We start from the raw sequence: 43,671 nt of genomic DNA on the forward strand, positions 1-43,671 counted from the left end.
ATAAATGATAAATGTAACAGCGACAGCTGTTTATGATTTGATGCAAGCCTATATGGCCTTGGCAGCAGGAGCAGACTATATTGCACCTTATGTCAATAGAATAGGGAACCTAGGAAATGATCCAATGGAACTGATCAATGAATTATCTAATAGAATCGTACAAGATGGTTATGATTGTAAGATATTAGCAGCAAGCTTTAAAGGGGTACAACAAGTAAGAGATGCCTTCAATTATGGAAGTCAAGCAATCACAGCGCCAGTAGAAGTCTTAAAACAAATCTTTGCGAATCCAAGTATTGAAAAAGCRGTRAATGATTTCAATARTGATTGGTATGATGTTTATGGAGAAGGTAAAGGAATTTGTGATTTATAAGAGAAAACTGTAGTTCGTGAGGACTACAGTTTTTGGACTATCTGTCTAATGAAATAACAAAAATGAGATGTTAAAATAACCCTGGAAAGGGGTTGTTAAAGTGAGTTGTCATCGTATTGGTCTAGGAATGAATTCAGTTGTTGAAAAATCAATTGAAATGTTTGAAAATGAAGAAATAAGCTTAAATGCTTGTAAGAAAATTATTGTTGCCTGTAGAAATGGTGTTTATTGGTGTGATGGGAATGAAGATGAAGCTATTGCCTGTATTATTGATTGTTATTGTGGCAATTGTTTAAGAAAGATTCATCAAGAGCATCGGATTCGTGTTGATAGAAATCGGTATGATGTTGTGACTCATTATTTATGTGAGGATTGTTATCAACATCTTGTTTATGAAGAAAGCATATTAAAAAAGCACGTATATGTTGAAAAAAAGGCATAATAAAAAAGTCAGATTTTCTGACTTTTTATTTTGAAATAATTTCCACACCATCTTCTGTAACAAGGAAAGTATGTTCCCATTGAGCAGAAAGTTTTCCATCATCTGTATAAACTGTCCAATCATCATTATAATTTAAGTGAACATGTCTTGTTCCTTGATTAAGCATTGGTTCAATTGTAAAAACCATTCCTGGAACAATCAAAACAGTATCTTCTTTTGTTTTAAAATGGAAAACATAAGGATCTTCATGCATGGTCATTCCAATACCATGACCACAGAATTCTTCAACGACGCTATAGCCATTAATATGTGCATATCTTTGAATTGCTTTACCGATATCTCCAATATGACTTTTCCATGGCTTGATAGCTTTCATCCCTTCATACATCGCTTCTTTTGTGATTTTAACAAGTTTTTTAGCTTCATCTGAAACGTTTCCCATCATGAACATACGTGAAGCATCAGCATAGTAACCATTTAATTCACTTGTAGCGTCAACGTTAATAATATCCCCATCTTTTAAAATAACATCAGAAGAAGGAATTCCATGACAAACGACATCATTAATAGATGTACAAATACTTTTAGGATAGCCTTCATAATTTAAATCAGCAGAATGTGCATTGTGTTCCTTTAAATATTCTCTTGTAAGTACATCGATATCTTCAGTCGACATACCAATTTTTATATTCTTTTCGATATGATCTAATAACCCATTATTTACAACAGCTGCTTTTTTGATTCCTTCAATTTGTTGTTGATTTTTAATCATTGATCTAGGAGGTGTCATCACTCCTCTTTTTTTGTAATAATTAATTTTTTTGTCAAATTCGCGGTGACAAACTTCATAGTCCAAGCCACTTCCGCACCAACATTTATTCATTTGTTCTACCTCTTTTCGTATCTATTTTAAACATCTCGTTTTATAATGTAAAGAAAGATGATAATATGATTTTAATGGAGATGATAAAATGGAAATTTTAGATATATGCGATGAATTAGGAAATCCAACAGGAAAGACAGTAGAAAGAGAAATCGCACATCAACAAGGTATCTTACATCGTACAGCTCATGTTTGGATCTTAAGAAAAAAAGAAAATAAAATACAAATATTATTACAAAAAAGAAGTGAACAAAAAGATTCGTTTCCTGGCTGTTATGATATTTCAAGTGCAGGACATATTCCTGCAGGGGATAACTATGGTCAATCGGCGGTAAGAGAGTTGAAAGAGGAATTAGGAATTGTTGTAAGGGAAAGTGAATTGATTGATTGTGGAAATCGTAGATTTCATTTTGAAGAAATTTTTCATGGTCGTTTATTTAAAGATAATCAAGTAAGTAAAATATTTGTTTTATGGAAAGATTTAGAAGAAAAAGATTTTGTTTTTGTTGATCATGAAGTAAGTGAAGTTAAATGGTTGGATTTTGAAAAATGTTATCAAGATGTTAAAGAAAATAAAATAAATCATTGTATTTATATTGAAGAACTAGATATAGTAAAAAAATATCTTCGTGTTCAATAATGATCCTTTTTAAGTCTATATAAATTCCTTCTAAGGCGTTTTTTGGAAAAAACATAAAGAATATAAAAATAAAAAAAGATGCGGGGGGGGGGTAAAATATGCTATAATTTATAGTGAATAAAATATGTGTAGTAAGGGTGTGTGAATATGTATTTTACGATTATGGATGATGATCGAGCGTTTGGCGAAACTTTAAAAAATAAATTAGAAAGTGAATACCATGCTGTTGTAGATGTTTATCATGGAATGATTGATCTAGATCAGATAAAACATGTACCCGATATTTTATTTTTAGATGTGATATTTGAAAATGGGACAGGTGTGGATTATGCGAAAAAGTACAAAGAAAAGTTTGATTCACAAATTGTTTTTGTTTCAAGTAAAAGTAGTTTGATTTTTAAAACCCAAGGATTAAAGGCGTTATGCTTTATTAGAAAGAGTCATCTTGATAATGACTTTAAAGTCTTTAAACAACTTTACGATGAAGAATGTAAAAATGAAATGAAATTGATTTTTGAACTGAATAAGGGAATGAATAAAAATCAAATGGCATATATAACATTAATGAGTGATGATATTATCTATGCAGAATGTTATGCTCATGAATTGATTATCCATACATATGAACATGAATATGCTGTTAAAATGACTTTGAAGAAATTTATGGAACAAGTAAAACAAGCACATTGTTTTATTCAAATACATAGAAGTTATGCAATTAATATGAAATATATTTATCGTATAGATAAAAATCATATTAATATGGTTAATGAAGAAAGTAAAAATGAATTAGAAATTGGTAGAAAATATAAAAAAGAAGTTAATGAGGCCTTTAGAAACTACTTGATGGATAAATTTTAGATATCATGAAAAATCATGATATCTTTTTTTTGACATATAATACAACGGTGATGTTATGAAAAGAATTTTTCTTATAATGATTGCTTTTGGTGTATGTTTCTTTGAGATTCCTGTAGATGCTTATGAAAAATCTTTAAAAAATGTAAAAGTGGTGATTGATGCAGGACATGGTGGTTTTGATAATGGAGCTATTGAATATGGTTATTATGAAGATAATATTAATTTAGAAATTGCTTTGAAAATGAAAGATGAATTAGAAAAAAGTGGAGCTAAAGTCTATTTAACAAGAGATGGTGATTATGATATGACGAAAAGAAATCATCATTATTCTAAACAAGATGATATGTATTTAAGAGTCAAGAAGATAGATAGCTATAAATGTGATTATTTATTAAGTATTCACCAAAATGCTTCTGGTAATAGAAGTGCATGGGGTTCACAAGTTTTTTATTATTATAGAAGCAAACAAGGAAAAGCATTAGCTTTTGATATTGATCAAAGTTTAAAACAGTTAACAAATAGCAGAAAACCAATTAGTGGATGTGGTTTTAGGGTTTTAAGAGCTACTAAGACATTAGGAGTTCTAATTGAGTGTGGTTTTTTATCAAATTATAATGAATGTGGGCAACTAAGAAGCAAAAATTATCAAAAAAAACTATGTCAAAAGGTAAAAGAAGGGCTCATTAAATATCATTTAAGAATAATGACTCAAAAAAAGAAAAAAACAGCAAAAATTTTACAATAAAAAAAGCGTTGATTTTATCAATGTATTTTTATTTTTTTAAAAAAATGTAAAAAAATACACGAAAAACTGTTGACGTATTCTTATATGCATGGTATATTATATGGGCAGTTGATTGATGGGCCTGTAGCTCAGTTGGTTAGAGCGCACCCCTGATAAGGGTGAGGTCGATGGTTCAAATCCATTCAGGCCCACCATTAATTAATTGTTTTATATAGATGTGGGCCTGTAGCTCAGTTGGTTAGAGCGCACCCCTGATAAGGGTGAGGTCGATGGTTCAAATCCATTCAGGCCCACCATTTTAACAAATGAAATGGTGGAAAAAATAAATATTAAATTGGGGCCATAGCTCAGCTGGGAGAGCACCTGCCTTGCACGCAGGGGGTCAGCGGTTCGATCCCGCTTGGCTCCACCAATAAATAAACTAACTGCTTCGGCAGTTTTTTTGTTGTAAAAAAATAAATATACTCTATAATCCAATTGAGGGGGTAAAATATGGCACAAAGTAGAGGAAAAGGAAATTATGTAATCAATACTTTTAATGGAATGGCTTATGGCTTTTTTGCAAGTTTGATTATTGGAACAATATTAAAACAATTAGGAACATTAGTTCATGTTGAACAACTTGTAGCCTGGGGGACAGTAGCAGGTTATTTAATGGGACCGGCTATTGGAATTGGTATGGGCTATGCAATTGATGCAAAAGGACTTAATTTGATTTCTGCGGTTATTGCAGGAGCAATAGGAGCTGGAACGTTTAATAATGGTGTTCAAGCGGGTAATCCAATTTCAGCTTATGTAGCAGTTTTAGCGGCTATTGAGGTAACAAGACTTATTCAAGGGAAAACACCGATTGATATTTTACTTGTTCCTTTTGTTTCTATCTGTATAGCAGGTTTGGTAACACAATTTGTAGGACCTTATCTTACACAAATGATTACTTGGATTGGAAGTGTTATTAATGATGGGGTTTCTTTACAACCTTTATTTATGTCAATTGTTGTAGGGGTGTTAATGGGAATGGCATTAACGGCACCGATTTCTTCAGCTGCTATTGGTATTATGTTAGGACTTGATGGTTTAGCGGCAGGGGCAGCACTTGCAGGGTGTTGCGCACAAATGATTGGTTTTGCGATGATGTCTATTGAAGACAATGATATTGGTGATGTTATTGCTATTGGAATTGGAACAAGTATGTTACAGTTTAAAAATATTATTAGAAGACCGGTTATTTGGTTACCTACAATTTTAACAACGATTATTACAGCACCTATTTCAACGGTCTTACTTCATATTCGTTGCAGTGCAATTGGCTCAGGAATGGGAACAGCAGGACTTGTAGGCTTATTGGATGCGATTCAAGTAATGGGAAATCAGTATTGGATACCACTTATTTTGATAGATGTGATTGCTCCAGCAATTTTAACATTTAGTTTTTACAAAGCTTTTAGAAAATTGAATTACATAAGAAAAGGAGATTTAAAGATTGAACGTCTTTGATCTCCTTTTTCTTTATTTAAATAAATCAATAATATCTGCAGTAGACATTTGGGTAATAGAACCATTATTGTTTTCGATAAACATATTCGATAAATCTTGTTTTTGTTCTTGAAGTTTTTGGATTTTTTCTTCAATTGAATTTTTCATAATCAATTTATAAACTTGAACATTATTTGTTTGTCCAATACGATAAGCTCTATCTGTTGCTTGATTTTGTGCAGACATATTCCACCATGGATCATAGTGAATAACGGTAGAAGCACTTGTTAAGTTAAGACCAGTACCACCTGCTTTTAAACTGATTAAAAAGACAGTTGTTTGATCGTTTTGGAAGGCATTAACAAGTTGATGCCTTTTGATTTTTGTTGTTGAACCAGTTAAAACATAATAAGAAATATCTTTTTTACGTAATTCAGCTTCGATTAAATCTAATGATTTAGTAAAAGAAGAGAATAGTAAGACTTTTTGATTATTTTCTTTTGCTGTTTCAATAATATCCATACAAGCTTTAAGTTTAGAACTTGGTTCAATAATATCTTTATATAAAATACGTTGATCACAACATAATTGACGAAGCCTTGTCATCATTGCAAGAATTTGGATCTTATCGATATGATTTACCTGAATAGCACTTTGTAATTCACTATTAATTGTTGATAAGTTAGCAAGATATACTTTTTCTTCCTCTGGTGTAAAAGGAATAATGACATTGTTTTCAATCTTGTCTGGTAATTCTGTTAAAACCTCTTTCTTTGTTCTCCTTAAAATAAATGGTTCAACTAATTGCTTAAGTTTTGCTTGTTTTTGTTGGTCTTCATTTTTTATGATTGGTATTTCGTAAGTTTCTTTGAAATGATGATAATTATATAAATATTGAGGCATCAAGAAATCAAAGATTGACCATAATTCTGCTAAACTATTTTCAATTGGAGTACCTGTTAAAGCAAAACGATATTTACCATTAATTAATTTAACAGTTTGAGCATTCTTTGTACTTTGATTTTTGATATATTGAGCTTCATCTAAAATAAAATAATAGAATTGATAATCTTTATATAATTCATAATCTCTACGAATATAATCATATGAAGTAATAACAACATCATATTCTGGAATGCTTTCAATTAATTTCTTTCTTTGAGCAATATTTCCAGTAATACAAACTGTTTTTAATTTCTTTGAGAATTTTTTGATTTCATCTTGCCAGTTATAAATCAAGGTTGCAGGAGCAACAACGAGACTGACATGATTTTCACCGATACCATCTTCAATCAATGTCATGACTTGTAATGTTTTACCAAGCCCCATATCATCAGCTAAGATACCACCGAAGCCATATTCTGACATTGTTTTTAACCATTTAAATCCTTGAACTTGATAGTCTCTTAAAATCTTAGAATAATTTTGTGGAACTTGAATATCTTCAGGATCTTTTTCTTCAATATGAGAAATCAAGTCTTGGAAATGTTGATCTCTGTTGAAATGTAATGATGAACTGTTCATAAAGTTTTCTAAATAAAGTGAATGATATTTATCAACTTCAACTTCACCATCTTTTAAATCGTTATATTCAATATTTAAATCATTAAATAATAAATCTAAATCTTTGATACTATCATCATCTAAATTAATAAATTCCCCATTTTTTAAACGATGATAATTCTTTTTGTGTTGAAAAGCATATAAAATATCTTTAATTTCTTCTTTATCAACGTTGATACTATTAATATCGATTTTTAATAAATCATTTTGTAAACGAACACCGATATTTAATTTCATATTTTTAGGTTTATTCATTTGTTTGATTTCTTCACTAATATAAATTTCACAATCATTATTAAGTGAAGGTAAAACACGAGTAATGAAATCATAAATATCTTCTTCATTATAAAGATAATACATTTGTGTGATTTCATCATATTCTAGGTATTTTTGTAGTGTTTGAATAACACCATCTAATTTTAATGGAAGTACTAGATCTTTAGGGTTTTCTAAGATTGTATTTCCTTGATCATCTCGATAATCTAATGTAACAGATAATTCGTTGTTGTTATTTAAATCGACATAAATTAATAAAGAAATATCCATAGGTAGATATTCATCAATATCATCTCCTGTAAATTCGACATAAGGAACAACAGAATCAATGATATATTTAGAAAAATGTGGTAATTCGTTATTTGGAATTGTAAGTGAATTGTTTTCTAAATGTGTAAGTAAAGGTCTTAGCGCATCACTACATTCTTTTGAATATCTATTAAGGGTATAGTGATCGAAATAATAGATATATTGATGACCGATGATAGTAATACCATCAGGTTCTTTGTATTTGATTGTTGTATAATCTTCATCTTTTTGGATTTCTAAAATGAAGTTTTGTAAATCGATTGTTGTAAAGTTAATGTTGATATCTAAATTATCATAATGTGTTAGAAAAAAATCATCAATATTATCTGATGTGATTCTAATACTACGATCATCATCTTTTAAATGAAAATATTCTTTAATAAAACGAATTTGTTTTAATGAAGAACTATCAAAGGCTTTAGAGTTATGATCGGTAACTAAAGCATTTCCATATTCAACAATTTCGTTTGCTTTTACATTTTGAATAAAAGTATTTAAGTTTTTAATTGTATAACTTCTATCGCTAGCAATCTTATAAGATAAACTTAATCGATTAAATGTACTTTTTACTTGTGGTATTAAATGAATGTGTTGATTAAGTTGTAATTGATGTAAACGATGTTGATTTTTATATTGTTCAATTAATGAAAAAGTTAAATTAGCTTGTTCTTTTAAATGTGCGGCTTCTTTTTTTGCTTGAAGTGCTTGTAATTGATCAGCGTAATTTCCTTTTTGATTGAAAGAATAAGGTAAATCACTTGCTTCAAGACCGTAAAATTTTAATAAAATAGCACCTATATGTCCACATGCCAGTTCATTAGGCTTACAGTGATTACAATCACAGTTAAATTCGAGGATATGTCCTCCTGTATCAACTTGAATTGTAGCGGTATCAATTTTACCATTAACATTAGTACTTCCTACGATTTGGTAAATTTGACCATCTTTAATAACAGACATGTTAGATATTGTATTATGTTGAAATAAGTTATGAGCTACTTTCCAATTGGGCTCATTAAAATACTTATTAATTTCATCATCTTTAATATACATAAGTAGTCCCTCCCATTTAGCTATTATAACATTATTTTTCTAAAATGATGAGATAGAGATATGCATTTTTTTGTTTTTTTAAAAATAGGATTGTTTCCAATCCTATTTCAAAACTGCTTTATAAACACGTAAGACATTTTTATAAAAAATCTTTTCAATTTCTTCAATAGATAATCCAGCTTCAATTAAAGCACCATATAACATTTGATAACCACTTGCATCCTTCATTTCAAGCTTGGATCCAATACCATCAAAGTCACTTCCTAAACCAATACAATCAATACCTGCAAGATTTTTGATATATAAAATATGTTGAACCATATCCTTAATATAACTTGTTTGATGAGTACCTTCGGTAGTTAAAAAATCACTACAGAAGTTGATTCCCATAACGCCTCCACGACTAGCAAGTTTTAAAATCATGTCATCTGACATATTTCTAGCGACACCACATACTTGACGAGCGTTACTATGAGAGGCAACGAAAGGTTTTGTTGTATGATGATAAACATCATAAAATCCAGCATCACTTAAATGAGAAACGTCAATAATGATTCCTAAACGTTCCATTTCTTTAATATATTGTAAACCAAAAGGTGTTAAACCATCGTGATCATTGATTTTAAACATATCTTCATAACAAGAAATATTAGAAAGGTTAGGGTGTCCAATGCCATTTACATGATTCCATGTCAAAGTAATCATTCTAACGCCTAATCTATAATAATGTTCAAGTAGTGATAAATCATTTTCTACAACAGCACCTTCTTCTAATGTTAGAAGAGAAGACATGATACCTGCTTGTTGATGGTCGATAATATCTTGATAACAAAAGACAGGTTTAATGAGTTCAGGATATTTTTCTATTTCATGATAATAATGGTTAATGAGTTGATTTGCTTTTAAAAAAGGTTGAGGATTTTCACTTAAATCGACAAACATCGCAAAGTTTTGAAGTAAATAATTTCCTTTTTGCATTTTCTTTAAATCAATATGACCGTCATTTTCTAATAAAGAACCTTCTTTACCATGATGTAAATCATCATAAAGTTTTAAAATAGTGTCACAATGCATATCAACAACTTTCATCATTAATCACTCCTTAAATTTTATATGTAGTATGAATTGCACAACAGGCAAGACCACCATGGCATGTTAAAACAGCAGGCAAATAATTGATTTCTACATCAATACCATGGAAGGTTGTTTGAAATAATAATTTTGCTTTTTTAGCAAAAATTTCATTATCAGCGTGTGAAATATAAATCTTGTGTTGTTTAGCGTTAACACCTAATTCATGGAATTTATCAACAATCGATTTTAAGATTTTTACTTCAGTTCTAGCCATTGTATATTTATCAACGGCTTTACCTTGTTCATCTAAACAAAGCAAAGCTTTGATTTTTAACATCGATGCCATTCTGGCTGCCATTGGTGATAATCTTCCACTACGTGAAAGTTGTTTAAAGTTATCTGGATAAAGGAACGAAAAAGAATGATTTGTTTTTTCTTCTAAAGCAGCAAAAATTTCATCAACAGTTTTTCCTTCATCTGCAAGTTGTTTTGCACAAATAGCCATATCCATAATAGGAGCACCTACTTGGCGACTATCATAAATATAAACATTATCTAAACCAACGGTATCTTTAGCAAGATGGAAACCGTTGTTTGTTCCTGATAAATCTGCAGAGCAAGTAATAATAATGATTGCTTCATAATCTTCTTCTTGCCATTTTTCCATTTGTTCAACAAGATAACCTGTATTTGGCTGACTTGTTGAAGGAATTTTACCATCTCTTAAATAGTCATAAAGTTGTTTGGTTGAAATATCGATTTGATCTTTATATTCATGACCATCAACGATGACACTTAATGAAATAAGTTCGATTCCGTTTTTTTGTGCAATTTCTTGATCCATTGCACTTGTTGTGTCTGTCACAATTAAATATTTTTCCATTTTTGATCTCCTTAAAATTCTAATTCTAATTCTTGATAATCTTCTGTAAGAGATTGAGTGGTTTTTAACCAAGCGTAGGCTTCCTCAAATTCTTCTTCAGTAATATCTTCTATTATTCCAAATTTAATAAGTTTACATACATCATATATACTTTGCCATAAAGCATCGAATTGATGGTCTTTTGCATCAATATCTGCTTGCTCACTTTCTTGATAAACAATAAATTCATGTGCGATTTGACTTGCTTGTTCTCTTTGTTGGTCCATAGGATCCTCCTTATATTATATGTTTATATAATTATACCATTAATCAAATATAGAATGATATATAATATTACAAGAAGAAGCAGTTTTTGACATAAAATTAAATTTTTTTAAAAAAATATAAAAAAGGGTTGATTTATTAGAAAAAGGATGCTAATATAAATGAGCACTGTTAAGTTGCTTGAATAGCTCAGTTGGTAGAGCAATCGGCTGTTAACCGATCGGTCGTAGGTTCGAGTCCTACTTCAAGCGCCATGTGGCTCGTTGGAGAAACGGTTAACTCACATGCCTTTCACGCATGCATTCACGGGTTCGAATCCCGTACGAGTCACCATTTTTGGAGGTTTAGCTCAGTTGGGAGAGCATCTGCCTTACAAGCAGAGGGTCAGCGGTTCGAGCCCGTTAACCTCCACCATTTTTTTAAATGCCGGCTTAGCTCAATTGGTAGAGCAACTGACTTGTAATCAGTAGGTTGAGGGTTCAAGTCCTTTAGCCGGCACCATATTTTGACCCGCTAGCTCAGTTGGTAGAGCATCTGACTTTTAATCAGAGGGTCAGGCGTTCGAGTCGCCTGCGGGTCACCATTTCAATGCGGGCGTGGCGGAACTGGCAGACGCACTAGACTTAGGATCTAGCGCCTTCGGCGTGCAGGTTCGATTCCTGTCGCCCGCACCAAATGTAAGAGACATCGAGAAATCGATGTTTTTTTGTTTTATATAGAACATTTATGCTATAAATAGGTATGTTAAACAATGAAATAATATGTAACATTTAAAATCAAAAAGATTTACCTTTATATCCTTTTATTTGTTTTAGTGATTACTATTTGTGGTTTTGGCTATTATAAATGGTGTGCTCGTCATCCTGAAATAGAATTACAAATTGTGGAAATTCAGTTTCAACATGAAGGAATATGTTCACTTTTAAAAGAAGCTTATCAAAGCAGTGATATTCAACTTGATTTTGCGATAAATGCTAAAATTAAATAATAATAAAAAAATAGCTTTTTGTAATAAATGACATTACAGAAAGCTATTTTAGTTTTCTAATTGGCTTGTACAGTGTGGGCAACGAGATGCTTTGATAGAGATTTCACTTTGACAATAAGGACAAATCTTCTTTGTTGGTTTTTCTTCTACTGGTTTTTCAGTTTTAGATCTTAACTTGTTCATTGCTTTAACAATCATAAAGATGACAAAAGCCATAATAATGAAGTTAAGTAAACCAGTAATAAATAAACCATAATTAACAGTAGATGCTCCTGCTGCTTGAGCAGCAGCTAATGTTTTGTATGTATTTCCATCTAAAGCAATAAATAGATTAGAAAAATCAATTTTACCTGTAACTAAACTTAAAATAGGCATAATGATGTTTTCTACAAGAGAAGTGACTAATGAATTAAAAGCACCACCGATAATAACCCCAACAGCTAAATCAATCATGTTGCCTTTTAAGGCAAATTCTTTGAATTCTTTTAACATTATATTGATCTCCTTTTTCTTTATTATAAGAAAAAGAAAAAAGACATCAAGATGCCTTTTATGTTATTCTTATTTGGGAGGATAAGAATAATATAGAAAGATAATAGAGGGAATATGAATAGTAAAATCTATTTTCTTTCTACAGATTTAATATATAAATAAAAAATAGTTAAAAAAAGTTACAAATGTAAAAAAATATGTGATTTGTTATCACAAATTTATATAAGCATAAAGATGAATTTAGTGTATAATATTGTAGAATAGGGGAGGATGACATGAAAAATTTATTTTATAGATTATTAATATATTTAGATAGCGCCAATGAAACAGATACAAATTATAACATTGCCTGGTATATGGCACATCATATTTCAGAAGTAGCTCATATGGGAATTTCTAAACTTGCGAGCGAATGTTTTGTGTCTCCAGCAACCATTTCTCGTTTTTGTAGAACACTTGGTTATGAAAATTATGCTCATTTAAAACAAGAGTGTGCGTGGTTTAGTTCAACATCAAGAAAGTTTAATAATTTAATTAATGTTCCTTTGGATATGATGAAAGATCATCCAGAAGAAAGTACAGCTTATTATAGCCAACAAATTTGTACATCTTTAAATCAACTTTCTTCTTATTTAGATTGGAATGTAATCGATGAGGTTTTAAAACTGATTCATGATAGTGATAACGTAGCTTTTTTTGGAACACAGTTTTCACATTCGGTTGCTTTACATTTTCAAACTGATTTATTGATGTTAGAGAAGTTCACAATGGCTTATATGGAACAAACAAGTCAGCTTCAATGTGCTAAGGAGTTAGATGAAAATAGTGTAGCTATTATTTTAACAGTAAGTGGTCATATTTTTAATGGGAGTCAAAAGATGATTTCATATATTAAAAAATCAAATGCGAAAGTTGTTGTGATTACCAATGATAAGAGCTTTGATTTTGGTTTTGAACCAAATTATATTATTGAAATAGGTGATTCAAAATATAAAAAAACAGGTAAACATAATTTACTTACAACAATGGAATTAATGTCACTTAGATATTATTCTATTTATTATCCTGATGTAAAAGATAATATTATTGAATAGGAGATACATATGAGAGAAATAACATGTTCAACAATTACAGATGCAATTAAAAAAATGTGTATAGAAGCAGCAACTATTTTACCTCAAGATGTTGAAAAAGCATTATCACAAAAACATGATGAAGAAGATAGTGCACTTGCCCAAAAAACATTACAAGTATTAATGGATAATGCAAAGTTGGCACAAGAAAAACAAATGCCTATTTGTCAAGATACAGGAATGGCTTTTGTTTATGTGACAATGGGACAAGAAGTACATATTACAGGTGGCAGTTTAAATGAAGCAATTCAAGAAGGAGTAAGACAAGGATATACAGAAGGGTATTTAAGAAAATCAGTTGTTAAAGATCCTTTGTTTGAACGCACTAATACAAAAGACAATACTCCAGCAATTATTTATTATGATATTGTTGAGGGGGATACTTTTCATATTACTTTAGCACCTAAAGGATTTGGTTCAGAAAATATGAGCCAAATTAAGATGTTAAAACCAAGTGATGGACTTCAAGGAATTAAGGATTTTGTGATGAAAGTGGTCAATGATGCAGGACCAAATGCCTGCCCACCAATGGTTATTGGTGTAGGTATTGGAGGTTCTTTTGATAAAGTGACAATGCTTGCTAAAAAGGCCATGATTCGTGAAATTGGAAGTCATCATTCAGATAAAAGATATGCTTCTTTAGAAGATGAATTATTACAAATGATCAATGAAACAGGAATTGGCCCTGCTGGTTATGGAGGAAAGACAACAGCTCTTTCTTTAAATATTGAAACTTTCCCTACACATATTGCAGGAATGCCAGTCGCTGTTAGTATTTGTTGTCATGTCTCACGTCATAAGGAGGTTTCGTTATGATTTATTTAGAAACACCATTAACAGTTGATAAAATTAAACAGCTAAAAGCTGGAGATGAAGTTTTTTTAAGTGGAACGATTTATACAGGAAGAGATGCTGCTCATAAAAGATTGATTCAATTATTGGATGAAGGAAAAGAACTTCCTTTCAATATCCAAGATCAAACGATTTTTTATGTTGGCCCAACACCTTCAAAACCAGGTCAAGTATTTGGCAGTGGTGGACCAACCACTTCAGGAAGAATGGATGCTTATTCACCTAGACTTATTAAACTTGGCTTACATGCGATGATTGGTAAAGGGTATCGAAGTGATGCAGTTAAAAAAGCCATTGTTGACTATCATGGCGTTTATTTTGGTGCTATTGGTGGTGCTGGAGCGATGATGTCTTCATGTATAGAAGAATGTGAAGTGATTGCTTTTGATGATTTAGGACCGGAAGCAATTCGTAAGTTAAAAGTTAAAAATATGCCATTAGTTGTAGTGATTGATCATTTAGGAAATGATTTATATGAAATTGGTAGAAAAAACTATTTAAAAAAGGATTGTAAGTAGTATCTATATTTTCTATAATAGCGATACATTAATAGAGGTGAAAAAAAGAAATGGGATTATTTAAGAAAAAAACAGATTATAGTTATTACAGTTCTTATAGTAGTTCAAGAAGACGTTTAAAAGTAGGACGTACTGTGATTGCTGTAATTGCAGCAGTGGTTGTTATTTTAGGAATTATTATTTATTTTAATTTTAATAGAATTCAATTTTTGATGAAAGGTTACTCTTGGTCAACAACTAGTGAATTAGTAAAATCATTTGATAATGATGAAGAAAAAGAATTGTTATCACATGATGAGATGAAACATATTTTAAAATGGATCGATAATTCAAATAAAGTAGCTCTTTATGATGAATATGAACAATTCTATTCTTTACATAAAGATATGAATTATGAAGATATCGTTGATGTTGTTAATTATATTTTTGAAAATCAAGCGCCTTCATTAAAATCAATGGGTTATAGTGAAAAAACAATTTGGTCAATGTTAAAAGATGGTGCTGGTAAAAGTGATCTTCAATTTTTAATAGACAATAAACTTACAAATAGTCAAACAGCTCCTTTTAGAAAAGTAAAAGGATATGATTTAAAGAAAATCAATGATTATATAGCACAATATAATACTGTTAAAGATTATAATTATGCCGTTAATATTGTTAATTATCCATTTATTGTTTCAAGTAATGGTCAAACAAAAGCTAAATATAATATTGCTAATCCAGATGATTATTTAACTCTTGTAAAAAAAGGATTCTATTTAAATGATTATGAACCAAAAGATTTAGTAGAATTAGATAGTGAATATGTAGCACCAACATGTGATCATCCACAACTTAGAAAAGTTGCAGCCGAAGCTTTAGTTAAAATGATCAAAGATGCTAAAAAAGAAGGTATGTATTTATTATTAAACAGTGGTTATCGTTCATATGAAGAACAAGAAAAAATCTATCAAGAAACTGAACAAAAATATGGTGGTGCTTATGCTGCTGAATATGTAGCTACTCCAGGAGCAAGTGAACATCAAACAGGACTTGGTATTGATATGACTTCTCAAAGTGTCGTTGATAAACAAAGACTTGTCTTTGGGGATACAACAGAATATAAATGGGTTGTTGAAAACTGTGCAAAATATGGATTTATTGTTCGTTTTACAGAAGGAACGGATGGTATTACAGGAATTTCTCATGAACCATGGCATTTACGTTATGTAGGTAAAAAAGTGGCTAAGGAAATTAAAGATCAAAACTGGACGTTAGAAGAGTATTGTTTATATAAAAACGTTATTCCAAAATTTAAGAAAGATTAAAAATCTAGAGTTTTCTCTAGATTTTTATATAGAGTAATTATGAAAACATTAATCACAACATTAAATTCAAAATTTATCCATAAATCATTAGCGTTAAGACTTCTTTATGTAGCTTGTAAAAATGATCATGATATTGATTTTAAAGAATATACCATTAAAGATGATTTAAATCATATCGTAGATGATCTTTTATCAATGGATTTAGATATTCTTTGTTTAAGTGTCTATATTTGGAATGTGGATCATATTCAAAAATTATGTCATTTATTAAAGGAAAGAAAACCAAAATTAAAGATTATTGTTGGTGGACCAGAGGTTACTTATGAAATAGATTATTTTTTAGATGAGTTTGAAATTGATTATATTATGGCTGGTGAAGGTGAAGTTGCTTTAAATCAATTATTGACAGCTTTGGAAAATAATGAAGAAGTCAAGCTTCAAGGTATTAGTACGAAAAAACATCGAGATCCACGCTTGATTCCACCAGTTGATTTAAGTTATTTAGAAACGTTAGAGTCTCCTTATTTATTAGAAAGAGACATGAAAGATATGAAAAATAGGATCTTATATTTTGAAACAAGTAGAGGATGTCCTTATCAATGTCAATATTGTTTATCTTCATTAGAAAAAGGATTAAGATTCTTTTCAATGGATTATTTAAAACAACAATTAAAAGCAATCTTAAATACAGATGTCAAAGTAATTAAGCTTTTAGATCGCTCGTTTAACGCTAAAACAGAACATGCTTTAGAAATATTAGACTTTGTTTTTAAAAACTGTCATCCAGGAGTACAATTACAATTTGAAATCAATGGAGATGTTTTAGATCAAAGAATTATTGATTTTATTAATGAAGAAGCACCTGATGGTTTACTTAGATTTGAAATCGGTATTCAATCAACTTATGAACCAACAAATAAAGTTGTTCAAAGATATCAAAACTTTGAACGTCTATGTGATGTTATTCGACAACTCCAACAAAATCATAAAATAGATTTTCATTTAGATTTAATTGCAGGATTGCCACTAGAGAACTTACAAAGATTCTCAAAATCATTTGATGATGTTTTTAGATTATATCCTAAGGAATTACAATTAGGGTTCTTAAAACTTTTAAGAGGAACAAGTTTAAGAAAAGAAGCTAATAAATATGGTTATATTTATGAAAAACATGCGCCTTATGAATTAATAGAGAGTCATGATTTATCTAAAGAAGATATTGAAAAAATACATTTAGCTGAAGATATGTTACAAAAATATTGGAATTCAGGAAGAATGCCAATAACAATGAATAAAGTCTTAAGGCAATGTAAGTCACCATTTTATTTCTTTTTAGATTTGGGTGAATTTTACCAAGCTCAACAGTTTAAATTCTTTGGTTTTCAATTAGATGAATTATTCCAATATATCAATCTTTATTTAAAAGAACAATATGAAGATGAATTAATAGAAGACTATTTAAGATTATCTAAAGTCAAACCTAAAAAATGGTGGAAGACAAGAATTGATAACGAAAAAGAAATCAAACATCGATTAATAGAAAAGCATCAATTAAATCAAGAAGATGTCTTTAGATATGGGATTGTTGAAAAATTAAAAGAAGATTATATTTTAGTAATTTATAAAAATTATCAAGTCCATGTAGAAAAATATCATATATAATGAAATTAAATAAAAATTTCATTATACTATATATAGATAGGAGACTTTGTATGATTAAAAGTATTAGAAAAAGAGATGGGCGTTTAGTTGACTTTGAAGTAGACAAGATTGCTGGAGCGCTTTATAAAGCCTTTAGTGCATGTTTTGATAAAGTAGAATTAAAGAAAGTATATGCTATTTCTCATGATGTAGAAAAAAGATTAGAAGAAAAAGAAAGTACTTTACCAACAGTAGAACTTGTTCAAGATACAGTTGAAGAAATTTTAATTGAAGAAGGCTATGTAAGAGTAGCAAAGGCTTATATTTTATATCGTGATAAAAGAAGTCGTTCTCGTGATATGAAATCGATTTTGTTAGAAAGTATTGAAAATGAATCCAGTGATGATATTAATTTGTTTGATGTTTTTGAAAACTTAATGAATGATGCAATGGATAAAACAAGAAAAGAGGATTTAAAAAAGTTTTTTAAACTTTTAAAAGAATTGAATATTGATGAAGAAATCATCTATCAAAAAGTATCAGAAACTTTTTCAATGACAGATGAAACATTAAAATCAGTTATAAAATAATAAAAGGAACGAAAAGTTCCTCTTATTATTGCCAAACTTCTTCAGCGATTTCTTTAACAAGTTTGACTTTATTCCATTGTTCTTCTTTAGTAAGTAAGTTTCCTTCTTCTGTTGAAGCAAAACCACATTGTGGAGACAGTGCTAATTGATTTAATGGAACATATTTTTCTGCTTCATGAATACGTTTAATAATTTCATCTTTGTTTTCAAGTTTAGCATCTTTAGAAGTCACAAGACCTAAGACAACTTTTTGATTTTGAATATAGCGAAGAGGTTCAAATCCACCAGCACGTTCACTATCATATTCTAAGAAGAAACCATCAACATGACAATTCCCAAATAATGTTTTAGCAACTGGTTCATATCCGCCTGAAGTAAACCATGTTGATCTAAAGTTACCTCTACAAATATGCATTGTAATAACCATATCATCAGGTTTAGCTTCTAATGCGAGATTGATCATATCAACATATTTTTTAGCAAGTTCATCTACATCAATTCCTCTTGCTTTGTAAGCTTCTCTTTTTTCTTTTGAACAAAATTCTCCCCATGAAGTATCATCTAATTGAAGATAACGGCATCCAGCATTATAAAAAGCTTTGATTGCTTTTTGATAAGCATAGGCGATATCTTTTAATAAAACATCGTTATCTTGATATCTTTCAATAGGTTGATAGTTTTCTTCTCTAATACAACAAATTAAATGAAGCATTGAAGGAGAAGGGATACATTGTTTAACTTCTGTTTCTCCAGATACTCTTTGCATGAATTTAAAATGTTTTAAAAATGGATGATCTTCGGGAAAATCGATTTTATCCACAATTTCTAAAGTTTGACTTTTTGGTTGATGTCCTTTAAAGGCAATTGAAAAATGTTCGACGGCTACTTTTTCTACGCCTTTTAAATCCCATAGAAAATCTAAATGCCAAAAGGCTCTTCTAAATTCACCATCAGTGACAGCTTTTAAACCGGCTGTTTTTTCTTCGTTTACAAGATTTTCGATAGATTTATTTTCAACTTCTTCTAATTGTTGAAGTGTTATTTTACCTAAAGCAAATTCTTCTCTTGCTTGTTTAATTTCTTTATCTCTTAAAAAACTTCCAACAATATCATATTTATAAGGTGCGTTCATTTTTACTTCCTCCTTGTTGTTACTAAAAGTATAAAAAACATAAGTGGTATTGTAAAATACATATTTTTCATTGTTTGATATAGTTTAAAACTATATCGGCTTTAAAAAATAACAAGATTTCTCTTGTTATTTAATAAATAAGTTATTTAAGTACCAATCTTTTTCTTCTTGAGTTAAGGCATCTTTAATATGATCGAAGGCATATTGTTGATATTCATTAATAGAAGCAATTTCATGATTTGATAAATAATCTAAATCTAGACCAGCAATATCAAATGGAACATAGGTGATTGGTTCAAATTTTAAGAAAGTACCATATTCATTTTCAATATGTTTTACACATAAAAGTTCATTTTCATGTCTAATACCATGACTACCTTCTACATAAACACCTGGTTCATCTGTTGTAATCATGCCTGGAACGATACATGCTTCATGACCATATAAGCTTTTTGGACGCAGTCCATTAGGTCCTTCATGAACATTTAAGAAATGACCAACACCATGCCCTGTTCCACAACGATAATCTAAATCATAATCATAGATAACACCGCGAGCTAAAATATCTAAGTTGGCGCCAGTTGTTACACCTTCAATAAAATGCGCATTTTGTAATCTAAACATGGCTTTTAAAGCAATTGTGAAATCTTTTCTTTCTTCTAGAGTCATTTCACCTAAAACGAATGTTCTAGTGATATCTGTTGTTCCTGTTAAGTATTGTCCACCACTATCAATTAATAATAGATGTGAAGCTTCTACTTTAGAGTATTGTTTTTCTGTTGGATGATAATGCATTAAAGCTGCATTTTCACGATATGCACAAATGGTTGTAAAGGAAATATCTTTGAAATTTGGTTGTTGTTTTCTAAATTCTAAAAGTTTATTAGAGATAGAAAGTTCATCCATTTCTATTTTTCCAATATTTGTTTTTAACCAATACATAAATTTAGTAACAGCAATACCATCATGTAAATGAGCATCTTTTGTCGCTTTGATTTCTGTATCGTTTTTAATTGATTTAAGTAATTGACTTGGATTTGTTTGATCGATGACATTATCTATATTAATAGAATTAACTAATGTATAGTTTACTGATTTTGTATCTAAAAGAACTTTACCATTGATATTTTTAACATCTTCATAAATATCAAAATAATCTTTAACTTTAATTTGATCTTTTAATAATTCATCAATGACTTCTTGACTTACAGCTTCTTTTCTTAAATAAAGGTATGCTTTTTCTTTTTCAATTAAAGCATACGCTAAAGCAACAGGGTTGCATAAAACATCATTACCGCGAATATTAAAGATCCAAGCAATATCATCTAAAGTTGTCACTAAATGATATTTCGCATCTTTCATTTCTTCTCTAATGATTTCTAATTTTTCTTTTCTAGAAGCACCACAATATTTTGTATCATATAAATAAACTTCTTCATGGGAAAGTTCAGGACGCTCTTGCCAAATAAGATCTACAAGATCTTCATTGGCTTGAATGGTATTTGTGAAAAGACATTGATTATAGGGCATTACGCGCCCATCAAAACCAATGGTTGCTTCTGGATATTTTTCAACATATTCTTTAATAGTAGGAACACCCGGTGTACGCATTTTCATTAATTGAATACAACTACCGGCAAGTTCTTTTTCTGCTTGAATAAAATAACGACCGTCTGTCCATAAATAAGCTTCCTCTTGTCTTACGATAAGAGTTCCAGCAGAACCGCTAAATCCAGACATATAATGACGAGCTTCAAAGTAACTTCCTACATATTCACTTTGATGAAAATCACTGGTTGGAATGATATAAAGATCGATTCCTCTTTCTTTCATAAGTTGTCTTAATTTTGTAATTCTTTGATTTATCATAATGACCTCCTAAGTTCTTTCATTTTAACATTTACATTCAAGAATGAAAAGACTTAGAGATGCATAAAAAATTAGGAAGGAATCTTGCTAAAAGTGGCATGACGCTAAGGTTTTGGCGGATTTATGCAAATGTTAAAATTTGTCTATTGACAAATATTGAAAAGTGGGAGTAGAATAACGTGCGAAATAAAGAATAAGGTATGTATTGCAAGCGCCACATCTCTAGGAAGTGACATGAACAACACAAAAATAGGGGAGGTGCTTTTATTTTTACATACATTCTTTAAAGAGGATTTTTGATAAATTCTTATAAATTCGTCATAAATTTATCATAAAGAGTGCTTTTGAAAGCTATATCTGTTGAATTTTAAAAGAATGAGAGTACAATTATCCTCGACAAGAAGAAGGGGGAAAATAAGATGGATGATATTATTCAAAAGTTAATAGAATTCGATCGCCAATGCGTAGAAAAAGTAGAACTTGCGAAAAAGAAAAAAGCGGAAGCTCAATCAAGTATGATGTCGCAAAAGTCTACAATTTATAGTGAGTATATTGATAGTCAACAAGATCAAGTTGAAAAGCATAAACAAGATCTATTGAATAAGAATAAAGAAGAAGCACAATTACAAGAAAATGAATTTCATAAATCAATGAAAAATATGGAAGATTTATTTACTCAAAATAAAGATAAATGGGTAGATGAAATCTTTACGAGATGTACTAAATAGAAGGTGTAAAGATGTCTTTATCTTCAAATGCCTTATGTGCAAAAGCTAAAGCGATGTATGGTGGGCGTTTAAATAAGAATGTTTATCTTGATTTAACAAGAAAACAAACAATTGGAGAAGTTGTTTCTTATTTAAAATCTCAAACAAGTTATGCAGATGCTTTAAAAGATATTAATATTAGACATGTTCATCGTGGTCAAATAGAAGATTGTTTAAATCAAGAATATTATCATCGTTGTGCGAAGTTGATGAAATATTCACCTAAATCTGATGAAGATTTTTATCTATTTGAAATTATTGGAGTAGAAATTAATTTAATTATGGATAAACTTGTTTCTTTACAAGCAAAGGAACAATATAGCTTTAATTTATCAATTCCTACTTATTTAGCGAAAAAGACAAGTTTTAATATTGATGGATTAGTAAACATTGAATCATTCAAAGATCTTTTACAATATCTTTCAAAAACAAGATATTATAAAGTTCTTAAAGAAATTGATTTCTCTGTCCCATTTGATGTTAAAGAAGTTCATATGTGCTTACAATCACTTTATTATGAAAACATTGTTGAAACAATTAAAAAACACTTCAAAGGAAGTGTTCAAAAAGATTTATTAAATATTCTCTATACTTCTATTGAATTAAAGAATATTTCAAAAATCTATCGTTATAAACAATATTTCCATGAATCAGAAGATTCAATCAGAAGTTCACTCTTTTTACAATATTCAAGATTGCCAAAAGATATGATGAATCGTTTAATTAGTGCAAGCGGTCCTAAAGAAGTATTATCTTTATTATCAACTTCTAAATATAACTTCTATATGGATGATAAAGAATTTGCCTATATCGAATATTATGCAGATAGTATTCAATATAATATCGCAAAAAGATACATGCGTTTTTCAAACAGTGCACCACTTGTTTATATGACTTATAGTATTTTACAAAGAATTGAAATAGATAACTTGAAGCATATTGTTGAAGGTATTCGTTATAATCAACCTGTTTCAAAAATTGAAAATACATTGATCTATGCATAGGAGGGGAAAAAATGATTAAGAATACACATTTATATAACATTGTTTTCTCTAGAGATGATTATATGGAAGTTTTGATGAAACTTGAAAATCATCAAGATTCTATTTATCCAGTTAAAGCGAAGAAAGTGATTTCTAATTTAGATCATGCAACTTCTATGGAAGATAGAAATCCATATAACGAAGTATTAGACGAACTTTATAATGTGATGGATGTCTTACATATTGAAAGGGTAGATCGACCTGTTCAAAGTGCATTTTTAAATGTTCGTGAAATTTTAGATTATATTTCAGAAATTCATCAAAAGTTAGATGATATTAATGAAATTAAAAGAGGAATTAAAAAAGATTATTATGAAAATCAAGAAGCGATTGAATTAATTTCATGTTTGCATAGAGATCGTATTTCTATTGATGATATTCATGAATTAAAATATGTTGCTTTAAGATTTGGTAAATTACCTTTATCACAAATAGAAAAGATTAAATATTTTGATAGTTATCCATTTGTTTATCAAGAATTATCACATAGTGATCAATTTGCTTGGGTTGTTTATGGTGGCGTTGAACATAGTATCGGTGAAATTGATAATATTTTCTTCTCTATGAATTTTGAAGAAGTAAAACTTCCACAATTTGCTCATGGTAAAATGGAAGAAGCTGTAGCTGAATTAAAAGCTGAAAATAAAACAATGGAAGCTTATCTTCAAGAACTTGATCAACGTATTGAAAAAGTAAAAGAAGATAATGAAGAACAACTATTAGGTGATTTTTGGAAAGCTTATCGTTTAAAAGAATTATATAAAAAAGGAAAATACGTTGTTGATTTAAAAACTAAAGCAGCAATTTATGCTTTCAGTTCATTGAGTAAAGATGAAATAGAAGGAATTGTGAATATTTCTGGACTTACAATTCATGAACTTCCTATTGATACGTATCAAGATCAAGGAGTTGAAGGTCCTGTTTATGTTGAAAACAATGCATTTTTCCAACCGTTTGAATGTTTATTTACATTTAAACCAGGAGAAAAATTTGATCCAACTATTTTAGCTGGTGTTGTGATGATGATTTCAGCATTTGTTTTACTTGGTGATTTAGGTGTTGGTATTTTATGTATCCTATTATCACTTGTTGCTAGAGGTAACATCGGTAAGTTACTACAACGTGTAGGAGTTGCTGTTACAATAGGAGGACTATTAAGTGGAACAGTCTTCTATAGTATGTCACTTTATGATTCAATCTTTGTTGTAGGTACAAATTATGCAATGAAAATTGGACTATTCTTTGCTATAAATATTGTAGTATTACTTGTTTGTAGTTTAGTAAAAAAAGTGACAAAAAGATCAATAAAGAGTAAAGGGGGACTGTCATGGCAATAGCGAAATTAAACTTGGTTAGCCTTGATTTTGATAAAGACAATTGTAATGATGTGTTACTTGAGCTTTATCAAAGAGATGATTTTCATCCCGAGCTAGCAAGCAAGTTTACGGATAGTGTTGCTGGTCTTTCAGCTTACAACAATGACAATCTTTATGAAGAATTGTTATCAAGAATTGAAGAAATGAAAACAAAATATCATTTTGAAGTTCCTGAAGTTGAAACAGATTCGCAACTTAATGTATTTAGAGCTAAAGAATTTTTAGATGATCTATTTTTAGATATTGACCGTATTGATGCTGTTAAAAAAGAATTGACAAAGATGATTGAAGAAAATGATGAAGCCATCATTACTTTGAATCATGTTGAAGGTTCTAATATTGACTTTGATCAATTATTTGGAACACAATATTTAAAAATAAGATTCGGTAAACTTCCTCTCAATAATGAAGGAAAGTTAGAGTATTATGAAACATTACCATTTGTTTATAAAGCATTTCAAAGAGATGATAAATATGTATGGTGTATGTATATGACGACACCTACAGATGCTCCTGAAGTGGATAATGTTTTTACATCACTTTATTTTGAAAAAATCCATATTCCTGAATTCGTTCATGGTTCATGTGAATTAGCTGAAAAAGAAATTCAAAATGAATCTGATTCAGCTAAACAATATAGCCAAGATTTACAAAATAGAATTGATAAAACAATTTCAGAAAATATGGAAGAATTAACACGTATTTATAGTGTTGCTAAAAAATTAAATTCAGTTTATGCAATGCAAAAATATATTGTTAAATTAGGTGATAAATTAAATGTTCATGGATTTGTCCCTAAGAATGATTTAGATAATTTCAAAAACACTTTTGAAAGTATCGATGGTGTTAAACTTGAAGTTTTACCTGCTACATCAGATGTACGTTTAGACCCACCAACAAGACTTAAAAATTCATGGTTTGCAAGACCATTTAGAATGTTCGTCGAAATGTATGGTGTACCTCGTTACAATGATGTAGATCCAACATTATTAGTTGCTATTTCATATACTTTATTATTTGGTATTATGTTTGGTGACTTAGGACAAGGTATTATTCTTTCTTTAGTAGGCCTTGTTGCTGAAAAGAAATTTAATTTAAAATTAGGTGGCGTGGGAGTTCGTTTAGGTATTTCCAGTGCAATCTTCGGTGTATTCTTTGGTTCATTCTTTGGAAATGAAGAAATCTTATCTGAATATTTCAAAGGTTTCTCATTCTTTAATGCAATGTCACCAGAAAATACAATGACATTACTAATGGCTGCCATTGGGCTTGGTATTGTCTTAATTCTTGTTTCAATGACATTCAATATTATTTTGAACTTTAAAAAGAAAAATATGGGTGAAGCGATTTTAAGTCAAAATGGTTTATGTGGTGTTACATTCTATGTAGCTGTTATTAGTGCAGCACTTGGAATGCTTACAGGACAACATTTTGTAAATATTTTCTATATTTTAATTTTAATTGTATTACCACTTATCTTAATGTTCTTAAAAGAACCATTAATTAGAAAATTAGAAGAACATGGTGAAATGTTCCCAAATGGTTTTGGAGCATTCTTTGTTGAAGGATTCTTCGAATTATTTGAAGTAGTCTTATCATTTATTACAAACACAATGTCATTCTTGCGTGTCGGGGGATTCGTTTTATCACATGCTGGTATGATGCTTGTTGTTTATACTCTTGCTGAAATGGTAGGAGGATTTGGTGAAATCATCGTCTTGATTTTAGGAAACGTTTTCGTAATGTGTCTTGAAGGATTGATCGTTGGTATTCAAGTATTACGTCTTGAATTCTATGAAATGTTTTCACGTTATTATGAAGGAAATGGAATTCCATTTAAAACTATTAAGGAAGATTAAATTCAAGGAGGAAATTTATTATGACAGTATTAGAAATTTTATTACCATTAGTTGCAGTAGTTTTATTAACATTACCATTAATTAAAGTATTTACAGGAAAAGTATCAGCTCAAAGCGCTAAAAGAAGATTAGGTGTTCATATCAGTGGTTTCGCTGGTGCAGTCGTTTTATGTTTATTAGTTGCTATGTCAAATTCAAGTGTATTTGCAGCAGGTGAAGTTGCTACAATCACTGGAACAATTGCTCAAGGTTTAGGATTCTTAGCAGCATCTTTATCAACTGGATTCTCTGCTTTAGGTGCAGGTATTGCCGTTGCAGCAGCAGCTCCAGCAGCTATCGGAGCTTTCTCTGAAAATGAAAAGAACTTTGGTAAATCATTAATCTTCGTTGCCTTAGGTGAAGGGGTTGCAATCTATGGTTTATTAATCTCTATCTTAATTATCAACAAAATCTAATTTAGAGAGTGATTTCGTATGAAATTTTATTTAATTAGTGACAATGTCGATACTGAAATGGGTTTAAGACTTGTTGGTATTGAAGGAGAAGTTGTTCATAAAAGAAGAGATTTTCTTGAAGTTTTGGAAACAAAAATGAAAGATAGATCAATAGGTGTGATTTTAATTACAACGAAATTAATTGAATTAGCTCCTGATGTTATTTCTGAAATAAAATTAAAACAACAAAAACCATTGCTTGTAGAAATTCCTGATAGACATGGAAATTCTAAAATTGGTGAAACAATTGATAGATATGTTTCAGAGGCAATTGGAGTTAAGTTATAGGAGAAAGTGCTATGCAAAAAAAAGATCAAGTCTTTCTTTATATCAAAGATGAAATTGAAAAAATTTCATCAGCTGAAGAAAAAGAAATTTTAGATGAAGCAAAAGCAATTGAACAAGAAGCTTATAACCAATTAAGAGGTGAAGCTGAAATTGATGCTAAGCATCAATTAGATAAAGAATTAGCAGAAATTTCTTCTAAAGCAAGTATTGAAGCTTCAGCTCAATTAGAAGAAAGACTAAAAAAATTAGTTGAAAAAAGAGAAGAATATGTTAATACAATTTTTACAGAAGTAAAAAATAAACTTGTTGAATTTGTAAATAGTTCTAATTATCTTGAATATCTTACAAGTCATGTAAAAGCAGTAAGTGATGAATATCAAATGACTGATTGTGTTTTATGTGTAAGAAAAGAAGATTTAAAATATGCTGATGATTTAAAGAAAGCATATGCTTTACCAATTGAAGTTGAAGAAGGTCAACAAATTCAATTAGGTGGATTCATTATTGAAAATGAAACAACAAATGTTGTCGTAGATGAATCATTAGACTCAAATTTAGAAGCTCAAAAAGATTGGTTCTATAAGACTTCTGGATTGATGATTAAATAGGGGGATTAAAGATGAGTGAAAATGTAATTTATTCTATTAATGGTCCCGTTGTTAAAGTAAAAAATGCCAAAGACTTTTCAATGTTAGAAATGGTTTATGTTGGTCATGCTAAATTAATGGGTGAAGTTATCTCAATTTCTAAAGATTTAACAACTATCCAAGTATATGAAACAACAACTGGTTTAAAACCAGGAGAACCTGTTATTTCTACAGGATCACCAATTTGTGTTACATTAGGTCCTGGTATTTTAAGAAATATCTTTGATGGGATTGAACGTCCATTAAAAGCTATCGCTGAACAATCAGGTGCTTTTATTGAAGCCGGAAGCGATGTTGATTCACTTGATGTTGAAAAATTATGGGACGTTACAATGAAAGTAAAAGTAGGAGATGTTTTAAAAGGTGGAGACATCTATGCAACATGTCCTGAAACAGATTTAATTGAACACAGATGTATGCTTTCACCACTTTTAAGTGGTAAAGTTGTTGAAGTAAAAGAAAATGGTCAATATAAAATCAATGATGTCGTAATGAAAATTGAAGATGAACATGGTCAAATTCATGAATGTACATTATGTCAAAAATGGCCAATCAAACAAGCACGTCCAACTCTAGAACGTTTACCAATTTCTATTCCTTTAGTAACAGGACAACGTGTTATCGATACATTATTCCCAATCGCTAAAGGTGGAACTGCTGCTATTCCAGGTGGATTCGGTACTGGTAAAACAATGACACAACACCAAATTGCTAAATGGTGTGATGCCGACATTATCATTTATGTTGGTTGTGGAGAACGTGGAAACGAAATGACCCAAGTTCTTGAAGAATTTAGTGAGTTAATTGACCCTAAGAGTGGTAAACCATTAACTGATAGAACTGTCTTAATTGCTAATACTTCAAACATGCCAGTTGCCGCACGTGAAGCAAGTATTTATACAGGAATTACTTTAGCTGAATATTACCGTGATATGGGATATCACTGTGCAATCATGGCCGATTCAACTTCACGTTGGGCAGAAGCGTTACGTGAAATTTCTGGTCGTCTAGAAGAAATGCCAGCTGAAGAAGGATTCCCAGCTTACTTACCATCACGTTTATCACAATTCTATGAACGTGCTGGATACATGAAAACTTTAAATGGACAAGAAGGTTCTGTTTCAATCATCGGTGCCGTATCACCACAAGGAGCAGACTTCTCAGAACCAGTTACACAAAATACAAAACGTTTCGTAAGATGTTTCTGGGCTTTAGATAAAGCCTTGGCTTATGCTCGTCATTATTTCGCAATTAACTGGACACAATCTTATAGTGATTATGTTTATGATCTTGAAAAATGGTATGACCAAAATGTTGGTTCTGATTTCGTCAGTGATCGTCAACAACTTTCATTCATTCTTGCTGAAGAATCAAGATTAAATGAAATTGTTAACTTAATGGGACCTGATGTATTACCTGAAGATCAAAAATTAGTTATGGAAATCGCAAAAGTGGTTCGTGTTGGTTACTTACAACAAAATGCCTTCCATAAGGATGATACATACGTACCACTTGCTAAACAATTAAAGATGATGGATGTTATCTTATATTTAAATAAAAAATGTCAAGAAGCTGTTGCTCAAGGTAAAGTTGTTCGAGCAATTAGTGAAACTGGTATTTTTGAACAATTAATTAAAATGAAATATGATATTCCAAATGATCATATTGAAAAATTAGATACTTATTATCAAGATATTGATAATGCATTAAAATCTGTAGCGTAGGAGGAAATAAAAATGGCACTACAATATGTAGGATTAAATGAAATCAATGGATCATTAGTCGTTTTAGATCACGTAAAAGGTGCCTCTTACGACGAAATGGTTGAAATTCAATTAAAAAATGGGACAACACGTTCTGGACGTGTTGTACAAATTGAAGGTGAAAAAATCGTTGTCCAAGTATTTGAAGGAACAAATGATTTATCACTAGAAAATACAAAGACTAAATTATTAGGTAGACCAATGGAATTACCTGTTTCTAAAGAAATTTTAGGACGTGTCTTCAATGGTGCTGGTAGACCAATTGATGGTTTAGGTGAAATTTATGCAGAAGAAATGATGGATATCAATGGTTTACCATTAAATCCAGTAAGCCGTGTTTATCCACGTAACTACATCAATACAGGTATTTCATCAATTGACTGTCTTGCTACATTAATTCGTGGACAAAAATTACCAATCTTCTCTGGTTCAGGTTTACCACATGACCGTTTAGCTGTACAAATCGTTAAACAAGCAAAAGTTGCTGATGAATCAGGAAAAGGTTTCGCCATTGTCTTTGCGGCAATGGGTGTTACAAATGACGTTGCAAACTACTTTAAACGTAGCTTTAAAGAAGCAGGAGTTATGGAAAGAGTTGTTATGTTCTTAAACTTATCAAATGATCCAATCATTGAACGTACATTAACTCCACGTTGTGCATTAACTGCTGCTGAATATTTAGCTTATAAACAAAATATGCACGTATTAGTTATCTATACAGATATTACTTCCTATTGTGAAGCGTTACGTGAATTCTCTTCAAGTAAAGGAGAAATTCCTGGACGTAAAGGTTATCCAGGTTACTTATATTCTGACTTAGCTTCTTTATATGAAAGAGCTGGTATTATTAAAGGGGCAGAAGGTTCTGTAACACAAATCCCTATTTTAACAATGCCTAACAATGATATTACTCATCCAGTTCCTGACTTAACTGGATATATCACTGAGGGACAAATTACTCTATCACCTGAATTAAATTCAGCCGGTATTTATCCACCAGTTGATGTTTTACCATCACTTTCACGTTTAATGAAAGATGGTATCGGTGAAGGATATACACGTGGCGATCACCAAGACATTGCCAACCAATTATTTGCATGTTACGCTCACGTACAAGATGTTAAATCATTAACATCAGTAATTGGTGAAGATGAATTATCTCCATTAGATAAACAATATTTATCATTTGGTAAACTATTTGAACAACATTTCTTAAATCAAGGTTTCGATGTCAATAGATCAATTGAAGAAACATTAGATTTAGGATGGGATTTAGTTTCTGTTTTACCAAGAGAAGCACTTGATCGTCTAGATAACAAATTATTAGATGAACATTATGATCATGATCGTGCTGTAAAACGTTTCCATATTAAAGAAAAATCAATCATCAAAGAATTACAAGAAGCAGGTGATTAATTATGGCTTTAAAAGTTGTTCCAACAAAAGGAAATTTAATTTCTACAAAGAAACAATTACAATTAGCTGTTCTTGGATATGATCTATTAGATAAGAAAAGAAACGTTCTTATTAAAGAAATGATGTCATTATTAGATGATGTTAAAATGGTCAGAGATGAAATTACGGAAGCTTATCAAAATGCTTACGATGCTTTACAAGAAGCAAATATTTCTTTAGGGTTGATTAGTGACTTAGTTACAGCAACACCTATTGATTATGGAATCAGTATTGCTTATCGAAGTGTTATGGGTGTAGAAATTCCTAAAATTACTTATCATAAACAACCAATGGTATGTAGTTATAACATGGATCGATCTAATTCAAAAGTAGACTATGCTTATGAATGTTTCTATCGTGTTAAAGAATTGACTGTTGTTTTAGCAGAAGTTGAAAACTCAGTCTATCGTCTAGCAAATACCATTAGAAAAACACAAAAACGTGCGAATGCCTTAAAAAATATTTCAATTCCACGTTTTGAAGAAACAATTAAATTTATTAGTGAATCTCTTGAAGAAAAAGAACGTGAAGAATTTTCAAGACAAAAAGTTATAAAAAATCAAAAGCATTAATTAATTTTAATGCTTTTTTTGCAAATTATAAAAAAATTAACACTCTGATAAAAAAATATGATATTATTATGCTGTTGAATTATTAAATAATCAAAGAAGGTGTAAATATGAGTATTGAAATTAAAGGAGTCATCATTGGAGAGGGAAAACCTAAAGTATGTGTTCCTATCGTAGAAAGCCATGATGAAGCGATTCTAAATAAATTAAAAGAATTTAATGAATTAGAAGTGGATATGATCGAATTAAGAATAGATTTTTATGAAAATATTCATCAAGAAGATGCATTAAGAAATTTATTTTTAAACATTGCTGCCTTACAAATACAAAAACCAGTTATTCTAACAATTCGTACAGCTGCAGAAGGTGGAGAAGTTGAAATTGATCCAAAAGATTATTTCAATGTTTATAAATTAGCAGTTGAAGCAAATGCATTTGATATTTACGATGTTGAATTAGCGTTAGGAACAAATATGGCAATTGAATTAAGAACACTTATTCATGATGCTGGTAAATATATGTTGATGTCAAGTCATAACTTTGATAGAACACCAGAAGTTGATTCATTGATGCAAAAATTTAGATCAATGGATTCTTTAGAAGCAGATATTATGAAGGTAGCAGTTATGCCAGAAGATTATCAAGATTTATTAAATCTACTTTTATTCACAGTTCAAGCTAAACATGAATATGCTCAAAAACCAATTGTGACAATGTCAATGTCATCTATTGGACTTACTTCACGTTTGGTAGGGGAACAATTCGGTAGTGCAATTACTTTTGCTACTGTAGGAAAAGCAAGTGCTCCAGGACAAATTGATTATCAAGAATTGAATCAAATGTTAGATATTATTCATAAAAATATTCAAGAAGCCTAAGCTTCTTGATTTTTTATACATATAATAAAGTGGTGAGATTATGAAAATTGATGTAAAAACTTTAGAAAAACTTGTTTGGATCATTTATAAACGATTCTTTATAGAAAAAGGAAAGCTAAAAGATATCCAAATAAAAATAGATCAGTATATTCAAATAAGAATGGTTTTAGTCTATAAAGGAATTGAAACTAAAATACACATAGATGCAAGACCTTATGTTAATGAAGATATTATTATTGATAGTCAAGGAAGCATACGTTATGGTTTTTTAAAGCTTAACTATGCTAAAATGTTACAAGAATGGGTTAAAGACATTCCTCAAGTATCTGTGAATAATACACAAATAAGAGTAAAAAACGAATATCTACAAGACATTCGTTTAAATAGTCAAGAAATAGAATTAGAGCTTTATTAAAGCTCTAATTCTATATGATATATTTTACCCCACATATAGATTTGATAAAAATAGGCAAGGAGTTGTGGTCCCATCATGAGTTGACCAAACCAAGGAACTTCAATGCTTTCGCTGTTTTCAATAAAGTGTTTAAGTTTTTTTATATCAAAAAGTTGATAAAGAATGTTATTTTTATCGTTAAGTGTTTCTAAGAGAAGATTTTTAATGTAAGTAAGGAAAAATGGAGAATGAGTTTTAGGGTAAGGATTTTTCTTACGATTATAGATTCCTTGAGGAAGGAAGTCTTTGAAAGCATCACGTAAAACAGCTTTTTCTTGTTGATCTTTAAACATATAGGTCCAAGGGACATTGTACATATATTCAACGATTTCTTTTGAAGCGAAGGGTACACGAAGCTCTACAGCGTTATACATAGATTGGCTATCACTCCGTGTTAAGAGTGTTTGCATAAACCATTCAATGTTTAAATAAATCATCTTTCTTTTATTGGTATCATAAAAGCTTTGATCGAGGTAGTCTATTTCATTAAGTGACTGATAATATTTACTTTGAACATATTCTTTAATGTTCAATTTTTTTATATTTTCATTAAGAAGTTCTAATCTTTGATCAACATCTCTAATCCATGGAAATGAATCTAGACTATAAAGTTCTTTTTTATAAAACCAAGGATAACCTCCAAAAATTTCATCTGCACACTCACCAGATAAAACGACTTTATGATTTCTTTTAATTTCTTTACAAAATAATAGAAAACTAGAATCAATATCAGCCATTCCTGGAGCGTCTCTAGCCATTAGACTTTGTTTTAAAAAGATAATTAAATTCTTTTGTGATAAAACGACATTATTGTGATGACTATGATAACGATTGACCATTAAATCAATATAATCACTATCTTTTGTAAGTTGATAATCATAGGGTTGAAAATATTTATCTTGGTCTAAGTAATCAATACTATAGGTTGAAATATGATTGACGTATTGACTGCTTATAGCTGTAATAATACTCGAATCTAAACCACCAGATAACATACAAGAAATAGGTACATCACTTAATAATTGTCTTTGAATACTTTTATTTACAAGGAAGCGGACATCTTGAACAGTTTCTTCATAACTTTTTAGATGTGCTTTTTTTTGTAAAGACCAATATCTTTCAATCATTAAATGCTCACCGTCAAACCATAAATAATGAGCAGGTCTTAAACTATAAATATCTTTATAAAGTGTACTTCCTGGTGATAAACTAGGACCTAAACCTAGTAATTCTTTAATTCCTGTTTTATCAACAACACATTTTCCAATGTACATTAAAATAGCTTTAATTTCACTTGAAATGACTAAATCATCATCTTTTAAATAATAAAAGAGAGGCTTTACACCTAAATGATCACGACAAGCAAAGATTTTATTTTCATAAGATATAACAAATGAAAAGATACCATCTAACATATTTAAACATTTTTCTTTATAAGCAATAAAACTGACAAGTAAAACCTCACTATCACTTTGACTATAAAAATGGAAACCTAAATCAATAAGATGTTTCTTTAATTCATTCATATTATAAATTTCACCATTAAAAATAATGCGATAAGTAATATCTTGATAAGTATATTCTAAAGGTTGCATACCTCCTTTTAAATCAATAATTGAAAGACGGCAATGACCTAATAAAACATGTTGATCAAAATAAGTTCGCATATCATCAGGACCACGATGGTCTAATAAATGGAGCATTTTATTAAATTTTCCACAATCATCTAAGACATTTCTTTGTTGATTATATAAACATAAAATTCCACACATCATTATTCACCCTATACACTATATGACATAAAAAAAAGAATATGAAAAAACAGTCCGAAGACTGTTTTTAACTATTCCTTATCTTTCTTTTCACTTACAACTTCTTTTAAAGTAGTTGCTAATCCTGCAATTCCTTGTAATTCACTTGGAATAATAATCTTAGTAGCATCACCTTTAGATAAGTTTTCTAAAGCTTTAAAACCTTGTAAAGTGACATAAGCTTGATCTGGATGTGCATCGTTGATATAAGTAATACCTTTTGCTTGTGCTTCATAAACTAAACGTAAAGCTTCAGCTTGACCTTCAGCTTTAGCGATGGCTGCTTCTTTTTCAGCTTCAGCTCTTAAGATCGTTGATTGTTTATCTCCTTCAGCATTTAAGATAGCAGCTGTTTTCTTACCTTCAGCTTGTAAAATAGCTTCACGTCTTTCACGTTCAGCACGCATTTGTTTTTCCATAGCTTCTTGAATATCACGAGGTGGAATGATATTTTTAACTTCAACACGGTGAACTTTAATTCCCCAAGGATCAGTTGCTTCATCAAGGATACTTCTCATACGTGAGTTAATAATATCACGAGATGTTAAAGTTTCATCTAATTCCAAATCCCCAATAATATTACGAAGAGTTGTTGCTGTTAAGTTTTCAATGGCATTAATAGGACGATCGACACCATATGTGAATAAACGAGGATCTGTAATTTGATAATAAACAACTGTATCAATTTGCATTGTAACATTATCTTTAGTAATAACAGGTTGAGGCGCAAAGTCTACAACTTGTTCCTTTAAAGAAACCTTATTAGCAACACGATCTAAAAATGGAACTAAAATATGAAGTCCAACACTACAAGTACGATTATAAGCACCGATTCTTTCTACAACATAAGCTTTTGATTGAGGAACAATACGAATTGCAAATGCAATAACACTGACAATAATAATTAAAACAATGATAATTAAAATTAAACCAATAATACTCATTTTCTTTCTCCTTTATTTATTAATTTTTTTAACCACAAGATGAGCACCTTCTACAGCAAGAATTTCACAATAATCTCCTTCTTCTAAAGTAGAATTATCTACACTAGAAGCGGACCATTCCATAGAAAGCACCTTAACTTCTCCTCTTGTATCAGCATCAATTCTTTTTAAAACAAGTCCATGTTGACCAATAACACGATCATAGTTTGTACTGACTGTTTGTGTTCTTAAGTATTTCTTAGCAAGAGGTCTGCTGATTCCAATACAAATAACACTTAAAATGATAAAGATAATAATTTGAATGGTTTGATTTAAACCTAAAGCATAGGCAATCAAGGCACCGATTCCACCAAGTGTAAACCAGATGCTTACTAAATCGATTGTAACTAATTCAATAATAGCAGTTACAATGATAACGCCTAGCCATATCCATAACATCATGATCTATCCCTCCCTTATAGATTAACTGTTAATATTTGGTGAACAACATCAAAATTTGCAGGATACTTTAGACCTTGTTTATCACTTAAATCTAAATGATATTCTCTAGCAAGGTTTTCAATAAAATTTTTATTAGAAACACGTCCATAACTTTTACCAATTGAAATACGATGCAATTGATCACTTGGATAAATTCCTTCATCTATTGCTGTTTTATCAACTGGCTTGATTCCTAATAAATTGTTCTCTTTATCAACTCCTAATAATACATATTGAACATTTTCAAAATGTTTACAAGCAGCTGTGTTTAAAGTGAGATTTGTACTATAAATAGTAACTGTTTTCTTTGAAATTTCATTTGTTGACCATACAAATGCCATAGCTATCATCCTTTCTACTTGTATTATATTATATATATTATTTTTATTCAATATATATTATTATTAATATTATTTATCTCTCATCACATTTCTTTTCATTGAAAAATAAATGCGGTATAATCATTGAAACAGGAGAAAAAGATGAAAAAAATATTAATTCTATTTTTACTTTTATTAGTGGTTGGGTGTCAAAGTAACACGTATGAAGATACGTATTATTTAACCTATTTTTATGTAGAAGATTGTTTGAATTGTCAATATTTTAAAAAGAATGTTCTTCCAGTTATTAAAAAAGAATTTGGTAAACATATGAAAATCAAAGCCTATAATATGGATGATGAAAAGACTTTTGATGAAATGAAAGCAAGCTATCAAGAACATATCAATCAAATCATTGATTTTAATGAGGATGATTATGGTTATGGACCAATGGTCTTTTTAGAAGGTTATCTTGCAATATTAGGGGCAGGAAACGAAGAGGATTATGTTGAACATCTTGTAAATGCTATTCAAGGAAAAGAATTGAATAAAGCATCAAAGAATGAAACATATTATTATTTAAGAAAGGGTAGGGTGAAACAATGAGAAAATTAAAAAAGATTCTATTAATTATTTTATTATTAGTACCATTAGTTGGTTGTCAAAACCAAAAAAATGAATGGAAGGAGACATATCATTTAACGTACTTTTATTTAAAAGATTGTTCCAATTGTCAACATTTTAAAAAGAATGTTCTACCAGCAATTAAAAAAGAATTTGGTAAACATATGAAAATCAAAGCCTATGATATGGATGATGAACAAACGTTTGATGAAATGAAAGAAAGTTATCAAAATCATATTGATCAAATCATTGATTTTGATGAAGATGATTACGGTTATGGACCAATGGTTTTTTTAGAAGGGTATATAGGTATTTTAGGAGCAGGTAATGCAGATGAGTATGTTGAACATTTAGTAAATGCTATTAAGGGTGAAAAGCTTAATGAAGCTGCTGAAATAGAAACTTATTATTTAAAAGATGGTAAGGTACAAAAATCTTAAAATATATTATCAATTAAAACAGAATATGTTAAACTTTAAAGAGAAAATAAAGGAGGAAGTGTTTATGTCAACACCACATAATCAAGCAAATAAAGGAGATATCGCAAAAACTGTCTTAATGCCAGGAGATCCTTTACGTGCAAAATATTTAGCAGAAACGTATTTAGAAAATGTTAAACAATTTAATGCGACAAGAAGCATGTTTGGCTATACAGGAACGTATAAAGGAAAAGAAGTTTCTATTATGGGTTCAGGTATGGGAATGCCAAGTATTGGTATTTATAGTTATGAATTATTTCATTTTTATGATGTAGAAAATATTATTCGTATTGGATCTTGTGGATCATTTAAAGAAGATGTTCGTTTAAGAGATATTATTATTGTACAAGGTGCTTGTACAGATTCAAATTATGCACATCAATATGAATTACCAGGAACATATTCAGCTATTTCGGATTATAGTTTATTAGAAAAAGCTGTAGAAAAAGCGAAAGAAAAGAATTTAAGTTATCATGTAGGAAATGTTCTATCTTCTGATTTATTCTATCATGCAGATAATAAAGCAGATAAATGGATTAAAATGGGATGTTTAGCTACTGAAATGGAATCTTATGCTTTATTCGCAAATGCAGCTTACGCTGGTAAAAAAGCATTAACTTTATTAACTGTTTCAGATTCATTAGTTTCAAATGAAGAAACAACTGCAGAAGAAAGAGAAAAAACTTTCACAGCAATGATGGAAGTTGCTTTGGAGATTGCATAGGTGTTAACTAAATTTGCATTTTTTGATTTTGATGATACTTTGATTCATGGAGATTCTGGTGGAAAACTTTTAAAGTATTATTTAAAAAAACATCCACTATCTGTTTTTAAATTATTTAAAGTGGTTTATCATTATGCTTTATATCTATTAAAGATAGAACCACTTAATAAAGCAAAATCAGCATGGTTATATCCATTAGATAAGATGTCTGATCAAGAGATTGAAAAGTTTTATCAAGAAGTATTAGAACCTTGTTATTATTTAAATGTCATTGAAGAATTAAAAAAGAAAAAGGCAGAAGGGTATACGATTTATATATGTAGTGCCTCTGTAGAAGCTTATCTTCGTTTTTGTAAGTTACCAGTAGATGAAATTTTAGGAACTAAAACAGTCATTAAAGATGGTAAATATACAAGTCAAATGATTGGAAAAAATTGTAAAAATGAAGAAAAGGTAAAAAGAATCCAAGAAGTGATAAAAAATCATAATCTAGAAATAGATTATGACTTATCTTATGCCTATTCGGATTCTTTACATGATATTCCAATGTTAAAAATGGTAAAAAATCGTATTAAAATTGATACTAAAGATGGACATATGTCCACATTTGAAATAGAGTAGCTTAGCTACTCTTTTATATTTAAGTCCGTAAAGAAAAGCATAATATTAATGAGTCCAGCTATTCCTACAACAATATAAATGAGCATTGATAAAAAACTATTTTGACCAAATAAACTATCTACCAAATTAAAATTAAATAAACCAATAAGACCCCAATTAATAGCACCGATCACAGTAAAAACAAGTGCTGTTTTTTGTAATGCATTCATTTTCTTAACCTCCTTAAATAGAGTCTATCCTATAAATTTGTATTTTATACATATAAAAATAAATAAAGAATATTTTTATAATGGAGGGATAGATTTGAAAAAATTATATATTGTCATTATAGGTTTAGTCATTTGTGCAATAGGTATTGTTGTTTTTTTTAAATTTAAAAATAATTCATTGGATGAAACGTTAAAAGAAGCTAAAAGTATGAGTTCTTATCAACTTATATGTGATATGGAAATGACACAAAATGATGAACTTAAAAGTTATGAAGTAAAAGTAGATTATTTAAAAAAAGATAAACAAAAATATTATCGAGTAGAACTTTATGATAAAAGTTTAAATCAATCACAAATTATTATAAAAAATAAAAAAGGAGTCTATGTTTTAACACCAACACTTAATCAAATGTTTAAATTTCAAAGTGATTGGCCTGAAAATAGTCCTAAACCATATATTTATCATTATTTAATCCAATTATTAGAAAATAATAAAGTTAAAAAGATTGAAAAAGGATATCAAGTAGAAGCAAAGGTGAAATATCCTAATGATACAAGAATTGTTAAACAAGAAGTTATTTTTGATAAAAAATTAAAACCATTGATTGTTTTATGTCTAGATCAAGATGAGGCAGAAATTGTTACTTGTAAAGTAAATGAATTTCATAAAAATAAAAATTTTACAGAGAAACATTTTAATCAAAATCAAGCATTGAAAGAATCAAAAAAGGATGTCAAAACATCCGCAAATAATGATGTTTTATATCCAGTTTCTCTATTAGGAGCTAAATTAGAAAGCGAAACAGTGTCTTCAATAGAAGGGGATAAAAATCATATTTTAAAATTTAGTGGTGATAAAAGCTTTACAATGGTAGAAACACAAGTAAATGCTCAACAAGTAATGCAGTTTTCTAATGATGAAGTGATCGATTTAATAGATGGGTTTGCATATTATCAACCTGGAAAATTATCGATGATGTATCATGGAATGATGTGTTCTTTATATTCACAAGATTTAACGAAAGAAGAAATGCTTTCAGTCATGACAAGTATGCAAACTTCATCGACAAAATAAAGAGATTTCAAATTGAATTATGAAATGGGTTGGATTATACTATTGTTTGGAGGTGTCTTTATGAATTTAAAACGTGACACGTATGCAATTGTAGATTTAGACCATTTAAAATATAATGTTGAATTAGCACATAGTGAATTTAAAAGACCGTTGATGGCTGTGATTAAAGCGGATGCTTATGGTCATGGGTATAAAGAAGTTGCTAGTTTTTTAAAGGATATTGATTATATTGAAATGTTTGCTGTTGCAACACTTCAAGAAGCAATTGAGTTAAGAGAATTAGGAATTAATAAAGGAATATTGATTTTAGGAGCTATTCCAACAAGTAAAGAAGATATTGATTTAGCTATTAAATATGATATTTCTTTAACAATGGTTTCAGTTGCTTATTTAAAATTATTGGATCATTTAATTGATAAAGGGCAAACATTAAAAGTGCATATTAAGTTAGATACAGGAATGCATCGTATTGGTTTAATGTCTAAAGAAGAATTATCAACTTTATTAAAACTAGTTGATCCTGATAAATTTAATGTAGAAGGAATCTTTACACACTTTGCGACAGCTGATGGAGATGATGAAGCCTACGAAAAACAAAGAAGTTTATTTTATGAAATGATAGGTAATTGTAAATTCAAATATATCCATTGTTGTAATTCAGCAGCGATGACTTATCATCATGATGAAAAATCAAATATGGGAAGATTAGGAATTACCATGTATGGATGTTCACCAAATGGTGAAGAAGAAACAAAATTCAAACAAGTAATGTCGCTTTATACAAAAGTAGCAATGATCAAAAAAATACCAGCAGGAGATCAAGTGGGATATGGTTTAACATATACGGCTAAAGAAGATGAATATATTGCAACATTACCAATTGGTTATGCAGATGGTTTTATTAGAAAAAATCAGGGGCGTAAAGTATATATCAATGGTAAGTATTATGAAATTGTAGGACGTGTATGTATGGATCAAATGATGGTTAGAGTAGATGAAAATGTAAAAATAGGAGATCAAGTGGAAATTTTTGGTGAACATATTTCTCTTGAAAGTATGGCGAAAGATCTAGATACGATTTCTTATGAAGTTTTATGTTTGATTTCTAAACGTGTACCAAGGGTCTATGTTCAAGATGGACAAGTAAAAGAATTGTTATAAAAAACGAACTCAAATATGAGTTCGCTTTTTATTTAAATAATTCAGCAATTCTATAATATGATAAAGAACCAGATTTTTGAACTTTTACTTTTCCGTTTTTCATAACGAATGTTGAAGGAATTGTTCCGTCATCTGTTTTAAAAGTTTTTTGAATGTATGTTGTTGCATTATTTTCTTTAGCTAAATTTACATAATAAATTTTATCACTATGATTTTTTTCTAAATATTTTAAGCAAACATTTTTGTAGTTTAATGTCGTATTATCCTTATCACTACCTACAACGACTACAAAACTATCTTTATCTTTGATTTTTTCTTCTAATTTATCTTGGGAAATTGTTGAAAGTTCAACATGTGTAACTTGTCGATAAGCAAATAATGCAATAAAAACTACAAATACAAGCCCAAAGACGCTCACTTCTTTCCCGATTTTTTTAAAAAAATCCATAGAAGTTCCTCCTTTTATACTTTTCTATAATACCAAATTTCACCTGTATAAACAATAAAAAAAATAGCCAGAGGCTATTTCATTCTTGTTTTAGCAAAGTTCCATGTATCTCTACACATTTCATCAATGCCTCTAGTAGCAACCCAACCAAGTTCTTCTTTAGCTCTTGTAGGATCTGCATAACATGTAGCAATATCACCAGCACGACGAGGTTTAATTTCATATTTTACTTTTACACCATTAACTCTTTCAAAAGCATGAACAAGTTCTAATACACTATATCCTCTACCAGTACCTAAGTTACAAATATGTAATCCTGGTTTATTATATTTTTCAATGGCAAGAACATGTCCTTTAGCTAAATCTACAACATGAATATAATCACGTACACCTGTACCATCAGGTGTATCATAATCATCACCAAAGACACCTAAACAAGGAAGTTCTCCAGCAGCTACTTTCATAATATAAGGCATTAAGTTATTTGGAATACCTTTAGGATCTTCACCTAATAATCCTGATTCATGAGCTCCAATAGGATTGAAATAACGTAATAATGTAACTGACATATCAGGACATGCATGTTGTACATCTGTTAAGATTCTTTCCATCATGGCTTTACTAGCACCATATGGATTAGTTGTTTCTCCTAATTTACAATCTTCAGTAAGAGGAACCACTTCAGGATCTCCATAAACTGTAGCACTTGATGAAAAGACGATATTATTGACATGGTATTTTTTCATCATCTTAGCCACAATTAATGTAGTAGTTAAATTATTTGTATAATATTCAATAGGTTTTTCTACAGATTCACCAACAGCTTTAAAAGCAGCACAGTGAATAACAGCATCAATTTCATTTTCAATAAAAACTTGTTCAGTTTTCTTTTCATCTAAAATATTAAATTCATAAAATTTAACGTCTTTTCCAGTTATATCCTTAATATATCCTAAAACTTCTGGTTTAGAGTTAGAAAAGTCATCAATTACGATTACTTCATGATTAGCTTGTAATAACTCAACACAGATGTGACTACCAATATAGCCAGCACCTCCGGCAACAAGTACTTTCATTTTATTACCTCCATATATACTTTTTACGTATTCATTATACCAAATAATAAAAGGCAATCAATAATAATAAAAAAAGTGTAAAAAATAGAAATAAAAAACATTGATAAAATCAACATAAAATAAAAAAGGTATAAAAAAACACAAAAAAAGTGTAAAAAAGAGTTGACGTAAAGGGATAAGGATGTTATTATAAGTGGGCACTAGTCGAGGAGGCTTAGCTCAGTTGGGAGAGCATCTGCCTTACAAGCAGAGGGTCAGCGGTTCGAGCCCGTTAGCCTCCACCATTAAAAAATAGTGTTTAAAATAAATAAAATGCCGGCTTAGCTCAATTGGTAGAGCAACTGACTTGTAATCAGTAGGTTGAGGGTTCAAGTCCTTTAGCCGGCACCATGATGGAGAGGTAGCGAAGTGGCTAAACGCGGCTGACTGTAACTCAGTTCCTTTTGGTTCGGTGGTTCGAATCCACTCCTCTCCACCATCTATCTAATGAATGGGGTATAGCCAAGTGGTAGAGCATCTGACTTTTAATCAGAGGGTCAGGCGTTCGAGTCGCCTGCGGGTCACCATTTAACTGAATAAGCCCAGGTGGCGAAATTGGTAGACGCACAGGACTTAAAATCCTGCGGACCTTAAAATCCGTGCCGGTTCGACTCCGGCCCTGGGCACCATTCAATGCGGGTGTAGTTCAATGGTAGAACTTCAGCCTTCCAAGCTGACTACGTGGGTTCGATTCCCATCACCC

Annotated in this window: 45 protein-coding genes, 13 tRNA genes and 1 pseudogene; 44 read left to right on the forward strand and 15 right to left on the reverse strand. The window is 30.1% G+C overall.

Annotated features, from left to right (window positions below):
- Positions 1-7: 7 nt before the first annotated feature.
- Positions 8-373, forward strand: a pseudogene (locus tag C7U54_RS12190) (transaldolase family protein); the annotation flags it as partial.
- Between the two features lie 100 nt (positions 374-473).
- Positions 474-815, forward strand: coding sequence for a hypothetical protein (locus C7U54_RS12195; protein ID WP_107030482.1), 342 nt, complete (start codon positions 474-476; stop codon positions 813-815).
- A 25-nt stretch (positions 816-840) separates the two neighbouring features.
- Here C7U54_RS12195 and map read toward each other — a convergent pair whose 3' ends face one another.
- Positions 841-1,698: a type I methionyl aminopeptidase gene (gene map / locus C7U54_RS12200; RefSeq protein ID WP_032089639.1), complete on the reverse strand. Its 858-nt coding sequence runs from the start codon at positions 1,696-1,698 to the stop codon at positions 841-843.
- Positions 1,699-1,786: 88 nt separating this feature from the next.
- Between map and C7U54_RS12205 the strand changes: the two genes are divergently transcribed.
- The 7 genes from C7U54_RS12205 (at position 1,787) to C7U54_RS12235 (ending at position 5,441) form a co-directional block, all read left to right on the forward strand.
- Entirely contained in the window at positions 1,787-2,338 is a 552-nt protein-coding gene (locus tag C7U54_RS12205; protein ID WP_032089640.1) for an NUDIX hydrolase, read from the forward strand.
- 147 nt (positions 2,339-2,485) lie between these two features.
- Positions 2,486-3,199, forward strand: coding sequence for a LytR/AlgR family response regulator transcription factor (locus C7U54_RS12210; RefSeq protein WP_107030483.1), 714 nt, complete (start codon positions 2,486-2,488; stop codon positions 3,197-3,199).
- A gap of 55 nt (positions 3,200-3,254) precedes the next feature.
- Positions 3,255-3,944, forward strand: coding sequence for an N-acetylmuramoyl-L-alanine amidase family protein (locus C7U54_RS12215; RefSeq protein ID WP_107030484.1), 690 nt, complete (start codon positions 3,255-3,257; stop codon positions 3,942-3,944).
- Between the two features lie 117 nt (positions 3,945-4,061).
- Positions 4,062-4,138: transfer RNA gene (locus C7U54_RS12220), tRNA-Ile, on the forward strand.
- Between the two features lie 25 nt (positions 4,139-4,163).
- Positions 4,164-4,240, forward strand: a tRNA-Ile gene (locus C7U54_RS12225).
- 40 nt (positions 4,241-4,280) lie between these two features.
- Positions 4,281-4,356 (forward strand) — tRNA-Ala (locus C7U54_RS12230).
- An 80-nt stretch (positions 4,357-4,436) separates the two neighbouring features.
- Positions 4,437-5,441 carry a PTS transporter subunit IIC gene (locus tag C7U54_RS12235; RefSeq protein ID WP_107030485.1) on the forward strand — a complete coding sequence of 335 codons (1,005 nt, stop codon included), beginning with the start codon at positions 4,437-4,439 and terminating at the stop codon, positions 5,439-5,441.
- A 12-nt stretch (positions 5,442-5,453) separates the two neighbouring features.
- Here C7U54_RS12235 and C7U54_RS12240 read toward each other — a convergent pair whose 3' ends face one another.
- The 4 genes from C7U54_RS12240 to C7U54_RS12255 all read right to left on the reverse strand — a co-directional run bounded on the left by C7U54_RS12240 (position 5,454) and on the right by C7U54_RS12255 (position 10,844).
- Positions 5,454-8,621, reverse strand: coding sequence for a DEAD/DEAH box helicase (locus C7U54_RS12240; RefSeq protein ID WP_107030486.1), 3,168 nt, complete (start codon positions 8,619-8,621; stop codon positions 5,454-5,456).
- Positions 8,622-8,723: 102 nt separating this feature from the next.
- Positions 8,724-9,710, reverse strand: a complete 987-nt coding sequence (locus tag C7U54_RS12245) for a dipeptidase (protein WP_107030508.1) — start codon at positions 9,708-9,710, stop codon at positions 8,724-8,726.
- 13 nt (positions 9,711-9,723) lie between these two features.
- Positions 9,724-10,578, reverse strand: coding sequence for a DegV family protein (locus C7U54_RS12250; RefSeq protein ID WP_107030487.1), 855 nt, complete (start codon positions 10,576-10,578; stop codon positions 9,724-9,726).
- Between the two features lie 11 nt (positions 10,579-10,589).
- Entirely contained in the window at positions 10,590-10,844 is a 255-nt protein-coding gene (locus tag C7U54_RS12255) for a hypothetical protein (RefSeq protein ID WP_022001050.1), read from the reverse strand.
- Positions 10,845-11,020: 176 nt separating this feature from the next.
- Between C7U54_RS12255 and C7U54_RS12260 the strand changes: the two genes are divergently transcribed.
- From C7U54_RS12260 to C7U54_RS14655, 7 genes are all read left to right on the forward strand, one after another.
- Positions 11,021-11,096 (forward strand) — tRNA-Asn (locus C7U54_RS12260).
- 3 nt (positions 11,097-11,099) lie between these two features.
- Positions 11,100-11,175 (forward strand) — tRNA-Glu (locus C7U54_RS12265).
- 5 nt (positions 11,176-11,180) lie between these two features.
- Positions 11,181-11,256 (forward strand) — tRNA-Val (locus tag C7U54_RS12270).
- Positions 11,257-11,267: 11 nt separating this feature from the next.
- Positions 11,268-11,343 (forward strand) — tRNA-Thr (locus C7U54_RS12275).
- A 6-nt stretch (positions 11,344-11,349) separates the two neighbouring features.
- Positions 11,350-11,425: transfer RNA gene (locus C7U54_RS12280), tRNA-Lys, on the forward strand.
- 7 nt (positions 11,426-11,432) lie between these two features.
- A tRNA-Leu gene (locus C7U54_RS12285) sits at positions 11,433-11,516 on the forward strand.
- 140 nt (positions 11,517-11,656) lie between these two features.
- The gene (locus tag C7U54_RS14655) at positions 11,657-11,830 is read left to right on the forward strand and encodes a hypothetical protein (RefSeq protein WP_155522462.1); all 174 of its coding nucleotides are present in this window, start codon (positions 11,657-11,659) and stop codon (positions 11,828-11,830) included.
- 48 nt (positions 11,831-11,878) lie between these two features.
- On the opposite strand, the gene mscL is transcribed toward C7U54_RS14655, so the two are convergent.
- Positions 11,879-12,322 (reverse strand): large conductance mechanosensitive channel protein MscL, encoded by a 444-nt coding sequence (gene mscL, locus C7U54_RS12290; protein WP_022002309.1) that lies wholly within the window; start codon positions 12,320-12,322, stop codon positions 11,879-11,881.
- Positions 12,323-12,597: 275 nt separating this feature from the next.
- On the opposite strand from mscL, the gene C7U54_RS12295 reads away from it, so the two are divergent.
- From C7U54_RS12295 to C7U54_RS12320, 6 genes are read left to right on the forward strand one after another with little or no spacing between them, the layout of a single operon-like run.
- The gene (locus C7U54_RS12295; RefSeq protein ID WP_022002308.1) at positions 12,598-13,416 is read left to right on the forward strand and encodes a MurR/RpiR family transcriptional regulator; all 819 of its coding nucleotides are present in this window, start codon (positions 12,598-12,600) and stop codon (positions 13,414-13,416) included.
- A gap of 9 nt (positions 13,417-13,425) precedes the next feature.
- Positions 13,426-14,271 carry a fumarate hydratase gene (locus C7U54_RS12300; RefSeq protein ID WP_107030488.1) on the forward strand — a complete coding sequence of 282 codons (846 nt, stop codon included), beginning with the start codon at positions 13,426-13,428 and terminating at the stop codon, positions 14,269-14,271.
- Positions 14,268-14,825, forward strand: coding sequence for a Fe-S-containing hydro-lyase (locus C7U54_RS12305; RefSeq protein WP_022002307.1), 558 nt, complete (start codon positions 14,268-14,270; stop codon positions 14,823-14,825). The genes C7U54_RS12300 and C7U54_RS12305 overlap by 4 nt, the downstream gene beginning before the upstream one ends.
- Positions 14,826-14,875: 50 nt before the next feature.
- Positions 14,876-16,132 carry a M15 family metallopeptidase gene (locus C7U54_RS12310; protein WP_022002306.1) on the forward strand — a complete coding sequence of 419 codons (1,257 nt, stop codon included), beginning with the start codon at positions 14,876-14,878 and terminating at the stop codon, positions 16,130-16,132.
- Between the two features lie 39 nt (positions 16,133-16,171).
- Positions 16,172-17,794 (forward strand): B12-binding domain-containing radical SAM protein, encoded by a 1,623-nt coding sequence (locus tag C7U54_RS12315; protein WP_107030489.1) that lies wholly within the window; start codon positions 16,172-16,174, stop codon positions 17,792-17,794.
- Between the two features lie 50 nt (positions 17,795-17,844).
- The gene (locus C7U54_RS12320) at positions 17,845-18,363 is read left to right on the forward strand and encodes an ATP cone domain-containing protein (protein WP_107030490.1); all 519 of its coding nucleotides are present in this window, start codon (positions 17,845-17,847) and stop codon (positions 18,361-18,363) included.
- A gap of 25 nt (positions 18,364-18,388) precedes the next feature.
- Here the strand turns inward: C7U54_RS12320 and C7U54_RS12325 are convergent, their stop codons facing one another.
- Together C7U54_RS12325 and C7U54_RS12330 are read right to left on the reverse strand one after the other, a co-directional pair.
- On the reverse strand, positions 18,389-19,495 hold the full coding sequence (locus C7U54_RS12325) for a 5-methyltetrahydropteroyltriglutamate--homocysteine S-methyltransferase (RefSeq protein WP_107030491.1): 1,107 nt from the start codon (positions 19,493-19,495) through the stop codon (positions 18,389-18,391).
- 126 nt (positions 19,496-19,621) lie between these two features.
- Positions 19,622-21,364: a M24B family metallopeptidase gene (locus C7U54_RS12330; protein WP_107030492.1), complete on the reverse strand. Its 1,743-nt coding sequence runs from the start codon at positions 21,362-21,364 to the stop codon at positions 19,622-19,624.
- Positions 21,365-21,783: 419 nt separating this feature from the next.
- Here C7U54_RS12330 and C7U54_RS12335 point away from each other — a divergent pair, with 419 nt between their 5' ends.
- The 12 genes from C7U54_RS12335 to C7U54_RS12390 all read left to right on the forward strand — a co-directional run bounded on the left by C7U54_RS12335 (position 21,784) and on the right by C7U54_RS12390 (position 32,918).
- Positions 21,784-22,092: a hypothetical protein gene (locus tag C7U54_RS12335; protein ID WP_022002301.1), complete on the forward strand. Its 309-nt coding sequence runs from the start codon at positions 21,784-21,786 to the stop codon at positions 22,090-22,092.
- An 11-nt stretch (positions 22,093-22,103) separates the two neighbouring features.
- Positions 22,104-23,135 (forward strand): V0D/AC39 family V-type ATPase subunit, encoded by a 1,032-nt coding sequence (locus C7U54_RS12340; RefSeq protein ID WP_048924892.1) that lies wholly within the window; start codon positions 22,104-22,106, stop codon positions 23,133-23,135.
- A gap of 11 nt (positions 23,136-23,146) precedes the next feature.
- Positions 23,147-24,511, forward strand: coding sequence for a V-type ATP synthase subunit I domain-containing protein (locus C7U54_RS12345; RefSeq protein ID WP_107030493.1), 1,365 nt, complete (start codon positions 23,147-23,149; stop codon positions 24,509-24,511).
- Positions 24,502-26,409, forward strand: a complete 1,908-nt coding sequence (locus tag C7U54_RS12350; protein WP_107030494.1) for a V-type ATP synthase subunit I — start codon at positions 24,502-24,504, stop codon at positions 26,407-26,409. The genes C7U54_RS12345 and C7U54_RS12350 overlap by 10 nt, the downstream gene beginning before the upstream one ends.
- Positions 26,410-26,429: 20 nt before the next feature.
- Positions 26,430-26,864, forward strand: coding sequence for an ATP synthase subunit C (locus tag C7U54_RS12355; RefSeq protein ID WP_022002297.1), 435 nt, complete (start codon positions 26,430-26,432; stop codon positions 26,862-26,864).
- An 18-nt stretch (positions 26,865-26,882) separates the two neighbouring features.
- A complete protein-coding gene (locus tag C7U54_RS12360; RefSeq protein ID WP_022002296.1) occupies positions 26,883-27,191 on the forward strand; it encodes a V-type ATP synthase subunit F in 309 nt (102 codons plus the stop codon).
- Positions 27,192-27,202: 11 nt separating this feature from the next.
- Positions 27,203-27,799, forward strand: coding sequence for a V-type ATP synthase subunit E (locus tag C7U54_RS12365; protein ID WP_107030495.1), 597 nt, complete (start codon positions 27,203-27,205; stop codon positions 27,797-27,799).
- Between the two features lie 11 nt (positions 27,800-27,810).
- Positions 27,811-29,562, forward strand: a complete 1,752-nt coding sequence (locus C7U54_RS12370; RefSeq protein WP_107030496.1) for a V-type ATP synthase subunit A — start codon at positions 27,811-27,813, stop codon at positions 29,560-29,562.
- 12 nt (positions 29,563-29,574) lie between these two features.
- Entirely contained in the window at positions 29,575-31,017 is a 1,443-nt protein-coding gene (locus tag C7U54_RS12375; RefSeq protein WP_107030497.1) for a V-type ATP synthase subunit B, read from the forward strand.
- A 2-nt stretch (positions 31,018-31,019) separates the two neighbouring features.
- Positions 31,020-31,628 (forward strand): V-type ATP synthase subunit D, encoded by a 609-nt coding sequence (locus tag C7U54_RS12380; RefSeq protein ID WP_022002292.1) that lies wholly within the window; start codon positions 31,020-31,022, stop codon positions 31,626-31,628.
- Between the two features lie 107 nt (positions 31,629-31,735).
- Complete coding sequence (gene aroD / locus C7U54_RS12385) at positions 31,736-32,503, forward strand: type I 3-dehydroquinate dehydratase (protein WP_107030498.1); 768 nt, start codon at positions 31,736-31,738, stop codon at positions 32,501-32,503.
- Positions 32,504-32,543: 40 nt separating this feature from the next.
- Complete coding sequence (locus tag C7U54_RS12390; protein ID WP_032089659.1) at positions 32,544-32,918, forward strand: hypothetical protein; 375 nt, start codon at positions 32,544-32,546, stop codon at positions 32,916-32,918.
- Here the strand turns inward: C7U54_RS12390 and asnB are convergent.
- The 4 genes from asnB to C7U54_RS12410 all read right to left on the reverse strand — a co-directional run bounded on the left by asnB (position 32,915) and on the right by C7U54_RS12410 (position 36,533).
- Positions 32,915-34,732: an asparagine synthase (glutamine-hydrolyzing) gene (gene asnB, locus C7U54_RS12395; protein WP_241522617.1), complete on the reverse strand. Its 1,818-nt coding sequence runs from the start codon at positions 34,730-34,732 to the stop codon at positions 32,915-32,917. The genes C7U54_RS12390 and asnB overlap by 4 nt on opposite strands.
- A 68-nt stretch (positions 34,733-34,800) precedes the next feature.
- Positions 34,801-35,712 (reverse strand): SPFH domain-containing protein, encoded by a 912-nt coding sequence (locus tag C7U54_RS12400; RefSeq protein WP_107030500.1) that lies wholly within the window; start codon positions 35,710-35,712, stop codon positions 34,801-34,803.
- A 12-nt stretch (positions 35,713-35,724) separates the two neighbouring features.
- Positions 35,725-36,153 (reverse strand): NfeD family protein, encoded by a 429-nt coding sequence (locus C7U54_RS12405; protein ID WP_022002287.1) that lies wholly within the window; start codon positions 36,151-36,153, stop codon positions 35,725-35,727.
- 14 nt (positions 36,154-36,167) lie between these two features.
- Positions 36,168-36,533 carry a hypothetical protein gene (locus C7U54_RS12410; RefSeq protein ID WP_022002286.1) on the reverse strand — a complete coding sequence of 122 codons (366 nt, stop codon included), beginning with the start codon at positions 36,531-36,533 and terminating at the stop codon, positions 36,168-36,170.
- Positions 36,534-36,674: 141 nt separating this feature from the next.
- Here C7U54_RS12410 and C7U54_RS12415 point away from each other — a divergent pair, with 141 nt between their 5' ends.
- From C7U54_RS12415 to C7U54_RS12430, 4 genes are all read left to right on the forward strand, one after another.
- Positions 36,675-37,118 carry a vacuolar protein sorting-associated protein 54 gene (locus C7U54_RS12415; protein ID WP_107030501.1) on the forward strand — a complete coding sequence of 148 codons (444 nt, stop codon included), beginning with the start codon at positions 36,675-36,677 and terminating at the stop codon, positions 37,116-37,118.
- On the forward strand, positions 37,115-37,576 hold the full coding sequence (locus C7U54_RS12420; RefSeq protein ID WP_107030502.1) for a hypothetical protein: 462 nt from the start codon (positions 37,115-37,117) through the stop codon (positions 37,574-37,576). Before C7U54_RS12415 ends, C7U54_RS12420 begins: the two co-directional genes overlap by 4 nt.
- A 64-nt stretch (positions 37,577-37,640) precedes the next feature.
- Positions 37,641-38,339 (forward strand): purine-nucleoside phosphorylase, encoded by a 699-nt coding sequence (deoD, locus tag C7U54_RS12425; RefSeq protein ID WP_107030503.1) that lies wholly within the window; start codon positions 37,641-37,643, stop codon positions 38,337-38,339.
- Positions 38,340-38,960: an HAD family hydrolase gene (locus C7U54_RS12430; protein WP_107030504.1), complete on the forward strand. Its 621-nt coding sequence runs from the start codon at positions 38,340-38,342 to the stop codon at positions 38,958-38,960.
- Between the two features lie 5 nt (positions 38,961-38,965).
- On the opposite strand, the gene C7U54_RS12435 is transcribed toward C7U54_RS12430, so the two are convergent.
- Positions 38,966-39,169: a DUF378 domain-containing protein gene (locus C7U54_RS12435; RefSeq protein WP_032089665.1), complete on the reverse strand. Its 204-nt coding sequence runs from the start codon at positions 39,167-39,169 to the stop codon at positions 38,966-38,968.
- 94 nt (positions 39,170-39,263) lie between these two features.
- On the opposite strand from C7U54_RS12435, the gene C7U54_RS12440 reads away from it, so the two are divergent.
- Both C7U54_RS12440 and alr read left to right on the forward strand, forming a co-directional pair.
- The gene (locus tag C7U54_RS12440; protein WP_107030505.1) at positions 39,264-40,244 is read left to right on the forward strand and encodes a LolA family protein; all 981 of its coding nucleotides are present in this window, start codon (positions 39,264-39,266) and stop codon (positions 40,242-40,244) included.
- 60 nt (positions 40,245-40,304) lie between these two features.
- Positions 40,305-41,405, forward strand: coding sequence for an alanine racemase (alr, locus tag C7U54_RS12445; protein ID WP_107030506.1), 1,101 nt, complete (start codon positions 40,305-40,307; stop codon positions 41,403-41,405).
- Positions 41,406-41,433: 28 nt separating this feature from the next.
- Here the strand turns inward: alr and C7U54_RS12450 are convergent, their stop codons facing one another.
- Positions 41,434-41,853 carry a hypothetical protein gene (locus C7U54_RS12450; RefSeq protein ID WP_022002278.1) on the reverse strand — a complete coding sequence of 140 codons (420 nt, stop codon included), beginning with the start codon at positions 41,851-41,853 and terminating at the stop codon, positions 41,434-41,436.
- A gap of 74 nt (positions 41,854-41,927) precedes the next feature.
- The gene (galE, locus tag C7U54_RS12455; RefSeq protein WP_107030507.1) at positions 41,928-42,929 is read right to left on the reverse strand and encodes a UDP-glucose 4-epimerase GalE; all 1,002 of its coding nucleotides are present in this window, start codon (positions 42,927-42,929) and stop codon (positions 41,928-41,930) included.
- Positions 42,930-43,137: 208 nt separating this feature from the next.
- Here galE and C7U54_RS12460 point away from each other — a divergent pair.
- The 4 genes from C7U54_RS12460 (at position 43,138) to C7U54_RS12475 (ending at position 43,597) form a co-directional block, all read left to right on the forward strand.
- A tRNA-Val gene (locus C7U54_RS12460) sits at positions 43,138-43,213 on the forward strand.
- A 30-nt stretch (positions 43,214-43,243) separates the two neighbouring features.
- Positions 43,244-43,319, forward strand: a tRNA-Thr gene (locus C7U54_RS12465).
- 4 nt (positions 43,320-43,323) lie between these two features.
- Positions 43,324-43,407 (forward strand) — tRNA-Tyr (locus C7U54_RS12470).
- A 101-nt stretch (positions 43,408-43,508) separates the two neighbouring features.
- A tRNA-Leu gene (locus C7U54_RS12475) sits at positions 43,509-43,597 on the forward strand.
- Positions 43,598-43,671: the final 74 nt, after the last annotated feature.

Origin of the sequence: Faecalibacillus intestinalis (assembly GCF_003024685.1) — a bacterium.
Classification (GTDB): domain Bacteria; phylum Bacillota_I; class Bacilli_A; order Erysipelotrichales; family Coprobacillaceae; genus Faecalibacillus; species Faecalibacillus intestinalis.

Bases quoted from the DNA above. Each gene is read 5' to 3' on its own strand.
- map (WP_032089639.1), bottom strand. From the start codon at position 1,698: ATGAATAAATGTTGGTGCGGAAGTGGCTTGGACTATGAAGTTTGTCAC.
- C7U54_RS12205 (WP_032089640.1), top strand. From the start codon at position 1,787: ATGGAAATTTTAGATATATGCGATGAATTAGGAAATCCAACAGGAAAG.
- C7U54_RS12210 (WP_107030483.1), top strand. From the start codon at position 2,486: ATGTATTTTACGATTATGGATGATGATCGAGCGTTTGGCGAAACTTTA.
- C7U54_RS12215 (WP_107030484.1), top strand. From the start codon at position 3,255: ATGAAAAGAATTTTTCTTATAATGATTGCTTTTGGTGTATGTTTCTTT.
- C7U54_RS12235 (WP_107030485.1), top strand. From the start codon at position 4,437: ATGGCACAAAGTAGAGGAAAAGGAAATTATGTAATCAATACTTTTAAT.
- C7U54_RS12240 (WP_107030486.1), bottom strand. From the start codon at position 8,621: ATGTATATTAAAGATGATGAAATTAATAAGTATTTTAATGAGCCCAAT.
- C7U54_RS12245 (WP_107030508.1), bottom strand. From the start codon at position 9,710: ATGAAAGTTGTTGATATGCATTGTGACACTATTTTAAAACTTTATGAT.
- C7U54_RS12250 (WP_107030487.1), bottom strand. From the start codon at position 10,578: ATGGAAAAATATTTAATTGTGACAGACACAACAAGTGCAATGGATCAA.
- C7U54_RS12255 (WP_022001050.1), bottom strand. From the start codon at position 10,844: ATGGACCAACAAAGAGAACAAGCAAGTCAAATCGCACATGAATTTATT.
- mscL (WP_022002309.1), bottom strand. From the start codon at position 12,322: ATGTTAAAAGAATTCAAAGAATTTGCCTTAAAAGGCAACATGATTGAT.
- C7U54_RS12295 (WP_022002308.1), top strand. From the start codon at position 12,598: ATGAAAAATTTATTTTATAGATTATTAATATATTTAGATAGCGCCAAT.
- C7U54_RS12300 (WP_107030488.1), top strand. From the start codon at position 13,426: ATGAGAGAAATAACATGTTCAACAATTACAGATGCAATTAAAAAAATG.
- C7U54_RS12305 (WP_022002307.1), top strand. From the start codon at position 14,268: ATGATTTATTTAGAAACACCATTAACAGTTGATAAAATTAAACAGCTA.
- C7U54_RS12310 (WP_022002306.1), top strand. From the start codon at position 14,876: ATGGGATTATTTAAGAAAAAAACAGATTATAGTTATTACAGTTCTTAT.
- C7U54_RS12315 (WP_107030489.1), top strand. From the start codon at position 16,172: ATGAAAACATTAATCACAACATTAAATTCAAAATTTATCCATAAATCA.
- C7U54_RS12320 (WP_107030490.1), top strand. From the start codon at position 17,845: ATGATTAAAAGTATTAGAAAAAGAGATGGGCGTTTAGTTGACTTTGAA.
- C7U54_RS12325 (WP_107030491.1), bottom strand. From the start codon at position 19,495: ATGAACGCACCTTATAAATATGATATTGTTGGAAGTTTTTTAAGAGAT.
- C7U54_RS12330 (WP_107030492.1), bottom strand. From the start codon at position 21,364: ATGATAAATCAAAGAATTACAAAATTAAGACAACTTATGAAAGAAAGA.
- C7U54_RS12335 (WP_022002301.1), top strand. From the start codon at position 21,784: ATGGATGATATTATTCAAAAGTTAATAGAATTCGATCGCCAATGCGTA.
- C7U54_RS12340 (WP_048924892.1), top strand. From the start codon at position 22,104: ATGTCTTTATCTTCAAATGCCTTATGTGCAAAAGCTAAAGCGATGTAT.
- C7U54_RS12345 (WP_107030493.1), top strand. From the start codon at position 23,147: ATGATTAAGAATACACATTTATATAACATTGTTTTCTCTAGAGATGAT.
- C7U54_RS12350 (WP_107030494.1), top strand. From the start codon at position 24,502: ATGGCAATAGCGAAATTAAACTTGGTTAGCCTTGATTTTGATAAAGAC.
- C7U54_RS12355 (WP_022002297.1), top strand. From the start codon at position 26,430: ATGACAGTATTAGAAATTTTATTACCATTAGTTGCAGTAGTTTTATTA.
- C7U54_RS12360 (WP_022002296.1), top strand. From the start codon at position 26,883: ATGAAATTTTATTTAATTAGTGACAATGTCGATACTGAAATGGGTTTA.
- C7U54_RS12365 (WP_107030495.1), top strand. From the start codon at position 27,203: ATGCAAAAAAAAGATCAAGTCTTTCTTTATATCAAAGATGAAATTGAA.
- C7U54_RS12370 (WP_107030496.1), top strand. From the start codon at position 27,811: ATGAGTGAAAATGTAATTTATTCTATTAATGGTCCCGTTGTTAAAGTA.
- C7U54_RS12375 (WP_107030497.1), top strand. From the start codon at position 29,575: ATGGCACTACAATATGTAGGATTAAATGAAATCAATGGATCATTAGTC.
- C7U54_RS12380 (WP_022002292.1), top strand. From the start codon at position 31,020: ATGGCTTTAAAAGTTGTTCCAACAAAAGGAAATTTAATTTCTACAAAG.
- aroD (WP_107030498.1), top strand. From the start codon at position 31,736: ATGAGTATTGAAATTAAAGGAGTCATCATTGGAGAGGGAAAACCTAAA.
- C7U54_RS12390 (WP_032089659.1), top strand. From the start codon at position 32,544: ATGAAAATTGATGTAAAAACTTTAGAAAAACTTGTTTGGATCATTTAT.
- asnB (WP_241522617.1), bottom strand. From the start codon at position 34,732: ATGATGTGTGGAATTTTATGTTTATATAATCAACAAAGAAATGTCTTA.
- C7U54_RS12400 (WP_107030500.1), bottom strand. From the start codon at position 35,712: ATGAGTATTATTGGTTTAATTTTAATTATCATTGTTTTAATTATTATT.
- C7U54_RS12405 (WP_022002287.1), bottom strand. From the start codon at position 36,153: ATGATGTTATGGATATGGCTAGGCGTTATCATTGTAACTGCTATTATT.
- C7U54_RS12410 (WP_022002286.1), bottom strand. From the start codon at position 36,533: ATGGCATTTGTATGGTCAACAAATGAAATTTCAAAGAAAACAGTTACT.
- C7U54_RS12415 (WP_107030501.1), top strand. From the start codon at position 36,675: ATGAAAAAAATATTAATTCTATTTTTACTTTTATTAGTGGTTGGGTGT.
- C7U54_RS12420 (WP_107030502.1), top strand. From the start codon at position 37,115: ATGAGAAAATTAAAAAAGATTCTATTAATTATTTTATTATTAGTACCA.
- deoD (WP_107030503.1), top strand. From the start codon at position 37,641: ATGTCAACACCACATAATCAAGCAAATAAAGGAGATATCGCAAAAACT.
- C7U54_RS12435 (WP_032089665.1), bottom strand. From the start codon at position 39,169: ATGAATGCATTACAAAAAACAGCACTTGTTTTTACTGTGATCGGTGCT.
- alr (WP_107030506.1), top strand. From the start codon at position 40,305: ATGAATTTAAAACGTGACACGTATGCAATTGTAGATTTAGACCATTTA.
- C7U54_RS12450 (WP_022002278.1), bottom strand. From the start codon at position 41,853: ATGGATTTTTTTAAAAAAATCGGGAAAGAAGTGAGCGTCTTTGGGCTT.
- galE (WP_107030507.1), bottom strand. From the start codon at position 42,929: ATGAAAGTACTTGTTGCCGGAGGTGCTGGCTATATTGGTAGTCACATC.